General features: G+C 50.7%; 56 protein-coding genes (1 of these 56 running past the window's edge). 39 read left to right on the forward strand and 17 right to left on the reverse strand.

Annotated elements, in window-relative coordinates; all coding sequences use genetic code 11:
- Positions 1 to 1,529 (reverse strand): L-aspartate oxidase (gene nadB / locus ACYZYZ_RS02765; RefSeq protein WP_461483174.1); only part of this gene is annotated, 1,529 nt, incomplete at its 3' end.
- Between the two features lie 156 nt (positions 1,530 to 1,685).
- Between nadB and rpoE the strand changes: the two genes are divergently transcribed.
- From rpoE to ACYZYZ_RS02880, 23 genes are all read left to right on the forward strand, one after another.
- Positions 1,686 to 2,270: an RNA polymerase sigma factor RpoE gene (gene rpoE, locus ACYZYZ_RS02770; protein WP_305170936.1), complete on the forward strand. Its 585-nt coding sequence runs from the start codon at positions 1,686 to 1,688 to the stop codon at positions 2,268 to 2,270.
- Positions 2,271 to 2,422: 152 nt separating this feature from the next.
- A complete protein-coding gene (locus ACYZYZ_RS02775) occupies positions 2,423 to 3,076 on the forward strand; it encodes a sigma-E factor negative regulatory protein (RefSeq protein WP_305170937.1) in 654 nt (217 codons plus the stop codon).
- Between the two features lie 14 nt (positions 3,077 to 3,090).
- Positions 3,091 to 4,059 (forward strand): MucB/RseB C-terminal domain-containing protein, encoded by a 969-nt coding sequence (locus tag ACYZYZ_RS02780; RefSeq protein ID WP_461483210.1) that lies wholly within the window; start codon positions 3,091 to 3,093, stop codon positions 4,057 to 4,059.
- A 35-nt stretch (positions 4,060 to 4,094) separates the two neighbouring features.
- On the forward strand, positions 4,095 to 4,583 hold the full coding sequence (locus ACYZYZ_RS02785; protein ID WP_305170939.1) for a SoxR reducing system RseC family protein: 489 nt from the start codon (positions 4,095 to 4,097) through the stop codon (positions 4,581 to 4,583).
- 36 nt (positions 4,584 to 4,619) lie between these two features.
- Positions 4,620 to 5,699 (forward strand): S1C family serine protease, encoded by a 1,080-nt coding sequence (locus tag ACYZYZ_RS02790; protein ID WP_305170940.1) that lies wholly within the window; start codon positions 4,620 to 4,622, stop codon positions 5,697 to 5,699.
- A gap of 145 nt (positions 5,700 to 5,844) precedes the next feature.
- On the forward strand, positions 5,845 to 7,644 hold the full coding sequence (gene lepA / locus ACYZYZ_RS02795; protein WP_305170941.1) for a translation elongation factor 4: 1,800 nt from the start codon (positions 5,845 to 5,847) through the stop codon (positions 7,642 to 7,644).
- Between the two features lie 8 nt (positions 7,645 to 7,652).
- Positions 7,653 to 8,405: a signal peptidase I gene (lepB, locus tag ACYZYZ_RS02800; RefSeq protein WP_305170942.1), complete on the forward strand. Its 753-nt coding sequence runs from the start codon at positions 7,653 to 7,655 to the stop codon at positions 8,403 to 8,405.
- A gap of 31 nt (positions 8,406 to 8,436) precedes the next feature.
- A complete protein-coding gene (locus ACYZYZ_RS02805; protein WP_461483175.1) occupies positions 8,437 to 8,802 on the forward strand; it encodes a DUF4845 domain-containing protein in 366 nt (121 codons plus the stop codon).
- Positions 8,803 to 8,808: 6 nt separating this feature from the next.
- Positions 8,809 to 9,480: a ribonuclease III gene (gene rnc / locus ACYZYZ_RS02810; protein ID WP_461483176.1), complete on the forward strand. Its 672-nt coding sequence runs from the start codon at positions 8,809 to 8,811 to the stop codon at positions 9,478 to 9,480.
- The gene (gene era, locus ACYZYZ_RS02815) at positions 9,477 to 10,385 is read left to right on the forward strand and encodes a GTPase Era (protein ID WP_461483177.1); all 909 of its coding nucleotides are present in this window, start codon (positions 9,477 to 9,479) and stop codon (positions 10,383 to 10,385) included. Before rnc ends, era begins: the two co-directional genes overlap by 4 nt.
- A gap of 96 nt (positions 10,386 to 10,481) precedes the next feature.
- Positions 10,482 to 11,225 (forward strand): DNA repair protein RecO, encoded by a 744-nt coding sequence (gene recO / locus ACYZYZ_RS02820; protein ID WP_461483178.1) that lies wholly within the window; start codon positions 10,482 to 10,484, stop codon positions 11,223 to 11,225.
- Complete coding sequence (acpS, locus tag ACYZYZ_RS02825; protein ID WP_461483179.1) at positions 11,222 to 11,602, forward strand: holo-ACP synthase; 381 nt, start codon at positions 11,222 to 11,224, stop codon at positions 11,600 to 11,602. The genes recO and acpS overlap by 4 nt, the downstream gene beginning before the upstream one ends.
- Before the next feature lie 171 nt (positions 11,603 to 11,773).
- Complete coding sequence (gene cysM, locus ACYZYZ_RS02830; RefSeq protein WP_461483180.1) at positions 11,774 to 12,667, forward strand: cysteine synthase CysM; 894 nt, start codon at positions 11,774 to 11,776, stop codon at positions 12,665 to 12,667.
- 193 nt (positions 12,668 to 12,860) lie between these two features.
- Positions 12,861 to 15,101, forward strand: coding sequence for a GTP diphosphokinase (relA, locus tag ACYZYZ_RS02835; RefSeq protein ID WP_461483181.1), 2,241 nt, complete (start codon positions 12,861 to 12,863; stop codon positions 15,099 to 15,101).
- 1 nt (position 15,102) lies between these two features.
- Entirely contained in the window at positions 15,103 to 15,921 is an 819-nt protein-coding gene (gene mazG, locus ACYZYZ_RS02840) for a nucleoside triphosphate pyrophosphohydrolase (protein ID WP_461483182.1), read from the forward strand.
- Positions 15,922 to 16,044: 123 nt separating this feature from the next.
- Positions 16,045 to 16,698, forward strand: coding sequence for an adenylate kinase (gene adk, locus ACYZYZ_RS02845; RefSeq protein WP_305170951.1), 654 nt, complete (start codon positions 16,045 to 16,047; stop codon positions 16,696 to 16,698).
- Positions 16,699 to 16,763: 65 nt separating this feature from the next.
- Entirely contained in the window at positions 16,764 to 17,744 is a 981-nt protein-coding gene (gene hemH, locus ACYZYZ_RS02850; RefSeq protein ID WP_461483183.1) for a ferrochelatase, read from the forward strand.
- Between the two features lie 147 nt (positions 17,745 to 17,891).
- Positions 17,892 to 19,004, forward strand: coding sequence for a hypothetical protein (locus tag ACYZYZ_RS02855; protein ID WP_461483184.1), 1,113 nt, complete (start codon positions 17,892 to 17,894; stop codon positions 19,002 to 19,004).
- A gap of 87 nt (positions 19,005 to 19,091) precedes the next feature.
- On the forward strand, positions 19,092 to 19,823 hold the full coding sequence (tsaB, locus tag ACYZYZ_RS02860) for a tRNA (adenosine(37)-N6)-threonylcarbamoyltransferase complex dimerization subunit type 1 TsaB (RefSeq protein WP_461483185.1): 732 nt from the start codon (positions 19,092 to 19,094) through the stop codon (positions 19,821 to 19,823).
- Positions 19,823 to 20,620, forward strand: a complete 798-nt coding sequence (locus tag ACYZYZ_RS02865) for an undecaprenyl-diphosphate phosphatase (protein WP_461483186.1) — start codon at positions 19,823 to 19,825, stop codon at positions 20,618 to 20,620. Before tsaB ends, ACYZYZ_RS02865 begins: the two co-directional genes overlap by 1 nt.
- Positions 20,621 to 20,632: 12 nt before the next feature.
- Positions 20,633 to 21,508, forward strand: coding sequence for an NAD(P)-dependent oxidoreductase (locus ACYZYZ_RS02870; RefSeq protein WP_461483187.1), 876 nt, complete (start codon positions 20,633 to 20,635; stop codon positions 21,506 to 21,508).
- Positions 21,509 to 21,531: 23 nt separating this feature from the next.
- Positions 21,532 to 22,845 (forward strand): M18 family aminopeptidase, encoded by a 1,314-nt coding sequence (locus ACYZYZ_RS02875; protein WP_461483188.1) that lies wholly within the window; start codon positions 21,532 to 21,534, stop codon positions 22,843 to 22,845.
- Between the two features lie 80 nt (positions 22,846 to 22,925).
- Positions 22,926 to 23,951, forward strand: a complete 1,026-nt coding sequence (locus ACYZYZ_RS02880) for a tryptophan--tRNA ligase (protein ID WP_305170958.1) — start codon at positions 22,926 to 22,928, stop codon at positions 23,949 to 23,951.
- A gap of 25 nt (positions 23,952 to 23,976) precedes the next feature.
- On the opposite strand, the gene bioA is transcribed toward ACYZYZ_RS02880, so the two are convergent.
- Complete coding sequence (gene bioA, locus ACYZYZ_RS02885) at positions 23,977 to 25,269, reverse strand: adenosylmethionine--8-amino-7-oxononanoate transaminase (protein ID WP_461483189.1); 1,293 nt, start codon at positions 25,267 to 25,269, stop codon at positions 23,977 to 23,979.
- A 95-nt stretch (positions 25,270 to 25,364) separates the two neighbouring features.
- Here bioA and ACYZYZ_RS02890 point away from each other — a divergent pair, with 95 nt between their 5' ends.
- Positions 25,365 to 26,183: a DUF547 domain-containing protein gene (locus ACYZYZ_RS02890; RefSeq protein WP_305170960.1), complete on the forward strand. Its 819-nt coding sequence runs from the start codon at positions 25,365 to 25,367 to the stop codon at positions 26,181 to 26,183.
- Positions 26,184 to 26,242: 59 nt separating this feature from the next.
- Positions 26,243 to 26,518: a hypothetical protein gene (locus ACYZYZ_RS02895; protein WP_305170961.1), complete on the forward strand. Its 276-nt coding sequence runs from the start codon at positions 26,243 to 26,245 to the stop codon at positions 26,516 to 26,518.
- Between the two features lie 119 nt (positions 26,519 to 26,637).
- Here ACYZYZ_RS02895 and ACYZYZ_RS02900 read toward each other — a convergent pair whose 3' ends face one another.
- The 3 genes from ACYZYZ_RS02900 to ACYZYZ_RS02910 form a co-directional block, all read right to left on the reverse strand.
- Entirely contained in the window at positions 26,638 to 27,324 is a 687-nt protein-coding gene (locus tag ACYZYZ_RS02900; RefSeq protein WP_461483190.1) for an orotate phosphoribosyltransferase, read from the reverse strand.
- Positions 27,325 to 27,566: 242 nt separating this feature from the next.
- The gene (locus ACYZYZ_RS02905; protein ID WP_461483191.1) at positions 27,567 to 29,207 is read right to left on the reverse strand and encodes a TonB-dependent receptor plug domain-containing protein; all 1,641 of its coding nucleotides are present in this window, start codon (positions 29,205 to 29,207) and stop codon (positions 27,567 to 27,569) included.
- A complete protein-coding gene (locus ACYZYZ_RS02910; protein WP_461483192.1) occupies positions 29,191 to 29,685 on the reverse strand; it encodes a TonB-dependent receptor plug domain-containing protein in 495 nt (164 codons plus the stop codon). Before ACYZYZ_RS02910 ends, ACYZYZ_RS02905 begins: the two co-directional genes overlap by 17 nt.
- Positions 29,686 to 30,064: 379 nt before the next feature.
- Between ACYZYZ_RS02910 and ACYZYZ_RS02915 the strand changes: the two genes are divergently transcribed.
- Positions 30,065 to 30,415 carry a hypothetical protein gene (locus ACYZYZ_RS02915; protein ID WP_461483193.1) on the forward strand — a complete coding sequence of 117 codons (351 nt, stop codon included), beginning with the start codon at positions 30,065 to 30,067 and terminating at the stop codon, positions 30,413 to 30,415.
- Between the two features lie 327 nt (positions 30,416 to 30,742).
- Here ACYZYZ_RS02915 and ACYZYZ_RS02920 read toward each other — a convergent pair whose 3' ends face one another.
- Positions 30,743 to 32,083, reverse strand: coding sequence for a glutamine synthetase family protein (locus tag ACYZYZ_RS02920; RefSeq protein ID WP_461483194.1), 1,341 nt, complete (start codon positions 32,081 to 32,083; stop codon positions 30,743 to 30,745).
- A gap of 90 nt (positions 32,084 to 32,173) precedes the next feature.
- Here ACYZYZ_RS02920 and ACYZYZ_RS02925 point away from each other — a divergent pair, with 90 nt between their 5' ends.
- Positions 32,174 to 33,463 carry an NAD(P)/FAD-dependent oxidoreductase gene (locus tag ACYZYZ_RS02925; protein WP_461483195.1) on the forward strand — a complete coding sequence of 430 codons (1,290 nt, stop codon included), beginning with the start codon at positions 32,174 to 32,176 and terminating at the stop codon, positions 33,461 to 33,463.
- 37 nt (positions 33,464 to 33,500) lie between these two features.
- Here the strand turns inward: ACYZYZ_RS02925 and gorA are convergent, their stop codons facing one another.
- Genes gorA through ACYZYZ_RS02960 form a run of 7 tightly spaced genes read right to left on the reverse strand, consistent with a single transcriptional unit; the run spans position 33,501 to position 42,276 of the window.
- Positions 33,501 to 34,853: a glutathione-disulfide reductase gene (gorA, locus tag ACYZYZ_RS02930; RefSeq protein WP_461483196.1), complete on the reverse strand. Its 1,353-nt coding sequence runs from the start codon at positions 34,851 to 34,853 to the stop codon at positions 33,501 to 33,503.
- Between the two features lie 23 nt (positions 34,854 to 34,876).
- Positions 34,877 to 36,256 carry a siroheme synthase CysG gene (gene cysG / locus ACYZYZ_RS02935; protein ID WP_461483197.1) on the reverse strand — a complete coding sequence of 460 codons (1,380 nt, stop codon included), beginning with the start codon at positions 36,254 to 36,256 and terminating at the stop codon, positions 34,877 to 34,879.
- A 28-nt stretch (positions 36,257 to 36,284) separates the two neighbouring features.
- Positions 36,285 to 37,571, reverse strand: a complete 1,287-nt coding sequence (gene serS / locus ACYZYZ_RS02940; protein ID WP_461483198.1) for a serine--tRNA ligase — start codon at positions 37,569 to 37,571, stop codon at positions 36,285 to 36,287.
- 15 nt (positions 37,572 to 37,586) lie between these two features.
- Entirely contained in the window at positions 37,587 to 37,961 is a 375-nt protein-coding gene (gene crcB, locus ACYZYZ_RS02945; protein ID WP_305170968.1) for a fluoride efflux transporter CrcB, read from the reverse strand.
- Entirely contained in the window at positions 37,958 to 39,289 is a 1,332-nt protein-coding gene (locus tag ACYZYZ_RS02950; protein WP_461483199.1) for a replication-associated recombination protein A, read from the reverse strand. The genes crcB and ACYZYZ_RS02950 overlap by 4 nt, the downstream gene beginning before the upstream one ends.
- Complete coding sequence (gene lolA, locus ACYZYZ_RS02955) at positions 39,282 to 39,905, reverse strand: outer membrane lipoprotein chaperone LolA (protein WP_305170970.1); 624 nt, start codon at positions 39,903 to 39,905, stop codon at positions 39,282 to 39,284. The genes ACYZYZ_RS02950 and lolA overlap by 8 nt, the downstream gene beginning before the upstream one ends.
- A 34-nt stretch (positions 39,906 to 39,939) precedes the next feature.
- On the reverse strand, positions 39,940 to 42,276 hold the full coding sequence (locus tag ACYZYZ_RS02960) for a DNA translocase FtsK (protein WP_461483211.1): 2,337 nt from the start codon (positions 42,274 to 42,276) through the stop codon (positions 39,940 to 39,942).
- A gap of 213 nt (positions 42,277 to 42,489) precedes the next feature.
- On the opposite strand from ACYZYZ_RS02960, the gene trxB reads away from it, so the two are divergent.
- The 4 genes from trxB (at position 42,490) to infA (ending at position 45,204) form a co-directional block, all read left to right on the forward strand.
- Positions 42,490 to 43,440 carry a thioredoxin-disulfide reductase gene (gene trxB / locus ACYZYZ_RS02965; RefSeq protein ID WP_305170971.1) on the forward strand — a complete coding sequence of 317 codons (951 nt, stop codon included), beginning with the start codon at positions 42,490 to 42,492 and terminating at the stop codon, positions 43,438 to 43,440.
- A gap of 7 nt (positions 43,441 to 43,447) precedes the next feature.
- On the forward strand, positions 43,448 to 44,167 hold the full coding sequence (gene aat / locus ACYZYZ_RS02970) for a leucyl/phenylalanyl-tRNA--protein transferase (RefSeq protein WP_461483200.1): 720 nt from the start codon (positions 43,448 to 43,450) through the stop codon (positions 44,165 to 44,167).
- Positions 44,168 to 44,194: 27 nt separating this feature from the next.
- A complete protein-coding gene (locus tag ACYZYZ_RS02975) occupies positions 44,195 to 44,917 on the forward strand; it encodes an arginyltransferase (RefSeq protein WP_461483201.1) in 723 nt (240 codons plus the stop codon).
- Between the two features lie 68 nt (positions 44,918 to 44,985).
- Positions 44,986 to 45,204, forward strand: coding sequence for a translation initiation factor IF-1 (infA, locus tag ACYZYZ_RS02980; RefSeq protein WP_305170974.1), 219 nt, complete (start codon positions 44,986 to 44,988; stop codon positions 45,202 to 45,204).
- Between the two features lie 16 nt (positions 45,205 to 45,220).
- Here infA and clpA read toward each other — a convergent pair whose 3' ends face one another.
- Positions 45,221 to 47,491, reverse strand: coding sequence for an ATP-dependent Clp protease ATP-binding subunit ClpA (clpA, locus tag ACYZYZ_RS02985; RefSeq protein WP_461483202.1), 2,271 nt, complete (start codon positions 47,489 to 47,491; stop codon positions 45,221 to 45,223).
- A gap of 23 nt (positions 47,492 to 47,514) precedes the next feature.
- Positions 47,515 to 47,907 carry an ATP-dependent Clp protease adapter ClpS gene (gene clpS / locus ACYZYZ_RS02990; protein WP_305170976.1) on the reverse strand — a complete coding sequence of 131 codons (393 nt, stop codon included), beginning with the start codon at positions 47,905 to 47,907 and terminating at the stop codon, positions 47,515 to 47,517.
- 222 nt (positions 47,908 to 48,129) lie between these two features.
- Between clpS and cspD the strand changes: the two genes are divergently transcribed.
- On the forward strand, positions 48,130 to 48,402 hold the full coding sequence (cspD, locus tag ACYZYZ_RS02995; protein ID WP_305170977.1) for a cold shock domain-containing protein CspD: 273 nt from the start codon (positions 48,130 to 48,132) through the stop codon (positions 48,400 to 48,402).
- Between the two features lie 70 nt (positions 48,403 to 48,472).
- Here the strand turns inward: cspD and icd are convergent, their stop codons facing one another.
- Positions 48,473 to 49,726, reverse strand: a complete 1,254-nt coding sequence (gene icd, locus ACYZYZ_RS03000; protein ID WP_461483203.1) for an NADP-dependent isocitrate dehydrogenase — start codon at positions 49,724 to 49,726, stop codon at positions 48,473 to 48,475.
- A 172-nt stretch (positions 49,727 to 49,898) separates the two neighbouring features.
- Here icd and ACYZYZ_RS03005 point away from each other — a divergent pair, with 172 nt between their 5' ends.
- From ACYZYZ_RS03005 to ACYZYZ_RS03030, 6 genes are all read left to right on the forward strand, one after another.
- A complete protein-coding gene (locus tag ACYZYZ_RS03005; RefSeq protein ID WP_461483204.1) occupies positions 49,899 to 50,507 on the forward strand; it encodes a pseudouridine synthase in 609 nt (202 codons plus the stop codon).
- Positions 50,500 to 50,946, forward strand: coding sequence for an NUDIX hydrolase (locus tag ACYZYZ_RS03010; RefSeq protein ID WP_461483205.1), 447 nt, complete (start codon positions 50,500 to 50,502; stop codon positions 50,944 to 50,946). Before ACYZYZ_RS03005 ends, ACYZYZ_RS03010 begins: the two co-directional genes overlap by 8 nt.
- A 13-nt stretch (positions 50,947 to 50,959) precedes the next feature.
- On the forward strand, positions 50,960 to 52,057 hold the full coding sequence (gene mnmA / locus ACYZYZ_RS03015) for a tRNA 2-thiouridine(34) synthase MnmA (protein WP_461483206.1): 1,098 nt from the start codon (positions 50,960 to 50,962) through the stop codon (positions 52,055 to 52,057).
- Complete coding sequence (gene hflD / locus ACYZYZ_RS03020) at positions 52,057 to 52,704, forward strand: high frequency lysogenization protein HflD (RefSeq protein WP_461483207.1); 648 nt, start codon at positions 52,057 to 52,059, stop codon at positions 52,702 to 52,704. Before mnmA ends, hflD begins: the two co-directional genes overlap by 1 nt.
- Before the next feature lie 79 nt (positions 52,705 to 52,783).
- Positions 52,784 to 54,151, forward strand: a complete 1,368-nt coding sequence (gene purB / locus ACYZYZ_RS03025) for an adenylosuccinate lyase (protein ID WP_461483208.1) — start codon at positions 52,784 to 52,786, stop codon at positions 54,149 to 54,151.
- A 17-nt stretch (positions 54,152 to 54,168) separates the two neighbouring features.
- Positions 54,169 to 55,098: a cupin domain-containing protein gene (locus tag ACYZYZ_RS03030; RefSeq protein ID WP_305170984.1), complete on the forward strand. Its 930-nt coding sequence runs from the start codon at positions 54,169 to 54,171 to the stop codon at positions 55,096 to 55,098.
- Positions 55,099 to 55,103: 5 nt separating this feature from the next.
- On the opposite strand, the gene ggt is transcribed toward ACYZYZ_RS03030, so the two are convergent.
- Positions 55,104 to 56,831, reverse strand: a complete 1,728-nt coding sequence (gene ggt, locus ACYZYZ_RS03035) for a gamma-glutamyltransferase (RefSeq protein ID WP_305170985.1) — start codon at positions 56,829 to 56,831, stop codon at positions 55,104 to 55,106.
- A 93-nt stretch (positions 56,832 to 56,924) separates the two neighbouring features.
- On the opposite strand from ggt, the gene ACYZYZ_RS03040 reads away from it, so the two are divergent.
- On the forward strand, positions 56,925 to 57,671 hold the 5' portion of the coding sequence (locus ACYZYZ_RS03040; RefSeq protein WP_461483209.1) for a GNAT family N-acetyltransferase. 225 nt of this gene lie beyond the right edge of the window; 747 of the gene's 972 nt are visible here — the first part of the coding sequence; the start codon lies at positions 56,925 to 56,927; the stop codon falls past the right edge of the window.

The raw sequence follows: 57,671 nt of genomic DNA on the forward strand, positions 1-57,671 counted from the left end.
GTGTAGTGCAGGCCCCGGCTTTCGGTGCGTTGTTCTGCAGACCGGATAATCAGGTCCGCCACCAGGACCAGGTTGCGTAGTTCCAGTAGATCGCGGCTGATTTTGTAATTGGTGTAGTACTCCTGAATTTCCTTTTGCAGCAATTTAACCCTGTGGTGGGCGCGCTCCAGTCGTTTGCGGGTACGGACGATGCCGACGTAGTCCCACATGAAACGGCGTAACTCATCCCAGTTGTGAGAGATCACCACATCTTCATCGGAGTGTGTGACCCGGCTTTCATCCCATGCCCGTGCTGGTTCCGGTTCGTCGATATTTTCGATACTGTCGCGAATGGCCTGTGCAGCAGCCTGACCGTAGACCACGCATTCCACCAAGGAATTACTGGCCATGCGGTTGGCGCCGTGTAGCCCGGTAAACGCGGTTTCGCCAATCGCATACAGGTTCCAGAGGTCGGTCTGGCCACTTTTGTTGACCATGATACCTCCACAGGTGTAGTGGGCGGCGGGGACCACAGGAATGGGTTCCCTGGTGATATCAATGCCATAGCTCAGACACTTGGCCTTGATGGTGGGAAAGTGGCTTTCCAAGAATTCTTCCGAACGGTGAGAAATATCAAGAAACAGGCAATCACTACCGAGACGCTTCATCTCATGGTCAATGGCCCTTGCTACGATATCTCTGGGAGCCAGCTCACCGCTGGGGTGGAATTTGTCCATAAACCGCTCCCCATTGGGAAGCTTTAGCTGTGCCCCTTCGCCACGAAGTGCTTCGGTAATCAGGAAAGCTTTGGCGCTGGGGTGGTAGAGGCAGGTGGGGTGGAACTGGTTAAATTCCATGTTGGCAACACGGCAGCCACGGCGCCAGGCTACAGCGATGCCATCGCCGGATGCACCATCCGGGTTGGTGGTATAGAGGTACGCCTTGCTGGCACCCCCCGTAGCGAGCACCACCACTTTGGCCTGAAAAACACAGACACAGTCATTACCGTTATCCAGTACATAGGCGCCACTACAGCGTACACGGCTGGAGTTGCTGTCGGCCTGGGTAATGAGGTCCACTACAGTGTGGTCTTCGTAGACATCAATAGAAGGATGTTGCAGCACCTGATCAGCCAATGAAGAAGAAACTTCGCGTCCTGTGGCATCCGCTGTATGCAGGATGCGACGGTGGCTGTGACCACCTTCCTGGGTGAGGTGGTAGTCGTCGTTGTCGCTGTTTAATGTGAATTTGACCCCTTGTTGGACCAGCCAGCGAATGGCCTCTGGTCCTTGTTCTACCGTATAGCGGACAGTGTCCTCGTGGCAGAGTCCCGCGCCGGCAATAAGGGTATCCTGAACATGTGACTCAATGGAGTCCTCGTTGTCGAAAACGGCAGCTATGCCTCCCTGGGCATACCAGGTGGAGCCAGATTTGAGAGCACTTTTGCTGAGAAGGGCAATGCGGTATTTGTCGGCTAATTGCAGGGCAACTGTCATGCCAGCCGCACCACTGCCAACGACCAACACATCGTGGTGGTGCGTTTTCTTCATCGACGAAACTAAGTCCTAGAATGGATAATTTGGCATGATAGTATAGCGGGCTAAAAATGAATACAGGTGCAGTTGGCATCTGCGTCCCACGAACTATTTATGATTGCGATTGTCTAGCAATTGCCTGAAGGCACGTGGGTAATTAGTGGAGTAGTTATGGAAGCCGAGCAGGCAGCAGACAGTGACAAGCTTTTAGTCGCCCGTGTTCAGAAGGGTGATAAGCGTGCCTTCGATTTGCTGGTCATGAAATACCAGTACAAAGTACATGCGATTGTCAGCCGCTATATCAAGGACTTTGATGAGGTGAACGACGTCGTACAGGAGGCGTTCATTAAGGCCTACCGAGCACTGGCAAAGTTCCGTGGAGAAAGTGCTTTTTACACCTGGCTGTATCGCATTGCCGTTAATACAGCGAAAAATTATCTGGTCGCCAAAAACCGGCGACCGCCGGCCAGTGATGTGGATGCAGAAGAAGCTGATTTTTATGAAGGCAGTGAGCGCTTGCGTGACATTGATTCACCAGAAAATCTTCTATACAGAGATGAACTGGAAATCGCGGTGGACCAGGCCATAAAAAATCTACCTGAAGATCTTAGAACAGCGGTAACTTTACGGGAATTTGAGGGTCTCAGTTACGAGGAAATTGCCGAGGTGATGGATTGCCCGGTAGGTACAGTGAGGTCGCGTATTTTCCGTGCGCGAGAGGCGATTGATGAGAAAATAAGATTGTTGGAAGGCTAACCATTTTAGGTTTGAACCTTTTTATAATCTTCTGGTCTTATCAGTGACTTCCAGACTCGGTAAGCGTTGTACATGGCTAGGAAGCGATAATTGTAGTGCGCTGCTACTCGGTGTGGCAGACTAACAATAACCGCAAATAAGGCAGGTTAAGTATGAGTGACCATAACATGCGCGAAAAAGAGTCTCTTTCGGCACTAATGGATGGTGAAACCGATGAGCTGGAGTTTCACCGAACACTTAAAGTGACTTCCGAATCAGATGAGCTTCGCGACACTTGGCGTCGCTATCAACTTGCCGCTTCTGCCATGCGCAGAGACTTGCCGGTACAGATAACCGACTACTCGGCTGCTATACGGGCCGCACTCGATGATGAGCCAACACATGGAGCCCGGGCTGCAGTGTCCCGTATGGCCAAGCCTCTGGGACGTTTTGCTATAGCAGCTTCTGTAGCCGCATTAGCAGTTCTCGGTGTACAACAATACAGTCAACCCAGCGCGGTTACGGCCCCTGTAGCTTCGGTGGATGACGTACAGATGAATTTTGTTAATCCTCAACTGAGAACAGCTGCTGACTTTGGCATTCCCGCAGTCACCGCACGCAATGTCAGTGCCAGCACTGAGTCCGATGGTTACCGTTCACCCCAGCCTGTTATTGTTGTTCAAGAAGTCGTGCCCGATGATGTGACTCGCGAGCAGGTTCAGGCCTATCTCAACAAGCTGATGACACGTCATACGGAACACGCGGCATTTAATACCAATCAGGGAATGCTGCCCTTCGCACGCATGCCAGCCAGTCAGGACTATTGATTTTAAGACGTTGTATGCGTTTACCAAGGTGTTTTGTCGTTATCCTTGCCAGTGTTTTATTGCAAACACATGTATACGCCATAGAACCTGAAACCTCTGGAGGAGAACTGCTCCAGAGGATGGCTGAAGCAAACCGTCAGCTCGATTACACCGGAATATTCACTTACGAGCATGGCGGCACTCTGAAAACTGTCAAAGTTTTTCATGCTATCCAGGATGATCGCGAGGTCGAACGCCTGGTTCTCCTAAGTGGTCCCAAACAGGAAATTCTACATCGCGGAAATGATGTCAACTGCGAACATATGGGTAATGCCATATTGCGCGGTAATGCCGCCAGCCTTGCTACTATTCCTGAGCAAACACTCAACAACTACTACAGCGTACAGATAAAATCCGACGACCGTGTGGCTGGACGGGATGTTGCAGTTCTTCATGTTGTTCCCAAAGATGAACACCGATATGGCTATGTTCTTGGGATTGATAAAGAGACTGGGTTGCTGCTGCAGTCGCTTCTGGTCGGCAACAAAAATCGTGTGCTGGAGCGTTTTCAATATGTGGATATCAATATCGATAACACCGTGAACGCTGAAGATTTATTGGCTTCCAGCGACTCCATGCACGTTGTTTCTCCGGGCAAATCAAATTGTCTGAACCGGGGAGGCATGCCAGACAGACAATCAGGAGCATGGCGTGCAGGTTGGCTACCTCCCGGTTATACGATGGCAGGACTTGAACTCACACAGGACAACACAAGGGAAACGCTGATTTACACAGATGGTCTGTCAGTTTTCTCACTCTTTATCGACTCTGAGATGCCAGCTAATCTGCCTCAGATGCAAGCTCAGAGAGGGGCGACAGTGGCCTATCTGTCGCGGGTTACCGTTGACGGGCGCCACTACACCATATGCGTTGTCGGTGAAATACCCGTTGAAACTGCCAAGCTGGTGGCCCAATCTGTTTCCCCAAGACAGTCAACACCCTAAGTATGGCCATGACCGGCCCATAGGGCTGGGTTATAGTGCCAGATAATTTTACTGGAGTAGACGCCGCCTTGATTAAGGAAACCGGCAAAGTAGTTGCACTCGAAAATGATGGTCTCTGGGTAGAGACTGTCCAGCGCTCTGCATGCCACGTATGTGCGGTGCAAAAGGGATGTGGACAGGGTGTGTTGGCACGCTTTGTGGGAAACTCTGCAGTTATCAGGGTGTTACCCGGCGAATGTGACCTGAAAGATATCCAAGCTAATGATCAGGTCGTTATTGGTATCCCTGAAGATGTTCTGGTACGGGGGACCTTGCTACTTTATTTTTTACCCCTGTTGATGTTGGTAACAGGGGCAGTATTGGCTGCTATGTTTTCCACCTCAGACGTTTTTGTTGCTATGGGTGCCTTGCTTGGTCTACTTGGTGGAGGCTTGATCGCCAGACTACATTCGCTGATCAATAAAAATAATATACGGATACAACCACAATTGTTGGCGCACTTGCCCGCTATAGAACTGGTGTAACGTTGTCGCCATTGCCCATGCCAGTGGGAGATATTGATGTTTCATAGTTTGTTCGTCAGGTTGGTCTATGTTCTCGCCGTTTGTTTTTCAGCCGGCGCATTAGGGCACGGCTGGCCAGACTTTAACCAGCTTATTACCGAATCATCTCCCGCTGTTGTTCGCATCGACACCTATTCCGGGCAAATGGCCATGGGTGTTTCCACGTCGTCTGGCACCTATCAGGATTTTTTTGAACATGGCCCCAATCGTGACGGTAATGTTCCTGGTACGGGTTCAGGCTTTCTCATTTCAGAAGATGGCTATGTGCTGACGAATCAGCACGTTGTGCAGGATGTCGCCTATATCACTGTTAAGCTCATAGATCATCGTGTGTATGAGGCCAAGGTGGTTGGTGTTGATGCCCGATCAGATCTGGCGCTGCTTAAAATCGATGAGACAGATCTTCCTGTTCTGGAGTTTGCGGACCCTGAAACGATCAAAGTCGGGCAGTGGGTGATCGCCATTGGTGCGCCTTTTGGCCTGGATTACACAGCAAGTGCAGGAATCATCAGTGCTATAGGGCGCAGTATTCCGACAGCAGGCGGGGATAGTTATGTGCCTTTCATTCAGAGCGACGTGGCCATTAACCCGGGTAGTTCTGGTGGACCATTGCTTAATCTGGAAGGCCGGGTAGTTGGCGTCAATTCCCAGATTTTCTCCAGGCCTGGTGGAGGCTCTATTGGCTTGTCCTTTGCCATCCCTTCGAAAGTTGCCACCTCTGTCATACATCAACTGAGAACGACTGGTAGGGTGGCGCGTGGTTGGCTGGGTGTGTATGTGCAGTCTGTCGATGCGTCTTTGATGAAATCTTCAGGCCGCAACCAGAATCTCGGCGCATTTATCGCCCAGGTTCAACCAGGCAGTCCTGCAGCAGATGCGGGGGTCATGGCAGGGGACATCGTCCTTAAGTTGAATGGAGAAGCGATATTTCAGCCCGGTGATCTCCCACAGGTGACGGGCATGCTCTCACCCGGTGATAAGGTGGTTGTGGACATTCTCAGGGATGCCAAACCCATGTCTCTGGTCGTCAATATTGGTGAGTTGCCGGAACCCACCCCCTTGAATGAGGTTGAATAAAGATCAGTTTCCGGTAACAGCAAATGCCCATAGTATTCTATTCAGGTAATCGCTCATTTCATGGCGTGTCATAGGTAAATACGCTAGACTGCACGGCCTGAATTTAACCCTCGGACAAACCCTGTCCCCTAGCAGAATAAGTAGCGTGTCAGACCTCAGTCACATCCGAAATTTTTCCATCATCGCCCATATTGACCACGGAAAGTCCACCATTGCAGACCGTTTTATTCAGGTTTGCGGAGGCCTCTCAGAACGTGAGATGGCTGCCCAGGTGCTTGATTCCATGGACATTGAGCGAGAGCGCGGTATCACCATCAAAGCCCAGAGTGTGACCCTGGATTACACGGCGCGAGATGGCAAAACCTATCAGCTCAATTTTATTGATACGCCTGGCCATGTGGATTTTTCCTATGAAGTTTCCCGCTCGCTGGCGGCGTGTGAAGGGGCTTTGTTGGTCGTGGATGCCGGGCAGGGGGTTGAAGCCCAGTCAGTTGCCAACTGTTATACCGCGATTGCCCAAGGACTCGAGGTGATTCCGGTCTTGAACAAAATGGATTTGCCGCAGGCCGATCCAGACAAGGTGATTGCTGAGATAGAAGATATTATCGGCATCGATGCCCATGATGCAGTGCGCTGCAGCGCCAAAACGGGCCTGGGCATTGACGATATTCTGGAGGAGCTGGTGGCAAAAGTCCCGGCGCCGGAAGGAGATATCGATGCACCATTGCAGGCTCTAATCATTGACTCGTGGTTTGATAACTACTTGGGTGTGGTTTCTCTGGTTCGGGTCACCCAGGGAACACTCCGGGTGAAAGACAAGGTCGTTGCCAAATCGATTGGCAAGGCTCACGTGGTCGACAGCGTCGGGGTATTTACCCCGAAACATAAGGAAACCGGTGTATTAAAAGCTGGCGAAGTGGGCTTTGTCGTGGCCGGAATCAAGGACATTCAGGGTGCGCCGGTGGGTGACACTTTCACCCATAGCCAGACACCGAATGTCCCGGCCTTGCCAGGTTTTCAGAAAGTTAAACCGCAGGTATATGCGGGCATGTTTCCCGTCAGTTCTGATGATTTTGAAGACTTCCGTGATGCGCTTGCCAAGCTGACCCTGAACGATGCGTCATTGTTTTATGAGCCGGAAAGCTCTGATGCCTTGGGTTTTGGCTTCCGCTGTGGCTTCCTTGGCATGCTCCATATGGAAATTATCCAGGAGCGCCTGGAACGTGAGTACGACCTCGATCTGATCACGACGGCGCCAACTGTAGTCTATGAAATACTCAAGACCGATGGCTCCGTTATTTATATTTCCAACCCATCGGACCTTCCGGATCCCGCATATATTGACGAAATGCGTGAACCGATGTGTGAAGCCAGTATTCTGGTTCCCAAGGATTATCTCGGTAATGTCATTACCCTCTGTGTGGAAAAGAGAGGGGTTCAGAAAGACATGCAGTTTGTGGGTGGTCAGGTTTCCCTGACTTATGAACTGCCGATGAGTGAAGTCGTGATGGATTTTTTTGATCGCCTGAAATCTGTAAGCCGTGGTTTTGCCTCTCTTGATTATTCCTTTACACGCTTTCAGCCCGCACCGTTGGTTAGGCTCGATGTCATGATCAATGGCGATAAAGTAGATGCTCTTGCTGTCATCATCCATCGCAACAACTCCCAATTTAAGGGCCGTCAGTTAACGGAAAAAATGCGTGAATTGATTCCCAGGCAGATGTTTGATGTGGCCATTCAGGCTGCTATTGGCGGTCATATTATTGCCAGGACTACGGTTAAGGCATTGCGCAAAAATGTCACCGCAAAATGTTATGGTGGTGATGTGACTCGTAAGAAAAAACTGCTGGAAAAGCAGAAAGAGGGTAAAAAGCGCATGAAGCAGGTTGGTAGCGTAGAAATTCCCCAGGAAGCATTCCTTGCCGTGCTAAAAACGGATAGTTGAGGTGATTCATGGATTTTGATTTTCCACTAGTGTTATTCATTCTTGTGCTGGTTTCCGGCCTGGTTTGGTTTGCAGACCGGTGGTTCCTGTCGAAAAAACGCCTTCCCGATCAACCGGTACCTACCTGGATTGAATACAGTGGTTCTTTTTTTCCGGTATTACTGCTGGTGTTTGTACTTCGCTCATTCCTTTTTGAGCCATTCCAGATTCCTTCAGGCTCAATGATTCCAACCTTGAAGGTGGGTGACTTCATTCTCGTCAATAAATTTACCTATGGGGTACGCCTGCCAATTACCGGCACCAAAATATTACCGATGAATGAGCCCAAACGTGGTGATGTCATGGTATTTTTTCCACCGAAGGATGACCGTTATTTTATCAAGCGGGTGATTGGCCTGCCTGGTGATGAGGTGAGCGTTGTGAACAACCAGTTGTTTGTTAACGGTGAACCAGCTCAACAGGTTGCTGTAGAGGGCGCCTCGACCGATTCACGTTTTATTATCAATGATGAGGCTCTTGGCGATGTGGTGCACAGGATCCAAAAAAATATAGTTCCAGGCCCACTGGGTAGAAATTTTGCATATATTGTTCCAGAGGGACATTATTTCATGATGGGCGATAATCGTGATAACAGCAGTGATAGTCGTGTCTGGGGGCCGGTTCCAGAAAAGAATATTGTTGGAAAAGCGGTGATAATCTGGATGCACTGGGAGTCCTTGGGGACTTTACCCAGTTTCGACCGTATTGGAAAAATTCAGTAATATCCGTCGGGATGACTTTGGAGAGACGCAAATGAAGCAGCATAAGCAACAGGGCGTTACTGTATTGGGCGGGTTGTGTGTACTTGCCATTGCCGGGTTCATTATCACAGCGGGGCTGAAGCTTGGTCCGTTGTATCTGGATAATTCATTTGTCAGCGCGGCTATCGAATCGTTGGCTGATGAAAATATTCATACGCTTACAGACAAACAGATCAGAAGAAAACTTGCCGATAATTTTGATATCAATAATGTCCGAGATATGGATATGAGAGATGTAAAAATCATCCGGGATAAGACCCATACTTCGGTCACCCTCGACTATGAAAAACGAATCAACTTCATGGGTAACGTTGATGTGGTCGTAAAATTCAAAAATTCTTACGATACCTCCAAATAATCCCGAGTGAATATCAATAAACAACGACTGCTCAAGCGCATAGGCTATGAATTTCAGGATCAGGCCTTGTTTGAACTTGCGTTAACGCACCGTAGTTATGGTGCCAACAATAATGAACGGCTTGAATTTCTGGGTGATGCCGCGCTTAACTTTATTATCGGCCACGCCATCTACCAGCAACTTCCCGACACGAATGAAGGTGATCTAAGCCGTTACAGGGCCAACCTTGTTAAAGGCAAGACTCTCGCTAAGTTGGGAAGGGAACTTGGTATAGGGGAACACCTGAAACTGGGTGGTGGTGAAATGAAAAGTGGTGGCCACCGCCGGGAATCGATCCTGGCAGATGCCGTTGAAGCCATTATCGGTGCAATCTATCTGGATGGCGGCATGCCAGCCTGTGAAAAGGCAGTTCTTGCATGGTTCTCTGAGCGGCTGGACACACTGACCCAGACAAATCTCAAGGACCCTAAAACGCAATTACAGGAACTGCTGCAATCGAGGGGGAAATCCTTACCGGTTTACGAAGTGATCAATATTGCCGGAGAGGCACATGACCAACATTTTACGGTCACCTGCTCGGTGGAAGGACTGCCAACTCCTACGGTGGGTGAAGGAACCAGTCGGCGATCTGCCGAGAAAAAAGCGGCCGCGGCCGCGCTGTCAGGGCTGCATCAGTGAGCGATAACGAAAATCAGAAACAAGGTCGCTGCGGTTACGTGGCCATCGTCGGTCGACCCAATGTTGGCAAGTCGACACTACTCAACCATCTACTTGGCCAGAAAATTAGTATTACATCGCGCAAGCCTCAAACCACGAGGCAGAACACCCTGGGGATCAAGACCGAGGGAGAAATACAATTAATCTTCGTCGATACTCCTGGGCTCCATTCCAATCAGGACAAAGCCATTAACCGTTTTATGAATCGTTCGGCGGAGAGCGCCATTCGGGATGTGGACGTGGTGGTGTTTGTAGTAGATCGCACTATTTGGACAGAAGCTGATGAAAAAGTTGCCGAGGAAATTGCCAGAAGTAAAGCACCGGTCATCATCGCGCTGAATAAAAGCGATCGTCTCGACAAAAAATCAGACTTGATTCCGCAATTGCAAAACCTATCCAACCGTTTTCCTGAGGCTGTGCTGATACCGTTGTCGGCTTTGCACGGACAGAACCTGAAAGAGCTGGAAGAGGCGATTATCGCGCACATTCCCGAGGGTATTCACTATTATCCGGAAGATCAGGTGACTGATCGCACCCAGCGATATCTGGTGTCTGAAATCGTCCGCGAGAAAATTACGCGACAACTGGGGGCAGAGCTACCTTATGAAGTTGCAGTGGAAGTCGAGGAATTTAAATACCAGGGAAAAATTTGTCATATCAGTGCTCTGATTCTGGTAGAACGGGATGGCCAGAAAAAAATTATCATCGGGGAAAAGGGTGCACGCCTGAAAAAAATTGGCCAGCAGGCACGTATGGATATGGAACGTCTGCTCGAAAGCAAGGTTATGCTGAATCTCTGGGTTAAGGTAAAAAGAGGTTGGTCGGATGATGATCGCGCGTTACGCAGCCTGGGCTACGACGAGTAAACTGTTGGCAGGGCATTAATGAACACCCTGAACCTGTCCCCACGTGTCGTTCTCTTGCTTATTTCCTTTAACCGTTTGATCAGGGACATATAACCTGTGTCTGTGCAGCAAGTCGATGGAGAGCCAGCGTTTGTCCTGCACACAAAACCGTACCGGGAAACCAGTCAGTTGGTGGATCTTTTCTCTCGGCACCATGGTCGCCTGAGGCTTGTTGCGCGAGGGTCTCTGCGTCGCAGCAAAGGGCGCGGTCGCACCATCGAACCCTTTACGCCGTTGATTGTGGGCTGGCGAGGTAAGGGGGAACTAAAGACCTTGGCCAATGCAGAGCAGTCTGGAACGCCTTTGATACTTCGTGGCGATTGCCTGTTCAGCGGTTTCTACCTCAACGAACTGATCCTTAGACTGCTGGCGGATCACGATCCCCATGAAACCCTCTTCGATTGCTACCTGTCTACCTTGCATGCGCTATCTGAAGGTCAGCATATCGAGCTGGCATTGCGCCGGTTTGAGCGTCAACTTTTGTCGGATTTGGGTTATGGGTTGGCTCTGGAGCATAGCGAAGACAGTGGTGCTGAGATTGACCCTAAGGGCTGGTATTGGTTCGATCCGGTAGTGGGTGTTACGTCGCCGACCCTCACTCCTTTAGAACGGGAACAGCCCAATTGCTTCAGCGGTGACTCGCTTTTGGCAATTGCCGCTGAAGACTACTCGAATCCAAGTCATATTAAAGCGGCCAAGCGGTTAATGAGGCTGGCAATACAGAGTTTACTTGGTGATCGTCCACTCAGAAGTCGTGAGCTCTTTGCTCGTGGCCAGGTTTTAAACAGGGATTCTTCATGATCATTGCAGTTGGCACCGATATTGTTGAAATAGCCCGTATAGAAAAAGCACTACAACAGCACGGACGGAAATTTGCCGAACGTATTCTGTGCCCAGGTGAGCTGATTCGGTTTGATGAAACCGCCCAGTCTGCAGCCTATCTGGCAAAACGTTTTGCTGCGAAAGAAGCTTTGGCTAAAGCCCTGGGAACTGGCATCGGTGCTGTGTCCTGGCAGGATATGGAAACGGAAAATACAGCGAAAGGACGGCCGCAATTCAGGTTGAGTGCCACAGCGCAACAGGTGATGAGTGACCTGGGTGCTGATGAGGCGCTGTTAAGCCTTTCCGATGAACAGCACTATGCCATCGCTTTCGTCGTGCTTTCCAAGCGTATTTGACCAGGTTACGACAAGAACCTTTTTTCAGGCCAATAGAGCTAAACAATCTTTATGTCGCTACTCCCTCGGCAAGACATTGGTACAGTGCCTAGCTAGAATAAGCGCTCTTTGATGTAACGGCCCTGGACCGATTAGCAACGGGCCGGCAACTATCCGGATGTTGAGAAAATAATGAGCTACCCGACCATTGAATCCTGTATTGGCGAAACGCCTCTCGTGCGTTTACAGCGATTGCCTGGCGAAACAACCAATACCATCCTGGTCAAGCTGGAGGGTAATAATCCCGCTGGCTCCGTCAAGGACCGTCCGGCTATCAGTATGATTCAGCGTGCTGAGCAACGGGGTCAGATCCGTCCTGGTGACACATTGATTGAGGCGACCTCGGGTAATACCGGTATCGCACTGGCCATGGCGGCAGCCATCAAGGGTTATCGGATGATCCTGATCATGCCGGAAAACAGTACGGAAGAACGCAAGGCTGCCATGCGGGCTTACGGTGCCGAGTTGGTGCTGGTCAGTCGTGAGGAAAGCATGGAAGGTGCCAGAGATCTGGCCAAGGCCATGGAAGTAGAGGGTAAGGGGATCGTTCTCGATCAGTTCGGAAACCCTGATAACCCCTTGGCTCATTATGAACACACGGGGCCTGAAATATGGCGACAAAGTGAACATCGAGTGACCCACTTTGTGAGTTCCATGGGCACAACAGGCACCATTATGGGTGTTTCCCGTTATCTGAAGGAGCAAAACCCCGCTATTCAGATTGTTGGCCTGCAGCCCCAGGAGGGCGCAGCCATTCCTGGTATAAGGCGTTGGCCGGATGCCTACCTGCCGGCCATCTTTGATGCATCCAGGGTTGATCGGGTGATGGATATTTCCCAGGCTGATGCCGAGACTTGCATGCGCGATATGGCTCGCAAGGAAGGCATTTTCTGCGGAGTATCCTCCGGTGGCGCGGTTGCCGGGGCCCTTAAATTGTCTGAAGAGCTGGAGGATGCGGTCATTGTCGCTATTATCTGTGACCGCGGAGATCGTTACTTATCCTCGGGAATTTATCAGTCTGAATAGCGAGTATCAGCAAGTTGCAGGCTCATCGGGCCGACGTTAAGCTGCTCTCGGACTAAATCCTGGGATACTCCCCATCAGAATAGGCTCCTGGTAAAACCAGTTGATGGCTTTAGAACCACCCAGTAGGTATACGATTATCGCGATGCTCTGGCGCAACATCCGGGCATCAGGAAACACCTCATAAGAGTTGTCTATGGTACAGGTTAGGGACCACCATCCGGTCCAGGAACAGGGCACAGTCAATATTGAACAGTGGGTTGATAGCCTGCTGAGCAAGATCGTTACAGATCGTGACGTCCTGATTACCGCCTGTGAGATGGCACAGGAAGCGGAAGAAAAATCAGGGGACGAACGCTGGACGCCGACTGTTAGCAGCTTCCGAACTGGCCTTGAAATGGCGGAAATTCTCGCCGAATTACACCTCTATGACGTGGACAGCCTGGTCGCCGCCATTCTTTATCGGGTTGTCAGGGAGCGTCGGCTTTCCATCGAAAAGGTTAAACAGCATTTTGGCGCTGAAGTGGCGCAGCTTATCAGCAGTGTTCTGAAAATGGCGGTTATCAGTACCCTGCGTGCCGATGGGGAAGCAACGGTATTTGGTCACGCCGCAGCTCAGCAGGCTGCCAAAGTCAGGGAAATGCTGGTATCAATCATTGACGATGTTCGTGTCGCGCTGATCAAGATTGCCGAACGTACCTGTGCTATTCGCGCATTAAAAACCGCTACCGATGAAAAGCGTCAGCGTGTGGCCCGCGAAATTTTTGATGTCTATGCGCCGCTGGCACACCGTCTGGGTATAGGACAGTTGAAATGGGAGCTGGAGGATCTGGCTTTCCGCTATCTGGAACCCGACGAGTATATGCGAATTGCGCGTTTGCTGGACGAACGCAGGATGGACCGGCAGCGCTATATCGATGAAGTGATCGATACGCTGCACAAAGAACTGGCCAAAGCAAAGATCAAGGCTGATATTGCGGGCCGAGCGAAACACATCTATAGCATCTGGCGAAAAATGCACCGCAAGGATGTGGGTTTTTCACAAATCTACGATATTCGTGCCGTGCGGGTACTGGTGCCCACTGTTGCGAATTGCTACACCGTTCTCGGTATTGTTCACAATCACTGGCGGATTATCCCCAATGAGTTCGATGACTATATCGCCACTCCGAAGGAAAATGGATATCGCTCCCTGCACACAGCAGTGATTGGCCCGAATAGAAAGGTTGTGGAAATTCAGATTCGCACCTATGACATGCACGAAGAGGCAGAATTCGGCGTCTGCTCCCATTGGCGCTATAAAGGCACCGACCTGAAAGCCTCCGCACGTAGCTACGAAGAAAAAATTGCCTGGTTGCGTCAGGTGCTTGAATGGCACGAAGAGATTGAAGACGATCAGGTCAAGGAACTACTCAGTCGTGACAACGCCACTGACAGAATCTATGTCTTTACCCCCGAAGGGCATGTGGTAGATCTTCCGTTGGGTGCTACGCCATTGGATTTTGCCTACCGTGTTCACACCTCTATAGGGCATCGTTGCCGGGGTGCCAAAGTGAACGGCAGGATTGTGCCGCTTAACGCCACCTTGCATACGGCGGATCAGGTGTCAGTGTTGACCAGTAAACAGGAGTCCCCCAGTCGTGACTGGTTGTCGCCGGCACTCGGTTATCTCCATACCGCGCGGGCTAGGGCCAAGGTTCAACAGTGGTTCCGCAAGCAGGACCAGGATAAAAACGCACAGGCAGGCAAGTCGATACTTGATCGCGAGCTGCGCCAGCTGAATATAGGCCGGATTGATCTCGATGCTATTGCCGTAAAGTTCAACAAGCATGGTGAAGAGGGCTTGTATGCGGCAATTGGTGCCGGTGATGTCGGTGTTGCCCAAGTTGTTAATGCGATCGTTGCGACACTTGATCTGAATAGTAAGCCCCAGAAAATTCCGGTCTTTACTCCCAGCAAAGCCAGCCGCTACGAAGAATCCGATATATACATCTACGGGGTGGGCAATTTGTTGACGCATATTGCCCGTTGTTGCAGCCCTGTGCCCGGGGACCAGATTAGTGGTTACATCACCAGTGGGCGTGGGGTTTCAGTACACCGCAAGGATTGTGGCAACCTGTTGCGCTTGCAGAATCAGGAGCCTGAGCGTGTGCTCGAGGTTTCCTGGGGTGGCAAACCCAAGCAAGTCTATCCGGTCCGTGTCGTCATCGACTCCTATGACCGCAGTGGTTTACTGCGCGATGTGAGCGTTATTCTGGATAAGTCCGGACTCAATGTGTTGGCCATGAACTCTCGCAGTGATGAGGGCCGCAAAGGGGTCTCCGTACGCATGGAGATTACCGTCGAGGTCAGTAGTTTTGACGAGTTGAGTGCGGTGATGTCCAGATTGAGGCAGATTCCAAACGTTATCGGTGTTCAGCGGCTGGATGAAAACTGACATGTCCGATAACAAGAGCTTACTCCAGGATCTTCTCTACTTGATGAGACGCCTTCGCGACCCAGAGACAGGCTGCCCCTGGGACTTGAAGCAGACATTCGCAACCATTGTGCCTTTTACCCTGGAAGAAGTTTACGAGGTTGTCGATACCATTGAGCGAGAGGATTACTCCCATCTTAAGGAAGAGCTTGGCGACCTGCTGTTTCAGGTAGTCTTCTACAGCCAGTTGGGGGAAGAGCAGGGCCTATTTAACTTCGAACAGGTCGTATCAGCACTGACTGATAAGCTTGTCAGTCGCCATCCCCATGTTTTCCCCGAAGGTACATTGCACAGTCAGCGCGATCCACAGGAAAACCCCAACGAACAAGATATCAAGCAGAACTGGGAGCGCCTTAAGCAGGGTGAACGACAGGATAAAGGTCGTTCATCGATTCTGGATGATATTCCTCGGGCATTGCCAGCTTTGAGTCGTGCGCAGAAATTGCAGAAACGGGCTGCAAACCATGGTTTTGATTGGCCGGATAGTGGTGGGGTGTGGAATAAACTGCACGAGGAAATCGACGAATTAAAAGCGGCGTTGCGGGAGCAGAATCAGGAGTGTATCGAGGATGAACTTGGTGACGTGCTGTTTACTACCGTCAATCTCGGTCGCCATCTGGGCGTCGATACAGAATTAGCCTTGCGAAATGCCTCGAAAAAGTTTGAGAAACGTTTCCAGTACCTTGAAGAGAAACTTGCTGAGTCTGGTGAGGAGGTTGTCAACACCTCTCCGCAACGTCTTGATCAGTTGTGGCGTGAGGCCAAACTGGAGACCAGGTAACATCGGTCAAAGCCGCGTATTTGCTTGTTATCCGGGCGGATTATGTGTAAGGTTTCCGCCCTCAATCACGAGTTTGGGCAATTTGCTAATTATAATTCTACCCAGATTAAGCGGAGATCATCGATGCGTATTATTTTGTTAGGACCGCCGGGAGCGGGCAAAGGTACACAAGCCAAATACATCACTGAAAAGTTTGGCATTCCCCAAATTTCAACCGGCGACATGCTGCGCGCTGCAGTTAAGGCTGGCACCGAGCTGGGCCTGAAAGCCAAAGATATCATGGCATCAGGCGGCCTGGTCTCTGATGACCTGATTATCGCGCTGGTGAAAGAACGCATTCAGGAGCCAGACTGTGTAAACGGTTTCCTGTTTGATGGTTTCCCCCGCACCATTCCCCAGGCTGAAGCACTGCTCAGTGAAGGCGTCACTATCGACAAAGTCATTGAAATTGATGTGGCAGATGATGAAATTGTGTCTCGCTTGAGCGGCCGCCGTGTTCACGAGGGTTCAGGTCGCGTCTATCACGTTATCCATAATCCGCCGAAGCAGGAAGGTGTGGATGATGAAACCGGTGAACCACTGATCCAACGTGATGACGATAAGGAAGACACTATCCGTAACCGTCTTTCTGTTTACCACGAACAAACTGAGCCTCTGGTCGGCTTCTATCAGGGCTTGGCTAAAACCCAACCTGACAGTGCGCCTTCTTATGCCAGTGTCAATGGTGTTGGTGCTCTGGCAGATGTTGAAGCACGTCTGGAAGAAGCGCTGGCTTGAGTTCAAGCAGTCATGCAAAATGGGCCCGATAGGGTCCATTTTTTTTGCCCAGAAATTGATAGGTTATGAATAAAAAAGCCGTTATTGTCGTTAATCTCGGAACGCCGGAAACACCGACACCGGGGGCCGTTGCGAAATTTCTGAAACAGTTCCTTTCCGACAGCAGAGTGGTGGAAGCACCCAAGCTGCTGTGGTGGTTTTTACTGCGCTTGGTGATTATCCCGTTGCGAGCCAAGAAGGTGGCACATAGCTATGGTGAAATCTGGCTGGCTGAGGGGTCGCCGCTCCGGGTTATTACCGGGCGCCAGGTTACAGCACTGCAAAATCAGCTGGACGAGGATGTCGGACTGGGAAATACCGTGGTTTGTGAAGCAATGACCTACGGAGAACCATCTCTTTCTCACACCTTCCAGAGATTGCGGGAGCAAAGTATTCAGGAGTATGTGGTGCTACCTATGTATCCACAGTATTCGGGATCGACCACCGGAGCTATCTACGACCAGTTGTCAGCTATTATTCGTCAGTCGCGGGATGTTCCAGATATCAGTGTGATCAAGTCATTTCACGATCACTCCGGATATACCGACTGTTTAGTGCAGAGTATTCGTGATTCCTGGGAAAAGAATGGGCGACACGAAAAGCTTTTGATGTCGTTCCACGGTATTCCACAGGAATATGTTGATAAAGGTGACCCCTATTACCAACACTGCCTGGGCACTGCCGAAGCAGTGGCAGAAAAGTTGTCTCTGGAAAAAGACCAGTGGGCGATGAGTTTTCAATCGCGCTTTGGCCCCAAACAATGGCTGCAGCCCTACACAGATGAACAATTGAAAACCTGGGCAACCAACGGTGTGAAGTCCATTGATATTATCAGCCCTGCATTTACGGTTGATTGCCTGGAAACACTGGAAGAATTAAATATCTCTTATCGGGAGCTTTTTCTATCTGAAGGCGGTGAACATTATCAATACATTCCTTGTTTGAATGATGCTCCAGAATTTATTAAAACCCTTGCAACGCTGGTGAAAACAAAACTATTTAATTAAATTTACCGAAATAAGCTAAATTACTGTCTATATTTGATTATTTTTTGCTCCTCTGCTGGAAAATATCTTTAAATTGAATAAACTTTATACACATCAATTTTATTGATGATTATATTTTCTTTTTTTCCAGCTTAAAGGGGACATCCAATGGCTCGAGCTCCCAAGAAAACTGCTGTTAAAGCAGTAGCAAAAACCACAACCAAAAAAACAACAGCAAGGAAAAAAGCAGAGGTCAACAAGGTAAACCCTGCAGTCGCTAAAGCTGAAAATCTTATCAGCAAGTTGGAAAAGGAGATTTCTACCCAGAGCAGCAAAGTTAGCGCTGTAAGAAAAAAACTCATGGCAGCGAGAAGTCGCGTTGCTGAAAATTCATCGAAAGCTGCCCAGTCAGCCTTGAAGAAGGCTATGCAGGAAGTCCGCTCAGGAATGACAAAGCTTGAAAACCTGAACGTAAAAAACACTCTGGCAAAAGCAGAGCTACGCGCTGCAAAAATTATGGGCCAGCTGGCTGATATGGAAGAAAAGGCAAAAGCCCGGGTCATTCAGGCAGAATCCAAACTCAAGGATAAAACCCAGGAAGAACTGGATGCGGCCAAGAAGCGTTTTGAGCAGGCCTGGTTGAAAAAACGTTCCAATGATATGGCGAGAAAGGTCAGAGAGGTTGAGCGAAGAGCGCTTTCCAGAATTAAATCTGCTGAAAAATCGCTACACAAAAAAGCTCAGGCAGTGATTAAGGCTGCCGAGAAGAAAGTTGCTGCCGTGAAGGAAGCTAAAACCCCGATGCCATCTGTCCGTGGACCTGGGCGTCCCCCAAAAGCCAAGGCTGTTGAGGCAACTACCGTCAAACGTGGACCTGGTCGCCCCAGAAAGACTGCTTCGACAAACGCTGCTGCCAAGACAACTACGGCGAAGCGCGGGCCAGGAAGACCACCCAAAAAAGTGACGGCGACTGCTACAACGACTACAGCTAAACGCGGTCCTGGAAGGCCAAAAAAATCGACAACAGGTGCCACTAAGTCCGGCGCAGGGAAATCTGTAAAGGCGGCAGTGAAACCAGCTACAACCAAACGCGCGGTCGGACGTCCTGCCAAGGCTAAAACATCTGTTGCAAAAAAACCTGTGGTAAAAAAACCAACCACAGCTAAACGTGGTCCTGGTCGTCCACCCAAGGCAGCTTCTTCAAAATCCAGTAATGCCAGCGCGACCAAAGCGACAGATACATCAACTGGAACTGAAGCGAAAAATGAAAGCGCAAGCTGAAGGGTTTGACCTCAGGTTGGCATAAACCTGCCCACTGCCAGAGGCCGATTCAGGTTACAATCCCCCGCTTTGACGGGGGATTTTTTTGTGCACACGGTTTTAGCCATCGATACGACGACCGCTGCCTGTTCAGCGGCGCTGAGTCTTCGAGGAGAGGTAATTTCTCGTTTTCGTCTGGCAAGTCGTGAGCATACCCGCCTACTGTTGCCGATGGTAAATGAGCTGCTGGAAGAGGGTGGTATTTGCCTGAATCAGCTGGATGCGTTGGCATTCACCCACGGTCCCGGATCATTCACAGGTATTCGTATTGGTTTTGGTGTTGTTCAAGGCCTGGCCTTCGGCGCTAACATTCCTGTATGCCCGGTTTCCAGTCTCGAGACATTAGCCCTCACAGGGCTTCGCAAGCAGGAGCCAGTAAAAGAGCCATGCATCGTCATGCCGATGTTTGATGCACGAATGGATGAGGTCTATTGGGCGCAGTTTGAATGGCGTGACGGCCAATTGACGAGGTTATATGAAGACAGTTTGTCCGTACCGGAAGACCTTCCCGCCACCGCTTCCCCGCTAGCAGTCCACGGTTTTGGCGATGGGTGGAATTACGCTCAGAGAATTGCCATTTCCCCGACATTTCTTAATAGAGAAGCCTTGCCAGATGCTCTAGATGTTTTGACGCTGGCAATGCCTCAAATTGCACATGGAGCTACGCAAGCTGTAACTGACGTGCAGCCACTGTATTTGCGAGACAAGGTGACCTGGAAAAAACGCCAGCGATTGCGAGAACAAAAGCCGGAGAATGGCCGAGGGGAGGCCTGTTTGTAATGGATGCACTACAAATCGCTATACTAGCCATTATTCAGGGCTTGACCGAATTCCTGCCGATTTCCAGCTCTGCCCATCTGATTTTGCCGTCGGCAGTATTGGGTTGGTCCGATCAGGGGCTTGCCTTTGATGTTGCCGTGCACGTTGGCTCGCTGGTCGCTGTATTGTGGTATTTCAGGCGGGATGTACAGGGCCTCATAACAGGTTGGCTACGTAGCGTAACTGGTGGAGGTGACTCACCGGAAAGCAGGTTGGGCTGGCAGCTTATTCTTGCCACCATCCCCGCTGGACTTGCGGGCCTGTTATTTGCTGATTTCATCGAGACACATCTGCGCTCAACCCTGGTGATTGCCATCACCACGATCCTCTTTGCCTTGTTATTGGGTGCTGCTGATATGTTCAGTGCCCGCAGTCGTCCACTCACCGACTTCACCTGGCGTGCTGCGTTATTTGTGGGCGTTGCCCAGGCTATCGCATTAATACCGGGTACTTCACGTTCCGGCATTACCATTACTGCAGCATTGGCGTTGGGATTTGACCGCCCAGCCGCAGCCCGTTTTTCCTTCCTGATGGCGATTCCCATTATTGTGCTCAGTGGCGGTTACAAAATGATGCAACTGACCCGTCTCGAGAAAGTCCCTTGGGGTGATATAGTCCTGGGCACTTTTTTGTCTGCTGTGGCCGCCTATCTGTGTATCCACCTTTTCCTTACCTGGATTAACCGCATTGGGATGTTGCCGTTTGTTATTTACCGCCTGCTGCTCGGTGCCGTGCTGATTATTATCTTGATGAATTAGGAATTCTAATCCGTGAGCAAAGTTGCCTTTTTTGGTTTGGGTGTGATGGGTTTTCCTATGGCGGGCTATCTTAGTCGTGCGGGCCATGAGGTCTGTGTCTACAACCGTACAGCGGCAAAGACGAAGGCCTGGCTTGAATGTTATCCCGGTAGGGGGGCAGAGACCGTTATCGAAGCTGTCAGAGAGGCGGACTTTGTTTTTGCCTGCGTCGGTAACGATGATGATCTACGGGAGATCACTACTGGAGACAACGGGGCGTATTCAGCCATGAAGGAGGGCGCCCTGTTTATTGATCACACCACCGTTTCCGCCACTGTCACCAGAGAACTGGCAAAAGTGGCAGCGGACAGAGGGATTGGCTACCTGGATGCGCCGGTCTCCGGTGGTCAGCAGGGGGCCGAAAAAGGTCAACTGACGGTTATGGTTGGCGGAAATACCGATGATTTTCAGCGCGCAGCTCCCTTGATGGATAGCTATGGCCGCCAGGTTACGTTACTCGGTCCGGTGGGCTCAGGCCAACTATGTAAAATGGTCAACCAGATCTGTGTGGCCGGATTAATTGAGGCCCTGGCAGAGGGGTTACATTTTGCCCGCGCAGCAGGGCTGGATGCCGAACAGGTGATCGACGTCATATCCAAGGGGGCAGCCCAGTCCTGGCAAATGGAGAATCGCTACCTAACGATGTTGGCCGGTGAGTACAATCACGGTTTTGCTGTGGATCTGATGCGTAAGGATTTGGGGATTGTGCTCGCAGAAGCGAAAAAAAATGGCACCCGGTTACCAGTGACCAACATGGTTAATGAATTTTATGATGAACTACACAACATGGGCGGTGGTCGTTGGGATACATCCAGTCTGCTGGCCAGGCTGGAAAGTCAATCGGGTTAAGGCAATAGGCAGGATAGAAGCCAATGAGTAGTGAACCTTTCAATCAGCAACTGCTGAAGTATATCGGTAATTCTCCCACCCCTTTTCATGCGGTCAGAAATCTCCGTGAGCTGTTGGATGATGCTGGCTTTCAGTCCCTACCAGAAGAAGATGTCTGGGAGCTGGAGAAGGGTGGGCGCTACTACATCACGCGCAATGGCTCTTCCATTATCGCTTTTGTGATGGGCCAGATCCCTGTCGAGGAGTCGGGTATCCGCATGGTGGGGGCCCATACCGACAGCCCGTGTCTCAAGGTGAAGCCGAAACCCGAATTGAATCGTCAGGGTTATTTTCAATTAGGTGTGGAGGTATACGGTGGTGCGTTACTGAATCCCTGGTTTGATCGGGATTTGTCTATCGCTGGCCGGGTTATCGTAGATAACGGCGAGGGCAAACTGTGTCAGGGCTTAATTGATTTGCAGCGACCGGTGGCGGTGATTCCCAGCCTGGCGATTCACCTTGACCGGGATGCCAACAACGAACGGAAGGTGAATCCGCAAACGGATATCCCACCAGTTCTGTTCAAGGATGCGAAGAAGGACATCAAGGATTTTCGTGAAGTTCTATCCGAGGCCCTGAGCCATACCTCTACCAGCCTGGCCGGCAAAAAAATTGTCGACTATGAATTGTATTTCTATGACTGCCAGCAGCCTGCCATTACCGGATGGCGAGATGAGTTTATTTCCAGTGCCCGTCTCGATAACCTGCTGAGCTGTTTTACCGGCCTTAAAGCCTTACTGGAAGGCGGCGATCGGCAGACCACCATGTTGATCTGCAATGATCATGAAGAAGTCGGCAGTGTATCCGCCTGTGGTGCCAATGGCCCAATGCTGCAGTCACTTCTGGAGCGCCTCTACCCGCAACCGGAACGGCTGACCCGTATTATTCGCCGTTCATTGATGGTGTCAGCCGATAATGCCCATGGGGTTCATCCAAACTATGCGGATCGCCACGATGGCAATCACGGCCCGATTCTCAATGCCGGTCCGGTACTGAAAATCAACGCCAATCAGCGTTATGCCACTAATGGTGTAACGTCTGCCATTTTCCGCCAGTTGTGTGAAAAGGCTGATGTGCCACTTCAGGTTTTCGTAAATCGGACAGATCTGGGATGTGGCAGCACCATAGGCCCCATTACGGCGGCCATGCTGGGTGTCCAGACCCTCGATGTGGGTGTGCCGACCTTTGCCATGCACTCCATTCGAGAGATGGCCGGTAGCGAGGATGCGCACAATCTCTACCGTGCTCTCACGGAATTTTACAGTTATGAAGGCAGTTTGCTGGTGGAAGACATCTGAATGCACAATTTCGCCTTTATCCCCATGCTGAAATCCGTATGATGTGCGCCCAAAAGACGTATTAACTGTAGATACAACCCATGAATAACAACACAGCTTCCGAAGCCGATACTGTCCTGACCGGCATAACCACAACCGGCACGCCCCACTTGGGTAACTACGTGGGTGCTATCCGACCAGCCATTGCTGCCAGCCAGAATACGGATGTTAATGCCTATTACTTTCTGGCAGATTTCCATGCGCTGATCAAGTGCCAGGAACCGGAAAAGGTCCACCAGTCGACCCTGGAAATCGCTGCAACCTGGTTGGCACTGGGTTTGAATACCGACAATGTGGTGTTCTATCGGCAGTCCGATATTCCTGAAATTCCACAGTTAACCTGGTTTCTGAATTGTGTCGCCGCCAAGGGCCTCATGAACCGTGCACATGCCTACAAAGACTCGGTTCAGAAGAATCTGGACAGTGGTGAGGACACGGATTATGGCATCACCATGGGATTGTTCTCCTACCCGGTGTTGATGGCAGCAGATATTCTCATGTTCAACGCCACTAAAGTGCCGGTGGGAAGGGATCAGATTCAGCACATTGAAATGGCCAGGGATATCGGCCAGCGTTTCAACCACATCTACGGTGAACATTTCACGTTACCGGAAGCGGTAGTGGATGACCATGTGGCGGTATTACAAGGGCTCGATGGTCGAAAAATGAGCAAGAGCTATGGCAACACGATTCCGCTTTTCCTGCCGGAAAAACAGCTGAAAAAACATATTAATAAAATCGTCACCAACCTATTGGAGCCCGGCGAACCCAAAGACCCGGATACGTCCACCGTGTTTCAGATTTGGCGCGCTTTTGCCACCAAGGAGCAAACGGATGCGATGCGTCGTGAGTTTGAAAATGGCATCGCCTGGGGTGAAGCCAAGAAACAGCTGTTCGAGTTGATCAACGAGGAACTGCGGGAGCCACGTGAGCGCTACAACGAGCTTATGGAGAACCCGGACTATATCGAAACCACGTTAAAGGCTGGCGCTGAAAAGGCGAGAGCAGTGTGTACACCATTTATGGATAAACTTAACAGGGCGGTGGGGCTGTATCCTTTAGTTTAATCAAAATCATAGTGAATCAGTTCAGCTAGGGAAGGCTGGCTATCACCTCCAGCATCGCATGGCAGAGCAGTTGCAGGTCATCTTCACTGATGATGTAGGGGGGCATCACATAAATCAGTTTACTGAATGGCCTGATCCACACCCCTCGATCAACAAATGCCTTTTGGATGGTTGCCAAGTCGACAGCCTGTTTCATTTCCACGACGCCAATCGCCCCTAACACACGAACATCAGCTACATTAGCAAAGTCGCGTGCGTGTGCCAGTTCAACCTGAAGCTGTGACTGTATGTCTTGAACTCTTTCAGACCAGTCACTGGACAACAGCAGGTCTATGCTGGCATTGGCCACTGCGCAGGCGAGGGGGTTGCCCATAAATGTCGGGCCATGCATAAAAACTCCGGCTTCGCCCTGACAGATGCCATCACTCACTTTTTCAGTGCAGAGTGTGGCTGCCAAGGTCATATATCCACCGGTAAGTGCTTTACCCAGGCACATAATATCAGGGGCAATATCCGCCCATTCACAAGCGAACAGCTTGCCGGTACGCCCGAATCCTGTAGCAATTTCATCGGCGATCAGAAGCACATCATATTGATCGCAGAGTTCACGTACACGTTGCAGGAAGTGGGGCGAATAAAAGCGCATGCCGCCCGCACCTTGCACAATCGGTTCGAGGATAACGGCGGCCAGCTCATCGCAGTGCCCTGACAATTGTGTCTCAAAATCTGTAATGTAGGCTTCGTCCCAATCGTCATCGAATCCACAGCGCGGCGCTTGGGAAAATACCTGCTGCATCAGCACATCGTGAAAGAGGTGATGCATACCGGTAATAGGGTCGCACACAGACATCGCCCCGAAGGTATCACCGTGATAGCCATTGCGCAGACTCAAAAGACGGGTTTTTCCAGTAACGCCGCGGGATTGCCAGTACTGGAAGGCCATCTTCATGGCAACTTCGACACTGACCGAGCCTGAATCACATAAAAACACCTTCTCCAGGCCTGTCGGTGTAAGATCTACCAGCGTTCTGGCAAGCTTGGCGGCGGGTTCATGGGTGAGGCCGCCAAACATGACATGGGACACCCGTTCGACCTGCTCATGAAGCGCAGCGTTAAGGGTAGGGTGGTTGTAACCATGAATGACACACCACCAGGAAGACATACCGTCTATAAGCTGTCGTCCATCAGACAGCTCTATGCGAACACCGTGTGCAGAAGTGACCTCATAGGCCGGTATCGGTGATGTCAGGGAAGAGTAGGGATGCCAAATATATTGCTGGTCAATGGCCGTAATTTGGGACCTGCTAAGTTTATTCATGGAGAGGTGATTCACAGTCCAGGGGATTGATATTGTATGATACAGAAGTTGGTGGTACCAAAGTGGATAACGACAATTAACAGATGGCTTTGATCATGGCACTTAAACCTGTTTTCATCAGTTTTATTCTTATCACGTTGTTGGGTGTGGCAAATGTACAGGCCGCGACCGATAGCCAATATTGGGCCTACTGGGATAAATCTAACGACTGGAACCGTGAGGCCATCAATCACCAAGCGTGGGATAACATCCTAAAGCACCATGTAGTAAAAAAAGAAACCGGTGTTAACCGGTTCCGTTACGGTGAATTGAATCACAGCGACAAAAAATCATTATCAAAATACATCGATACGCTGTCGGCAACCGACCCGAGAAAATACAGCCGCAAGGAGCAGCAAGCGTATTGGCTGAACCTGTATAACGCATTGACGGTGAAGGTCATCAGTGACCACTATCCGGTTAAAAGCTTTTCAGAGATCGGTTCAAAGCATTCATCAAAGGGCCCCCTGAACAGCCAATTAGTCAGCGTGACTGGACAATGGCTCTCACTGAATGATATTGAAAACCGAATCTTGCGACCCATCTGGAAAGATCACAAAGTACATTTCGGACTGAATTGTGCTGATATGAGTTGTCCCGGACTGTTGCCGGTAGCCTTTACCGGTAATAACGTGAAAGCTCTGCTGAAAGAATCGGGCAGAGAGTTTATCAACCACAAGAATGGTGTCACTCTCAAAAATGGTCGCTTGACAGCATCAAGTATGTTCAGCCAGTACAGAGAAGATTTTGCACGCGACGACAAAGCGCTGCTCAAGGTGTTTGCACACTATGCAGATGATCGGTTGGCCCTATACCTGTTAGGGTTTCAGGGAAAGATTGATTATATACACGATCGCAGTCTTAACTCTTTCTAGAATTAATCTCATAAACACTGCATATCTAATTAACAGATAACACTATTTATGGTGTAGATATGAAAAGAAAAAAAGAACAATCTATCTGGATTAGATTGTTAAGAACAATATCTTCATTGGCTCTTATCGGTGCAACTACCTACGTTATAGTTGCAGGATTTAACCTTATAGCAGCAGTGGTACTGATTTCTTCCTTTGGTGGCATAGCAGGACCAGCGGTAATGGCTGCTGATAGTGCACTTGAATGTGTTACAGGCTTTTTTGAATTGCTGTTAGACGGTATTCTTTCTATCTTCGAAATTATTGGCGATATATTCAGTTCAATCTTTGGCTAACCTGGTGTGGCAGTAATCAAAATCAAGGTCGATGACGAGCTCTAAGGGGCAAAGCTAACGCAATCGCATATAGTTTGCCCCTGAGACAGGTTTTATCGCTTTTGATTGGACTGTGTTGGTTATTCTTCAACACCGCCATGCGCTAAAGACCATTCCACAGGCGCATTAAGGAAAGACTCAATTTCCGCAATGGATTGGTTGTCCATACGGTTCTCAGCTTTACAGACATTCAATACGTCATGCCAAGTGGTCAGATAATGTAGATTTACGCCAATATCTGCCAGCTTTTCCCTTGTTCCCGGGAAGATATCGTAAAAAAAGATAACAAAAGTATCGCTGACCTCGGCACCTGCATGACGCAATGCTTCGCAGAATTTGATTTTGCTGCCACCGTCAGTGGTCAGGTCTTCCACCAATAGAACCCGTGAACCTTCCTTCAGGTCGCCTTCGATTTGTGCATCTCGGCCAAAACCCTTGGGTTTCTTGCGCACATACTGCATTGGCAGGGAGAGGCGTTCAGCAAGCCAGGCGGCAAAGGGGATACCGGCAGTTTCGCCACCTGCAACAGCATCAATGGATTCAAAACCGATATTTCTCAAAATGGTCGAAGCACCAAAGTCCATCATGGTGGAGCGAACACGTGGGAAGGAGATGATCTTGCGACAATCAATATAGACTGGGCTGGCTTTTCCTGAAGTAAGTTTGAATGGATCATTTGGTCTGAAATTGATGGCTTCTATTTCAAGCAGCATCTTGGCGGTCATTTCCGCGATGAGTTCGCGATCAGGAAAGCTAGTAACGGACATAGAGACTCCAGTTTTACTTGCCGGGAATAACAATCCCGGGCAGATTTTACGGCGTTGTTTAAGAGTATTTGTGAACCATTGGTGGGAAGGGGGAATTCTGCCAGAACAGCCAGTTTCGGTACAGTCTGCAAGTAAAATTGGTACAAATAGAGTGCTAATAGGGCCTATTGAGCGACAAAGGGAGCCATAGGCCCCCTTTATATTGTATAGCCACCGGTGGTCGCTAGAGATGAGATTGTTCGTTAGAACTGGTAGCGAACACCCAGTTCAACGGAACGCCCCGGGCCTGCCAGTGAATCAAACTGTCCGACCATGCCTTCGTCACGCCATTGGGCGATGCTCACGCCGCCGAGGGGCAGGTCGTAGCTTTCATCCAGCAGGTTGCGAACGCCGAAGTTGATGATTGTTGAATTCCAGCGGTATTCGGTGAATGCATTGAGAAGCGTGTATTTAGCAGTATCGTTTTCCAGGCGAATCTGGTCGACCTGGTCTTTTTTATCCGCCCATTCCAATTCAAGGATATTTGTCCACTGCCCAAGGATCTGCTCGAGGGCAATCTTAACGTTGAGAGGCATTATGTGGTAAAGATCTTCCGGACCATCCTTGCGCTTGCCGCGGGTGTAGGCAATTTGGCCCCGCATGATGCCTGAGCCCCATGCAGATGAGTTCCACAGGCTGCGTGAACCATTCAGATCGAGCCCGTAAAACTCAGCGTCGATGTTGGTGAATTGAAGTAGGGGGCGGGTGACTGACATAACCATTCTCGGGTGAAAACTTCCGATCTGGGTGGCATCAATAAAGTCATCTACATAGGTGTAGTAGGGGTTGATGGTAAATTCCCAGCTATCATCCTGTGAGCGTTTGGTGTAGGACGCACTCAGAGTGTGGGCAATCTCAGGGTCCAGATCGATGTCCCCTACATAGCCGTTGCCGTCGCCATACCAGCCGATCATGGTCATAGCCATAGTGTTTCTACCCCAAGAGTATCGCTCATACAGGTTGGGAGAGCGGCTCTTGCGAGCGTAGCCGAATTCGATGGTTTCCTCGGTGGAGGGTTCAAAGCGAAACATCAGTGAGAGATCAATATTGTCGTCAACTTGTTTATGATTGCGCCCGTTAAATGCCTCTGCTGCAACTGCATCGAGGTTGGTGGACATCATGATCATCGGCATGGTGTTGTAGGGCTGGACGTCATCTGTGTCAGTAATGACGTGTTCATAGCGAATGCCCGCCACAGTGGTCCATTGGGGATTGATGCGGTATTCAGACTCAGCCCACAGAGCATAGCGGTCACGCTCATCATCGTTAATATTTACATAGGTGTCAGGCCCCATCATCATTGAACCAGGCACGGCTGGCCACCAGTCATCCAACTTGTAATGATGATATTCATTACCGACACGCAGGGTATATTGCTCGGTGAGGGGAAATTCAGCCTTGATGACATAACCAACGTCCCTACCGTCCGTGCTCATAGGCATGGTGCCGGTCTTCTCCTTGGTAAAAAACCCCATTTCGTGCTCGACATCGTTCCAACTGAATAGGGCATCGAGCTTAATCCAGTTGAAATCACGCAAGTAGTTGACGCTAACCCCGTTGCTTTTATTGCCGACCATATCCATGTACTGATTTGGAAAGCCCTGATAAGGCACTTCTTGGTGAGTAAGCTTAACAATTACCTCCTGATCTTGGCCTTTGGCACCAATCGTAATGGCATGGCTTTCGGAGCGATAAAGGGTGTCAAGAACCTTGTCGCCGTCTCCATCACGATACGTGGCGGATCGGTCTAGACTACCGGTGTAGTTCAAGCTGAGGTTATCACTGGCGATCGTGGTATTAAGGAACTCGCCATGATGTTGCCCATTGCTACGATAAAAAAGCACCGATACTACCCTGTATATGAAGTTTGTCGGAGGTGGAGTAGATGGGAGTTTGGGATGTAACTAAAATAGTACCGGCAAAACTGTCGCCACCACTGCTTACCGGTGTGATGCCTGATAGTACTATGGCCGATTCTATGCGGCTTGAGTCTATGTAGGACAGGGGTGGATTCATATGGTTAGCGCAGGATGATGTAATTTCACTACCATCTATTAGGACTTTTACCCGATCGCCATTCATGCCGCGTATAACAGGCAGTTTTCCTATGCCTCCGGCAGAGTAGAACTCGACACCTTCTTCTTTTAATACCGCAGCAGAATCACCAGTGGTGATTGGTACAGACTGTTGTGGCTTGATCAGTAGAATCTCTTCTGTGATTTCTTGCGAGAATACCGACCACGACGAAGTGGCAGCAATGGCCATCGCCAGGGCAGTATGTGAAAAGCGTTTTGTAGATGGCGTATGCATGAATAGAGTCAAAATAAATCCTTAATAGGGGAGCAAATTTTGGGCAGCATTTTAAGAAGGTTGTTAAGAGGGGAACATGTGACAAATTGTCGCATGCCCAACTACTGCATATAATTTACTATATTTAACATAATATACATTATGCGCAATTTGGTCTGGGGCGGGTAAGACCGAAATCGAGAAGTTGCCTAGCTATTGACGCGTTATGCAGGGTCAAGACGTTTGTCAGGTTGGCAGCCTGTGCAACGGGTTCAATGGTTTTGTAGTTCGTTACGCCATAAAGCGGCATTCTCAAGTTTAACGATTCCACCAATGACTCAAGGACAAATCATTACAGTGCAGACGACCAGCGTGGATCTCCCAGTTGGTCCACACCACCGTCCAGGTGGTCATGCATGCGAAATTCAGCCCATACACCAAACCGATTGTCATCGGCAATCCACATCAAAAATCCATCGCTAAGGAGAGCTATATGCGAAGTGTAAGGAAATACATGGTTCTGGTTGTAATTGGTGTCAGCTGTGGTGTGGCAATTAGTTTGCCAAACCATGCTCATGCTGGAGACCCGCAAGGTAGCTTGGCGGCCTGCCAAAACCTAAAAAATGATAAAAAGTATTACCAATACCTGCGACGAAAAGGTGGCTCAAGCTCGCAGATGGAATATTGGCGAAAAAGGATGAGAGAAATCGAAGACCGCATGTCGGCAATGGAGTGCAGAAAGCATAGAAATAAACTTAAGTAGTTAATTTATCTCTTGTTATTACGGTTAGGGCAGATATGGGTGGATGTGTATAAAAATTGATTGTATTAAGGCGTGCCCGATTCGTGATATTGATGAATCATCTATCACGAGAAATACATGCCCTACTCCAGATCATTATCATTACTCCTCGATCCTTCAATGGAAAACCTGCCCTACGTATTTTGTCGGCGTAGATTGAACAGACGACCCAGAAACAGTAATCCATGACCGCCTGATGATCCGTTTATATGTGTACGTCTGGGACACGGCAACCCAAAACAAAAGCAAGGGGCTCGGTTGGACCCATACTTGCCCCGTTATTGGCATTCAAACGGAGAGCAGCAGAAATTCACGCTCCCAAGAGCTAATCACACGAATAAAAGCCTCAAACTCTTCCAGTTTGACGTCGGTATAAGCCATCACAAAAAGCTCACCGAAGATTTCCTTTATCTCATCGCACTCATCCAGCGCGCGAATACCCTCCTCCAAGCTTCTGGGAAGCATGATCTCTTCCTCGTAGGCGTTACCACTGTGTGGAGGGGTCGGGTCTATACGGTTTTTGATTCCCAGGTAACCGCAGGCCAGAGATGCCGCCACCGCCAGATAGGGATTTACATCGGCTCCCGGAAAGCGGTTTTCAATGCGTCGTGAAGCCGGTGTACAGTCCGGGATACGTAAACCGGCCGTACGATTGTCATAACCCCAGCATAGATTGATGGGGGCTGATACATCTTTTGTGAAACGCCGGTAAGAGTTGACGTTTGGTGCAAAAAAGGAAATCACGCTATTTGAATATTTCTGTAATCCACCAATGTACCAGCGGAAGTAATCACTCTCCTCGCCCGTTTCGGTGGAAAAAATATTCTTGCCGTCTTGATCGTTAATGCTCTGGTGCAGATGCAAGGCGCTCCCCGGCTCATTCTTCATAGGCTTGGCCATGAAGGTGGCGTAGATATTGTGCCTCATGGCCACTTCGCGGATGGTGCGCTTGAAGATGAATACCTGATCAGCAAGATCCAGCGCATCACCATGCAGAAAATTGATTTCCAGTTGTGCTGGTCCAGATTCGTGAATCAACGTATCGACATCCAGCTCCATCACGTTGCAGTAGTTATACATATCTTCAACAAAGGGCTCGAATTCATTTGCAGCATCAATGCTGTAGGATTGACGTGCTGTCTCAGGACGGCCCGAGCGCCCTGTTGGCGGCTTCAGTTCAACATCTGGGTCGAGATTGCGTTCGATCAGGTAAAACTCTACTTCGGGGGCTACGATAGGATGCCACCCCTCCTGCGCATAAAGATCCAAAACCTTTTTCAGGACGTTGCGCGTGGAAAGCGGATGCGGGTTGCCATCCTTGTCAAAACAGTTGTGGATGATCTGTGCTGTGGATTCGTTAGCCCAGGGCACTTTGCGAACCGCTGAAAGGTCAGGTTCCAGAATCATATCGCCATCACTGGAACTATAGACGCCCCAAAAGCGATCACTAAAATCTCCGGTTACAGTCTGTACCAGAATACTCTCGGGCAACCGGCTCTCCTCCTTGAGAAATTTGTTCGCCGGGATAAACTTGCCACGGGCCGAGCCTGTCATATCCGGCACCAGACATTCCACTTCACTGATATTATTGGCCTTCAGCCAATCAGCCAGCTCCTGATCTTCCTGCATTGCAAAACCCTTAAATTTACCTGCTGCATGGTAGTGTATACCTAATTATTTATTTAAATTAGCGCGATTTCTCTGTGATTGGGCCAGGTCATGACAAAACTACGTCAATATCCAGATTGCTACTATGAACCCAGTCGACACTACGACTTGTCGTGTCCCGTTCTGGGCGAGGATATCGCCGTTGATGTCTGTATTATCGGCGGTGGTTATACCGGTTTATCCACCGCGCTGCACTTGAGTGAAGCTGGCTGCAAGGTGGCCGTTCTAGATTCTCACCACATTGCCAGTGGTGCCTCGGGCCGCAATGGCGGTCATGTGGGCACGGGTCAACGACGCCACCAGGAGGATCTGGAAAAACTGTATGGCGCAGCCATTGCCGCAAAGCTTTGGCAAGCCGGGCTGGACGCTGTGGCACTGGTTAAAACATTGATCGAGCAACATCGCATCAATTGTGATCTCCAGAAAGGCATCCTGCATGTGGCTCACAAACCGCGCTACACAGCAGATTTTCGCGCAGAAGTCGATTTTCTTCAGCAACGCTATGGTTACACCCAGGCACGCGCCATTTCCAGGGATGAAGTCTCTGAGCTGCTGGGAACTTCTGTATTTTACGGCGGACTGCACGATACCGCTTCCATGCACCTCCACCCACTGAACTATGCATTGGGTCTAGCACAGGCCGCCAAAACAGCTGGCGCGCAACTGTTCGAATGTAGCCCTGTAGTGTCATACCGTAGCCAAGGGCAGGATATTACGGTTTCCACAGCCAATGGCTCTACCGTCAGGGCCAAACACCTGGTGCTGGCGTGCAATGGCTACCTGGGTAATCTCGAACCACGTATATCCGGCAAGATCATGCCCATCAACAATTTTCTGGTGGCCACCGCCCCCTTGGGAGAGGGGCTAGCGAACTCTCTGATTCGCAATCGTCTGGCCGTTCAGGACTCACGTTTCGTGATTAATTACTGGCGCTGCAGTGAAGATGGCCGCCTTGTTTTTGGCGGAGGGGAAAGTTATCGGTCATCCCTGCCAAGCAATATCCCCGGCATCGTCAGAAAGCGCGTGTTGGCAATATACCCCCAACTGGAAGATGTTCCCATTGATTATGCCTGGGGTGGGAAACTGGCTATTACCCTACAGCGTATGCCTCATGTGGGTCGCCTACAGCAAAATATCCATTACGCTCATGGTTATTCCGGTCACGGTGTGCCGACAGCAACTTTTCTGGGAAAAGCTATCGCGGAGGCTATCTGCAGTAACAGTGAACAGTTTGAATTGTTCGCAGGTTTACCTGCCAGGGCATTTCCCGGCGGCACCCTGCTACGCTGGCCAGGCATGGTGGCCGGCATGCTCTACTATTCGCTGATGGACCGGTTCTGAAGCAAGAGATATTGATAGTTCATGCCGTGCTTTCTGTTTAGGAGGGTTCACGCATGGTCACAAACTCTTCGGCGGCTGTCGGGTGAATACCGATTGTCGCGTCAAAATCGGCCTTGGTGGCGCCTGCTTTCATGGCGACAGCCATACCCTGGATAATTTCCCCGGCGCTCTCCCCCACCATGTGACAACCAATCACGCGATCCGTGGAACGCTGAACGATGAGCTTCATGAAGACCTTGCCATCTCCACCACCAAGGGTTTCTTTCATAGCTCGGAACCGGCTGCGGTAAATGGACAGATCGTCGCCGTGTTGTTCCCGTGCCTGAGCCTCGGTCAACCCAACTGAGGCACTGTTCGGCTGGCTGAATATCGCCGTTGGAATATTGCTGTAATCCACAGCAGTGGGAGTGCCTGTGGTAAGCCTTTTGGTAAGTGCCATACCTTCGGTAATAGCTACCGGTGTCAGCTCTACACGCCCGATCACATCACCTATGGCAAAAATTGAAGGTTCTGCAGTCTGGAAATAGTCATCCACCACAATTGAACCATTGTCACGGCATTCAACGGCGGTGTTTTCGAGCCCCAGCCCGTCGATCAGTGGACGACGGCCGGTCGCGTACATAATCAGGCCCGCCTCAATGCTTTCACCGTTGTTAAGCAGCGCAGAGTAGCCGTTTTCAATCGTCTCAATCTTCTCGATATCGGTTGAAAAATGTATCTTAACTCCTTGTTTTTCAATTTCTTCTTTGAGGGTGTTTCGAACATCCTCATCAAATCCCCGCAGGAATAGAGGCCCTCTGTACAGTAGATGTGTTTCCACTCCCAAACCGTTGAAGATGCCAGCAAACTCCACCGCGATATAACCACCACCGACAATCACAATACGTTCTGGAAGACTCTCAAGGTAAAAGGCGTCGTTAGAGGTAATGGCCAGTTCACTACCAGGAAAGCTGGGCACAAATGGAGTGCCACCAGTGGCAATAAGAATATTTTTACATTGGTAGACCCGACCGTTGACCTCGACTTCGTGTGGACCAACAACTTTTGCCCAACCTGTCACCAGTTCAACACCGGAGTTATCCAGTAGGTTGCCGTAAATACCATTGAGGCGTTCAATCTCGCGATTTTTATTGTCCCGCAACGTAGGCCAGTCAAACTCGGATTCACCCAATTGCCATCCAAAGCCCTTGGCGGCACGGAATTCCTCAGCAAAAGATGACGCATAAACAAACAGCTTTTTGGGTACACAGCCGACGTTAACGCAGGTGCCGCCGAGGTGCTGGGCCTCGGCAACCACCACGCGCAACCCCCGTTGAGCACACATACGGGCGGTACGCACCCCACCGGAGCCCGCACCGATGACAAACAGGTCAACGTCATAATTGGCCATGGGTATTCTCCTTAAAGCCGTGTTTAGCCCTTGAACCAGGACAACTGATCATGAAGTTTGACCACATCACCCACGATGATCAAGGTCGGGGCTTTGGCTTCGGCCTTACGCACGATGTCCGGTAACGTGGTCAGATTGCCGATAAATACACGCTGGCGAGCCGTTGTGCCCTTTTCCACCAGGGCGGCTGGCGTCGTGGCTGACTTGCCACGTGCAATCAGCTCCTTGCAGATGCTCTCCAAGCCACTGAGCCCCATATAGAACACCAGAGTCTGATTGGCTGACACCAGATCCTGACAGTTGAGGTCGAGAGAATGGTCCTTTAAGTGTCCCGTGATAAAGCGCACGGACTGGGCATAATCCCGATGGGTCAGCGGAATGCCGGCATAACTGGCACAACCCGAAGCGGCGGTGATTCCAGGGACCACTTGAAATGGCACACCCCGTTCTGCCAAATGGGCAATTTCCTCGCCGCCACGCCCAAAAATAAAGGGATCCCCGCCTTTTAGGCGCAGCACTCGCTTGCCCTGCAGGGCATATTCCGCAAGTTTTTCATTGATATTTTCCTGGGTGACAGGATGATCACCAGCAGTTTTGCCCACATAGATGAGTTCGGCATCTCTACGCACCAGCGCCATTACCTCTTTCGACACCAGGCGATCGTAAAGCACGATATCGGCTTTCTGCATCAAACGCAGGGCCCGGAAGGTCAGCAGGTCGGGATCACCCGGACCACCGCCCACCAGATAGACTTCACCGACGCTGGAAGGCTGATCTTGCTCGAGGCGCTGCTCGAGACGCTGATCCGCCTCTTTTAGACGTTCTGAGTAGACCAGCTCAGCAATATCTCCCTCAAACACATTTTCCCAGAACGCTTTGCGATCAAGACCGCTGTGAAATCGGGTCTTTACTCTGTCTCGGTACTTGCCTGCCAAAGCTGCCAACTTGCCGTAACCGGATGGGATGAGTGCCTCCAGGCGAGTACGTAACATACGGGCCAACACCGGAGCATTGCCGCCACTACTGATGGCGATCTGTACAGGTGAGCGATCGACAATGGAGGGGAACACCACGGTACACAGCCCCGGACTATCCACTACGTTGACAGGAATATTGGCAGCCTGGGCAAGCTGTGAGACCTGAGCATTGACAGTATCGTCATTGGTGGCAGCTACCACCAATACCGCACCCGCAATGTCATCTTCGGCAAAAGGACGCTCCAGAAAGTTCAGAGTCTGATTTTTTGCCATTTCGCGGATGGCCTGATTGACCTGAGGAGCAACTACTTCAATGGAGGCACCAGCATCGGCCAGCTGACGCAATTTACGCAGAGCGACGTCCCCTCCCCCGACTACCAGACAGCGACGGCCGCGGAGATTGTGAAAAAGCGGCAAGAGATCCATAGCTTAAGTCTGGCCCAGAAGGAAGTGTTCAGCCAATAGCGGTCTGGCCACCCATGTAGGGTTGCAACACCTCAGGGATGGCAATACTGCCATCGGCTTGTTGATAGTTTTCCATCACTGCCAGCAGCGCACGACCCACGGCCAGCCCTGAACCGTTGAGCGTATGTAGCAACTCGGGCTTGCCGGTTTCAGGGTTGCGCCAGCGGGCCTTCAGGCGGCGGGCCTGAAAGTCACGAAAATTACTGCAGGAAGAGATTTCCCGGTAAAGTTGCTGGGATGGCAACCACACCTCAATGTCGTAAGTGCGGGCAGAAGAGAAGCCCAGATCGCCACCACAAAGAATAATGGTGCGATACGGTAAGCCGAGTTTCTGCAAGATTGCCTCAGCATGACCGGTGAGCTGCTCAAGGGTCTCAGTTGATTCTTCAGGACGGACAAATTGTACCAGTTCCACTTTTTCAAATTGGTGCTGGCGAATCATGCCCCGGGTGTCCTTGCCATAACTGCCTGCTTCGCTACGGAAACAGGGGGTATGACAGGCAAATTTAACCGGCAATTGAGCGGCGTCGATGATTTCATCCCGGAACACATTGGTCACCGGCACTTCGGCGGTAGGAATCAGGTAAAAATCCCGGTCATCCGTCAGTTTGAACAGATCTTCTTCAAATTTGGGTAGCTGCCCGGTGCCATATAGGGAATCGCTATTCACCACGTAGGGCACATTGATTTCCTGATAGCCGTGCTCCCCAGTGTGGGTGTTGAGCATAAACTGAATCAGGGCACGGTGCAGGCGGGCGATTTCGCCCTTCATGACCGCAAAGCGGGAACCGGTGATCTTGGTGGCTGTTTCAAAATCCAGCAGCCCGAGACTGGCGCCCAGATCCACATGGTCCTTTACATCGAAGTCGAATTCCCGAGGCTCACCCCAGCGACGAATTTCGACGTTATCATCCTCAGTCGCACCCTGTGGCACCACGGGGTCCGGAGTGTTGGGCACACCGCTCAGGTACGCGTCGAGTTGTTGCTGAACGCTCGCCAGTGCAGTTTCTGCCTCGCTACAGGCTAGTTTCAGGGCCTCCCCTTTTGCCTTGAGGGGCTCAATATCTTCCCCTTTAGCCTTGGCTTCACCAATGGCTTTACCCATGGACTTTGCGTAGGCATTTCGCTCAGCCTGCAGTGACTGGGCTTTATCCTGGAGCTCCTTACGGGAAGCTTCCCATTCGTTCAGTTTATCAACATCCAGGGTGAAACCTTTCACGGCAAGCGCAGCGGCAATGGTCTGTGGCTCTGAACGAACCAGTTTTGGATCCAACATGGGAGGGGAATATTCCTAAAACAATCGGGTCAATACAATGGCGCCCAGCGTTCCCGCAAGACACAACACAAGATTCAGGGCGACATAGGCGGCCGCCAACGCAAGGTGGCCATTTTGCCACAAAGCGAGGCTATCAAGCGAGAACGTAGAGAATGTGGTGAAGGCGCCAAGAAACCCCACCATCAGTAAATTGCGCAACTCTGCTGGCAGCACACCACGCTCGATAATCAGTACATAAAACATCCCCATGAGTACGGAGCCAACCACGTTCACCACCAGTGTCCCCATCGGGAATCGCCCACCCATCGTGGGATAGATCAACGCATTGACACCGAAGCGCCCCATTGCCCCCAGGGCGCCGCCGACTGCCACCATCACCCACTGCATCATTCAGCATCCTCATATCGTTTTACCGGACTCTGTTTGTCGAGGCCGCGCAAGTGATCGAGTTTTTCAGCGATCTGTTTTTCCAGCCCCCGCTCAGTCGGGAAGTAATAACGACTGTCTTTCAATTCCGGGGGAAAGTAGCACTCCCCCGGCGCATATGCACCTGGTTCGTCGTGGGCATAGCGGTATTCTGCCCCGTAATCCAGCTCTTTCATCAATTTTGTAGGCGCATTGCGCAGGTGAAGTGGTACATCATAGGTAGGCATCTGGCGGATATCAGCGCGGACACGGTTAAATGCCTGGTAGACGGCATTACTTTTTGGTGCTGCAGCCATATAAACCACCGCCTGCGCCAGGGCCAGCTCTCCCTCCGGGCTCCCCAACCGCTCTTGGGTATCCCAAGCGTTCAATGCCAAAGTGAGTGCACGTGGATCGGCAATACCAATATCTTCGCTGGCCATTCTGACAACCCGCCTTGCAATATAGAGGGGGTCACAGCCCCCATCCAGCATACGGGCATACCAGTACAGTGCTGCATCGGGCGAAGACCCTCTTACCGCCTTGTGGAGAGCGGAAATCTGATCGTAAAAATATTCGCCTCCTTTATCAAAGCGCCGAGTATCACTGACCAGCACCTCTTCAATCACTGCCCTGTCGATGGTTTTTCCCATGGCGAGGTCACTGGCAATTTCCAGCAGGTTTAAAGCCTTGCGGGCATCACCATCGGCTGCACTGGCGAGTAACTCCAGGGCATCGTCAGCAATAGATAACTGACGATCTCCAAGGCCACGTTCATCGACCAGGGCGCGGCGCAAAATTGCGATAATGTCTTTCTGTTCAAGACTTCGCAGAACGTAGACACGACAGCGGGAAAGCAGCGCATTGTTGAGTTCAAACGAGGGGTTTTCTGTGGTGGCTCCGATTAGTACTACTGTGCCATCTTCCACATAGGGCAAGAAGGCATCCTGCTGTGACTTGTTGAAGCGATGCACTTCATCGACGAATAGAATGGTCTGGCGCCCGTGGATGTCACGCTCCTCCTGAGCTTTTGCCACAGCGGCACGAATTTCCTTAACCCCAGCAAGAACAGCGGAAACTGATTCCAGATGGGCGTCAACGGAGTCTGCAATAATTCTCGCCAGGGTTGTCTTGCCAACCCCTGGGGGGCCCCATAAAACCATGGAATGGAGCTGACCGGCCTGAATGGCCTCCCGCAGAGATTTTCCGGTATCCACCAGGTGAGCCTGACCGCTGAACTCCTCCAGCGTGCGCGGGCGCATTCTGGCCGCCAAAGGTTGCCCGATATCGCGACTGAACAGGTCCCTACTCATCGCCGATAATATCTACCCCTTCCGGGGGGATGAACATGAACTGATCAACTGTCCATGGGGGATTGCGCTGGAGATTATCAAAATGAATATCGGTTTTCTGGCCCAGTGTATCCCACAGTGCCATGGTCACGGGTGAGAGCCCCTCAAATCGAAGTGTGACTTTTTCGTAGAGGCTGTCTGCTTTATTGGGCAGTAGTGTAAACAGTGCTGACGTACCCTCTTCTTCCAGAGACACGCTATAGCTGTCTTCCAGGGCTTCTAGGTCGCCAATAAATAGAACTGCTGGCGTTTTACCGAGATCAGCATCAAATGGTTTGATGGTGACCTGCTCAAGGTCAGGATCATACAACCACAATGTTTTGCCGTTGGTGACGATCAACTGTTCAAAGGGTGCATCGGTATTCCATCTGACCCTGCCCGGCCGTGCCGCCAGCATATGTCCACTAGCCTGTTGCACAATGTCACCCTCGGCAGCATAGACCGTTTGTTCGAAGTCGGCCGAAAGGCTCTCCAGATCACTCATACGTATCCGCAGTTCACCGTCCGCCGGCTGCCCGCCCGCATAACAGATGGCAGACATCGTGAGCAATAAACCGGTGAATAATGTTCGAATCATTGCGTTAAAACCGCAGACAGTTGTTGATGGCAAGTTAATCACGCCCTGGTCCCGGAGCCAGTACTTCCCGGTTGCCATTGGTTCCCATCTCACTAACAACGCCAGAGGCCTCCATTTGCTCGATAAGTCTGGCAGCACGGTTATAACCGATACGCAGTTTGCGTTGCACGGACGATATGGAGGCTTTACGTGTTTGTAACACAAAGGCGACGGCTTCATCGTAAAGAGGGTCCGATTCTGCGTCTTCACCACCTTCTCCACCTTCAGTCGTATAGCCGGGGACCTGGATGTTACTGATAGCCACTTCATCAAGAATATCTTCAAGATATTCGGGTTCCCCGCGCCGTTTCCAGTCAGCCACTACCCTGTGCACCTCGTGGTCATCCACAAAGGCGCCGTGTACACGAATAGGGACACTGGTTCCCGGTGGCAGATATAGCATGTCTCCATGACCAAGTAATTGTTCTGCCCCACCCTGATCAAGGATGGTACGGGAGTCGATCTTTGACGAAACCTGGAAGGCAATACGTGTCGGCACATTGGCCTTGATCAACCCGGTAATTACATCGACAGAAGGGCGCTGAGTCGCCAGTATCAGGTGAATACCGGCTGCCCGGGCCTTCTGGGCAATACGTGCGATCAACTGTTCTACCTTCTTGCCAACGATCATCATCATGTCGGCAAATTCGTCAATCACAACGACGATATAGGGCAGTTTTTCCAGACTGGGGGCTACCTGCCCTTCTCCGTCTTCAGCAAACAGGCTGGCGTGCTCATCTGGCTGCCAGAGAGGGTCCGGTATCGGGTTCCCTGCTGCAGCGGCATCGGCAATTTTGCGGTTATAGCCTGCGAGGTTGCGCACGCCCATCGCAGCCATCAATTTATAGCGCCGCTCCATTTCACCTACACACCAGCGCAGACCACTGGCAGCATCTTTCATATCGGTGATCACTGGCGTCAACAGATGCGGGATACCGTCATAGACTGACAGCTCTAGCATTTTGGGGTCGACCAGTATCAGACGCACATCTTCCGGGCTGGCTTTATACAGCAAGCTCAGCAGCATCACATTGATACCGACTGACTTGCCTGAGCCGGTTGTTCCAGCCACCAGTAGGTGAGGCATTTTTGCCAGATCAGCGACCACCGGCAACCCGGAAATATCGTGCCCAAGCGCCAGGGTCAGAGAAGATTTAGCGCTTTCATAGGTTTCCGAGGATAGCACTTCACTCAGTCTGACCATTTCACGGTGTTCATTGGGGATTTCAATGCCTACCACCGATTTGCCAGGAATCACTTCAACAACCCGCACACTGACCACCGCCAGTGAACGTGCCAGATCTTTGGCAAGATTACTGATACGGCTAACTTTGACACCAGCGGCAGGCTGTATCTCAAAGCTTGTCACCACCGGGCCAGGCAATACCTCGACAACTTCAGCACTAATACCGAAATCCTGTAGCTTAAGCTCCAGTTGCTTGGACATGGCTTCCAACGATTCCTTGGAATAGCCCCGATTATGACTGCCATCATTTTTATCCAGCAGGTTGATAGCGGGTAATCCCCCGCTGACCGGTTCATCAAACAGCGAAACCTGTTTTTCCTTTTCAACACGGACGCTCGGCACTTCACGTTTTGGCAACGCCTTGATAGTGGGCGGAATCCTGCTTGCATCTTTTTCGGCTCGCTTGGCCTTCACATCCTTGCGGTGTTGCTGGGCGACTTCAGCCTGTCTGTTTTCTTCACGGCGAACCCGGTAGTTAGAAACCCCCTGCCTGAGTCTCTCAACCCCACGCAGGGTTAAGCGCCCTGCTCCATCAATTACCGCCAACCAGGACAGATCGGTAAACACGGTCAAACCGAACAGGAACACCGCTAACAGCAGCAGTGTGCTGCCCACGTAGCTGAATGCTGTTGCAGCGGCATTGGCAACAGATGAGCCAAGAATACCCCCGATACCGAAAGGCAACGGCGTCGACATCGCGCCATACTGCAGAGCCGCTAGCGAGGTTGCACACACCATGACCAACACCAGGCCCAGAATTCGCAGAGCGAAGACTAATCCATCAAATTCTGCCCCCTGCTCACGATGGGCACGGAATACATGCCAGGCCCGTACCGCCAACAGCAAAGGAAAAAGATACGCGATATAGCCGAACAAGGAGAAAAACACATCAGCCAACCATGCACCCATCGGTCCGGCGGCGTTTTCGACAACGTCGACATTTCCGGTATTGGACCAACCGGGATCGCTGGGAGAATAGTTAACAAATGCAAGTAACAAATAGGCACAAATGGCCAGCCAACTGATCAGGGCTCCTTCACGCAGAATCAATTTGACGCGCGATGGCGGGTGCCCTTCATCAGGCACCGGCTTTTTTTGAGGCTGTTTGGCTTTACTCAACGGAGAACCCGGCAGTTATACATGTGAATGCTATTGTAATGGCAGTAGATGGAAATACCAGCAACCCAAATCCGGATTAGTTCACTATATTCGGACAATAGTGAAATGCTATTTTGTCTCTTATAGACCTTTCATTATGATAGTGCCCAAATTAAAAACATCTGATCTGGAATATTAACCATGGCTGAGACACAACATCATAAACTGATCATTCTGGGGTCAGGCCCTGCCGGCTATACCGCAGCGATTTACGCTGCCCGCGCGAACCTCAATCCGGTTGTTATCACCGGGATGCAACAGGGCGGCCAGTTGACCACCACCACGGAGGTCGACAACTGGCCTGGCGATGTGGAGGGACTTCAGGGCCCCGACTTGATGGTTAGAATGCAGGCTCATGCAGAACGCTTTGACACGAAAATCATTTTTGATCACATCGAAGAAGTGGACTTCAGCAATCGCCCCTTCAAACTGAAAGGCAGCAATGAATATACCTGCGATGGGTTAATCATCGCTACAGGTGCCTCAGCACAATACCTTGGCCTGCCTTCTGAAGAAGCTTTTATGGGCCGCGGTGTCAGCGCCTGTGCAACCTGCGATGGATTTTTCTACCGCAATCAGAAAGTGGCCGTGATCGGCGGTGGTAACACAGCTGTTGAAGAGGCGCTGTATCTATCTAATATCTGTAGTGAGGTCACGCTGGTGCACCGTCGCGACAGTCTTCGCTCGGAAAAAATTCTGCAGGACAAACTGTTTGAAAAGGCGAAAAACGGCAACGTCAAATTGCTTTGGAACCATACCCTTGATGAGGTGCTGGGCGACGATGCTGGAGTCACAGGTCTGCGCCTGAAAAGCACAGAAGATGGCCAGATGTCAGAAATTGAAGTTAGCGGTGTCTTTATTGCCATTGGGCACAAACCGAACACAGATATTTTTGTCGACAAACTGGCGATGAAAAATGGCTATATCACCATTCAGAGTGGTAGCCATGGCAATGCTACCGCCACCAGTGTTGAAGGCATCTTTGCCGCGGGCGATGTGGCAGACCATGTCTACCGCCAGGCAGTTACCTCAGCCGGTTCCGGCTGTATGGCCGCCCTGGATGCTGAAAAATATCTGGATGCCATAGAGTAGACCGACTTTGCACGAACTGACGCGACTGAATGATAACAACCCAATCTTCCCTCCCCCCGAGTATGCCTTAAGGGAACCCGACGGCCTGCTGGCCGTCGGCGGGAACCTTTCCACCAGTACGCTTTTATCCGCTTATTATCAGGGTATATTTCCCTGGTATGAGGCTGGCCAGCCTTTGTTGTGGTGGTCTCCAGACCCCCGAGCGGTTCTGTTTCCCAAGCACATCAGAATTTCCCGCTCTCTGCGAAAGAGCTGGCGTCGACGTTGTTGGGAGATACGTACGGATAGCGATTTCCAGCAAGTGATCGACAGTTGTGCATCACCTCGTAGTAGCAGTAATTCAGGCACCTGGATTACTGATGAAATGCGCCAAGCCTACCTTGCAATGCACCGCGGGGGTCATGCACACTCTGTTGAGGTTTGGGACGGTCTCCAACTAGTGGGTGGCCTCTATGGCATCATGGTGGGACAGCTATTTTGCGGTGAATCCATGTTCAGCCGTGAAAAAGATGCCTCCAAGGTCGCGCTGGTAGCGCTTGCCGCGATGTTACAGTCGCAAAGCCCAGATTGCCTGATTGATTGCCAGGTCAGCAACGCTCACCTGGTTTCAATGGGTGCAGAGACGATTCCACGACGGGAGTTTCTAGCACGACTGAATAGTCTGCGGGACAAAACTATAGACTGGAGTAGTATTGATCCTGCAAATGAGTTGTCTAAGCTTATGTAGACAGAGTAAATGTGAGAAATTATAGCGATGTCACGGGATATTACGCCAGATGTTAGAGCGATCAGGCTGTTCTTAACTGAACCGCACCCTTGCAGCTACCTGGAGGGGCAAAAGGCTATTACAGCCTTTGTCGATCCTGCGATTACAGTGGATAAAACCCTATACAGCCACCTCTCCAACTACGGTTTTCGGCGCAGTGGTCGTTATATCTACGCCCCCCGTTGCAAATCATGTAACGCCTGCCTTCCTGCCAGATTGGTTGTGAATGATTTTGAGCCTAATCGGCAGCAGAATCGATGCAATAAACGCAATGCTGACCTAACGGTTAGCATTGCTAGAAGCATTGATGAAAGTGAACACTACCCTCTTTACGAGCAATACCTGGCCGAGCGTCATGCCGATGGTGATATGTACCCGCCTACAATGGCTCAATACCGTGATTTTATCAGTAGTTTGTGGGAGAACAGTCGTGTTCTGGAAGTTCGGCTCGAAGGCAAGTTAATCGCTGCAGGTGTGATTGATATTCTGAATGATGGGATTTCGGCAATATACACCTACTACTCCCCCGATCACCCGAAACGCAGCCTGGGAACCTATATGATTCTGGCTGAACTGGTTTTGGCCAGAGACGTAGGGTTACCCTACCTCTATTTAGGCTACTGGATCGCAAATAGTCCTAAAATGGCCTATAAAAAGAATTTTCAGCCTTTAGAGCTGTTAATTAATGACCGCTGGGAGCTGATGAATTGACATTGCCTGATTTTCAGGCAGAATGCGCCACTTCCTATATAAAGCAGCTGTTGGAGCATCCAAGCGGAATGGCGAAAGAAGATCATATTGAAATGGACGGGGAAGTGGTCGATACCCTGCCCAACACGACGTTCAGAGTAAAACTGGAAAACGGCCACATTGTGACCGCTCATATTTCAGGAAAAATGCGTAAAAACTATATCCGCATTCTGACTGGCGATAAGGTCAAAGTTGAATTGACCCCCTACGACCTGTCCAAGGGACGTATTACCTACCGCGCACGCTGAGTTGCCTGACTCCCTGTCAGGCAACTTCGGTTTCAGTATCTGTCTTGACCTCCAACTCGCCTGTATCTGAAACAGTCACTCTCGCTATACCGCCAGCAGAGAGACTGCCGAACAAGACTTCTTCTGCCAATGGCTTCTTGATCATTTCCTGGATCAGTCTTGCCATTGGTCGAGCACCCATCTTTTCATCATAGCCGTGTTCGGCCAGCCAATCTTTGGCCTCCTCATCAACGTCCAACTGAACACGTTTTTCGTCCAGTTGCTGTTGCAGCTGACAGAGAAACTTATCGACAACAGTGTGGATGATAGAGATGTCGAGCGGCATGAACTGGATAATCGCGTCCAGCCGGTTACGGAATTCCGGGGTAAAGATTTTCTTGATCACTTCCATACCATCAGTCGTGTGATCTTGGGATTTGAAGCCGATAGAAGCACGGCTCATCTCCTGAGCACCCGCATTAGTGGTCATGATCAGAATGACATGTCGGAAATCCGCTTTACGGCCGTTGTTATCCGTCAGTGAGCCATGATCCATTACTTGTAGCAGTAGGTTGAAGACTTCCGGATGAGCTTTTTCAATCTCATCCAGCAGAATCACAGCATGGGGATTTTTGGTCACTGCGTCAGTCAGTAAACCACCCTGATCAAAGCCGACATAACCAGGAGGCGCACCAATCAAACGGGATACGGTATGGCGTTCCATGTATTCTGACATGTCAAAACGAACCATCTCGATGCCCATGATCTCGGCGAGCTGTTTTGATACCTCGGTTTTACCCACACCGGTAGGACCTGCAAACAGAAAAGAACCGATCGGCTTTTCACCATCTCTCAAACCGGCACGCGCCAGCTTGATAGAAGTGGACAAGGCAGTAATCGCTTCATCCTGACCAAAAACAACCATCTTGAGTTTTTCCGTCAAGCCACGCAGCTGTTCTTTGTCAGAGGCAGATACGCTTTTTGGCGGAATGCGCGCGATCTTGGAAATAATCGCTTCCACGTCACCCACACCAACTACTTTTTTGCGTTTGGATACAGGCTGTAACTGTTGATAAGCCCCCGCTTCGTCAATAACATCAATCGCCTTATCCGGCAGGAAACGATCATTGATGTGACGTGCGGAAAGCTCTGCGGCTGCTTTCAGCGCAGAATTTGTAAAACGCAGGTTGTGGTGTTCTTCAAATCGAGACTTCAGCCCCTTAAGTATACCCACGGTCTCTTCAACACTTGGCTCAGCCACATCAATTTTCTGGAAACGGCGTGACAAAGCTCTATCTTTCTCAAAAATGCCCCGGTATTCCTGGAAGGTTGTCGAACCAATACAGCGAATCTTTCCAGAAGTCAGGAGCGGTTTAAGAAGGTTGGATGCATCCATAACTCCGCCGGACGCTGCGCCCGCACCAATAATCGTGTGGATCTCATCAATGAAGAGAATCGCACCTTCCTGATCATTTAACTCGGCAAGAACACCCTTGAAGCGTTTTTCAAAGTCGCCGCGATACTTGGTGCCTGCCAGGAGGTTGCCCAGGTCCAGGGAATAAACCACGCTGTGACTCAGAGCCTCCGGCACCTGTTCCTCAACGATCAGCTTGGCAAGTCCCTCAGCAATGGCAGTTTTACCCACGCCAGCTTCACCTACCAGCAGCGGGTTGTTTTTGCGACGACGAGCCAGTACCTGGCAGACACGCTCTACTTCTGAATGGCGGCCTACCAGGGGATCAATGCCACCTTTACTGGCCTGCACATTGAGATTGGTGGTGAATTGCTCAAGCAGGCTATGGCCCTGACTTTCAGCTTCAGTTGAGACTTCTTCCTGATGGACTTCGCCATCATGTTGCTCAGATTGGTCCGCATATTTGGAAATGCCGTGGGAAATATAATTCACCACATCAATGCGGGCGACATTCTGCAGACGCAGGAAGTAGACAGCCTGACTCTCCTGTTCACTGAACAGTGCCACCAACACATTATCCCCCTGCACTTCTTTCTTGCCGGAAGACTGAACATGAAATACGGCACGTTGCAGCACACGCTGAAAACCCAGGGTTGGCTGTGTATCTTTTTCTTCGAGCTCCTCGGGAATTAACGGGGTGGTTGACTCGATGAATTCGTCAAGGTCGTGACGCAATACGTTAATATCAACACCGCAGGCACGAAGTACTTTGGCCGCTGATTCGTTATCGAGCAACGCCAACAACAAGTGTTCGACTGTCATGAACTCATGACGCCTTTCACTGGCACCTTTGAACGCCTTGTTCAGGGTTAACTCAAGCTCTCTACTTAACATACAGTCACCTATATCGTGCTTACTTAGAGATCATCATCAGCCTCAGGTTCAGTTTCACAGAGCAAGGGGTGTTCGTTGTCCCTTGCATACTGATTAACCTGAGCTACTTTTGTTTCCGCCACATCTTTTGTGTAGACACCACAAACTGCCTTACCTTCCATATGTACTTTAAGCATTACGCGAGTTGCGGCCTCCCGGTTCATTCCGAAAAAAACTTCCAGCAGCTCAACCACAAATTCCATCGGCGTAAAATCGTCGTTAAACAACACAACTTTGTAACGGCGTGGTCTCTTAAGCTCTGGGCGTGTCTCTTCGACAACAGCTTCACCTGCGTGTTGCCATTGATCCCCGTCACTTTTGTCACTCAATCGAATGTTTAAACTCATAGTTTCGTAGTGTTCAATAATCTCTTTCATCTATCTAACATTTTAATACCCTTTTTCACCCCCAATTCTACTGATAACAACTTTTTTGTGTGCTTTTTTTAAATCCCTTTCACCTTGACTTAGACCCTAATAAGTTATAGAAAATCGGTTTGGATAAAAAATATCCATTAAAAGTAGCAATCCGATCACACTAGTTATCGGTTGTTAGCAGGGCAAATTTAATAACTAGAAAGTCCAGCAAGGGGTTCTAATATGCCGTCAGGTACAGTCAAGTGGTTCAATAACGCCAAAGGATACGGATTTATTCTATCTTCAGATGGGGCAAGTGATATCTTTGCCCACTACTCTGCCATCAATATGGATGGATACAAAACACTTAAAGCAGGCCAAGAAGTCTCATACGATCTCGTTGAGGGACAAAAAGGACTGCATGCGACCAATATTGTGCCAACAGGCAACGGCGGTGATGATGGTGCGGAATCAGTGACTGAATCCATAGCCGAGCAAGAAAGTGTACATAGTTAGTGACTAAATAGTCACAAAAAAACCCCTGTTTCGAAAAGAAACAGGGGTTTTTTAATGGTGGTAACAGTTGTTACATCTTCGCAATCATGGCATCGCCAAACTGTGAGCATGACATCAGTTTCGCTCCGTCCATCAAGCGCTCGAAGTCATAGGTAACCGTCTTCTCTGAAATGGCGCCTTCCATACCTTTCACCACAAGATCAGCTGCATCATTCCAGCCGAGGTGGCGCAGCATCATTTCCGCTGACAGGATGAGAGAACCGGGGTTCACTTTATCCTGGCCGGCATATTTCGGTGCCGTACCGTGAGTTGCTTCAAAGATGGCAATGTCATCAGACAGGTTGGCACCGGGCGCAATACCGATACCACCTACTTGTGCTGCCAGCGCATCAGACAGGTAATCACCATTCAGGTTGAGAGTGGCGATAACGTCATACTCGGCGGGGCGCAAGAGAATCTGCTGCAGCATGGCATCAGCAATGACATCTTTGATGACAATGTCTTTGCCAGTATTGGGGTTTTTTATAACCTGCCAAGGGCCGCCATCAAGCGGTTGTGCACCAAACTCTTCTTTCGCAACTTCGTAACCCCAGTCACAGAATGCGCCCTCGGTAAACTTCATGATGTTACCTTTGTGCACAAGAGTGACGGAGTCTTTATCTTGGTCAATGGCGTATTGGATCGCTTTGATCACCAGACGCTTAGTACCCTCTTTGGAAACCGGCTTGACGCCGATACCACAATCTTCAGGGAAACGAATCTTAGTCACGCCCATTTCATTACGCATGAAATCGATGACCTTCTTCGCTTCGTCCGTACCTGCGCGCCACTCGATACCCGCGTAGATATCTTCTGAGTTCTCACGGAAGATACACATATCAACCTTGCCCGGCTCTTTAACCGGTGAAGGGACACCTTCAAACCAGCGAACAGGACGCTGGCAGACATACAGGTCCAGTTCCTGACGCAAAGCTACGTTCAATGAACGGAAACCACCACCTACCGGTGTAGTCAAGGGCCCCTTGATTGAGACACTGTATTCCTTGATGGCGTCCAGAGTTTCTGCGGGAAACCAGTCACCATCGTAGGTTTCAGCGGCTTTTTCACCGCAGTAGACTTCCATCCAAGAAATTTTCTTACTGCCGCCATAGGCTTTTGCAACGGCTGCATCGATCACTTTGATCATGACTGGAGTAATATCTACACCGATGCCATCGCCTTCGATGTAGGGAATAATTGGGTTGCTGGGGACGTTTAGAGAGAAATCGCTATTGACAGTAATTTTTTCACCATCAGTTGGTATCTGGATGTGCTGATATCCCATTGTTGGCTCCATAGGTAGCTAGTGCGTTTGTTTCTAGTGCATCTGTAACAGGTAACGATGATTTTTCTATTATCGTTGTACACTTCAGTATTCGCGTGGGATGCTACCATAAACCCACCTGCTCTTGTAGCTGATTTACACGAATTACGGGCATATTTCTGCTAAAAACCACATGGATCATATAACCGCCAAATTATTACTGTTCAACAAGCCCTATGGTGTTCTGAGTCAATTTACTGACCTGGATGGCCACCATGGTTTGGCTGGCTTTATCAAAGATAAAAACATCTACCCGGCGGGAAGACTCGACCATGATTCAGAGGGGCTGTTGCTGCTGACAGACAGTGGTCCTTTACAGGCCAGAATCAGCGACCCCAAGCATAAAATGACCAAAACCTATATTGCCCAGGTGGAGGGCAACATTACCGAAGAGGCTTTGGCAAACCTACGTTTTGGTGTGAACCTTAACGACGGTCCCACAAGGCGTGCCCAGGTTAAACGCATCCCGGAACCTTCCATCTGGACCAGATTTCCACCGATAAGAGAGCGCAAAAACCAGCCAACCTGCTGGATTGAGCTGCAAATTACAGAGGGCCGTAACCGCCAGGTCAGACGCATGACCGCGGCAGTCGGCTACCCCACACTGCGACTGGTTCGCACAGCCATAGGCCCCTGGTCTTTAGGAAATCTTCAGCCAGGTGAATGGAAGGAGGAAGCAGTCAATCTTCCTGCCGTTAAATCTCCACCCGCCAGAACCTGGAAGAAAAAACCTCATGCCTGACCGCATCCACTTAACCGTAGCGACTGTGGTGAAACGTGACGATAAGTTTTTGCTCGTCAGGGAATTCAGTGATCAGAAAAGTGTTTTAAACCAGCCTGCAGGGCACGTTGAGCCGGGTGAAACACCGCTGGAAGCGGCCGTCCGGGAAACGCTAGAGGAAACAGGCTGGCATGTTCGCCCCACTGCCCTGATTAGTTTTACCACTTACTTGTCTCCCACCAACGGCATCACCTATTACAGGTTGGCGATCGCTGCCGATGCCGTGGAATTTGATCCAAAGGCCACTCTGGATAGCGATATCGAAGAAGCTCTCTGGCTCGATTATGAAGAAATACTACAAAACGAGAACAGCCTGCGAAGCCCCATGGTGATGCAAGCCATTAACGACTACCTCAAGGGCCCACTTTATCCATTGGATATACTGAAAACTCCCCGGTAGAATCCGCCACCCTATGAACACACCTAAAACAGTCATTGTCGGCATGTCCGGCGGCGTAGATTCCTCCGTTACTGCCCTGTTATTGCAGCAACAGGGTTATCACGTGCAGGGGCTGTTTATGAAAAACTGGGACGAAGACGACGGCACAGAGTATTGCACTGCTCGCCAGGACCTGGCCGATGCCCAGCAGGTAGCCGATAAACTCGGGATAACACTGCACACGGCCAATTTCGCGGCCGAGTACTGGGATAATGTATTCGAGTATTTTCTCGCTGAATATCGTGCCGGGCGCACACCTAACCCCGACATACTCTGTAACCGGGAAATCAAGTTCAAAGTATTCCTCGAATATGCGCAAATCCTCGGCGCTGAGGCTATTGCCACCGGCCACTACGTGCGTCGACTGGATAGAGACGATCACAGCTATCTGTTGAAGGGGCTGGATAATAACAAGGACCAGAGCTACTTCCTGCATGCTGTGAGCGAAGCAGCTTTCAGCAAGTCTTTATTCCCCATCGGCGAGATGGAGAAACCCCAGGTGCGTGCCATTGCTGAGAAACACGGGCTGGCTACCGCCAAGAAAAAGGACTCCACGGGAATCTGTTTTATCGGCGAACGTCGCTTCAAGGATTTTCTTGAGCAGTACTTACCTGCACAACCGGGTGATATCGAGACTCCCGAAGGCAAGGTGATTGGCCAACATCATGGCTTGATGTACCACACCCTGGGTCAGAGGCAGGGCCTGGGAATTGGCGGTAGACAGGATGCCACGGATGCACCCTGGTATGTTGTGGGTAAAGATCTGGAACGAAATGTCCTCATCGCAGCACAGGGCAGCGATCACCCTCTCCTTTTCTCAAACCGTCTTAGCGCACAGGATATCCATTGGATTAACGGTATACCCGCCAGTTCAGCGCTGCGTTGCCACGCAAAAACCCGCTATCGCCAGCCTGATCAGCCCTGTACGGTAAATGTTTCAACCACTGGTGTGAATGTGCACTTTGACACGCCACAGCGAGCCGTGACGCCGGGCCAGTCAGTAGTTTTTTATGACGGTGAAACATGCCTGGGCGGCGGCATCATCGAACACGCTTGGCAGGAGGCCCTCTGATGCTTTTCAGCAAACCCGATCGCAACCAGGTCATCGCTCTCGCCGGTGTATTCCAGGCCTGTCAACTCGTGGAAACCCTGGCGAAAACGGGCTCGGTCCCTTCTGATCGCTTTGGGGTCTGTATCGAAAGCCTGTTTCAACAAAACCCGGAGAACACGGAAGCTGTGTTTGGCAATTTGTCCAACCTGCAGCTGGGCATTGAATCCATGCAGGAGCTGATTACCCTTCAATCCCGCAATCAGCAACCGGACACACTGCGCTACGTGGTCGGTGTTTTTTACTTGGCCAACAAATTGCGCAACAAGAAAACTATGCTCAACGTCATTGGCGAACGTCTGCAACAAGCGGGTAGGCAGGCTGAACACTTTGGTGCTGCCACCCACACTAATGTGATTGCCAACCTGGCACAGGTCTATCAGGACACTATCAGCACTTTCCGCTACCGCATTCAGGTAAACGGTTATGCCGGCTACCTGCAACAGGAAGCTATGGCCCAGCGGGTGCGCTGTCTGTTGTTTGCAGGCATCAGAGCGGCTGTGCTCTGGCATCAACTAGGGGGGCGCCGGCGGCATCTCATTTTCAACCGCCAGCAGCTATTGCAACAATTGCGTCTACTGCAGCAGGAAAGCAGCCAACCCCAGCATTAACTAGTCAATTTTTACCTGAAAAAACCATGCTATTCGGTTAAAATTCGCGCCTTTCTTCCCCACATTCAAGTTGTTACCCATGAATCTATCCAGCCTGACTGCAATTTCACCTATCGATGGCCGCTACGGCAGCAAAACCTCCACCCTGCGCACAGCCTTCAGCGAATTCGGGCTAATCAAATACCGTGTGATGGTTGAGGTACGCTGGTTGCAGCAACTGGCGTCCCACCCGGGTATTGTCGAAGTCCCCGCACTTTCCCAGGCGGCCAACAACAAGCTGGAACAACTTTTGGCAGAATTTGATGAGCGTCAGGCCTCGCGTATCAAGGACATCGAAAAAACCACCAACCACGATGTTAAAGCGGTGGAATATTTTATTAAGGAATACATTGCCGATGTGCCGGAGCTGAATGCCATCAGCGAGTTTGTTCACTTTGCCTGCACTTCGGAAGACATCAACAACCTTTCTCATGCCCTGATGCTAAAAGAGGGGCGCGACCAGGTGTTGCTGCCGGAGGTGCGGGAAGTTGCACGTCAGATCTCCTCCCTAGCCCATCAGTTTGCCGATGTGCCGATGCTGTCACGTACCCACGGACAAACGGCCTCCCCCACCACTGTCGGCAAGGAGATGGCCAACGTCGCCTATCGCCTCAACCGTCAGATCGAACAGATTGCCGGGGTGGAACTGCTCGGCAAAATCAACGGTGCTGTGGGCAACTATAACGCCCACCTTTCCGCCTATCCGGATATTGATTGGGCGGCTAATGCCGAGACGTTCATCACTGGACTTGGACTGAATTGGAATCCCTACACGACCCAGATTGAGCCACACGACTATATTGCTGAACTGTTTGATGCCATAGCTCGCCTCAATACCATATTGATCGATTTTAACCGCGATATCTGGGGTTATATCTCGCTGGGGTACTTCAAACAGAAAACCATCGCCGGGGAAGTGGGCTCGTCAACAATGCCCCACAAAGTGAATCCCATTGACTTTGAAAACTCCGAGGGAAACTTGGGCATTGCCAATGCCGTATTCGGTCATCTGGCCCAGAAACTGCCCATCTCACGCTGGCAACGGGACCTCACTGATTCTACCGTACTGCGCAACATGGGTGTCGGCTTTGGCTACAGCTCCATTGCCTACCAGTCCACCCTCAAGGGTATTGGCAAGCTGGAACTCAACCAGCAACGCCTGGCAGAGGACCTGAACAATGCCTGGGAAGTCCTCGCCGAACCTGTACAGACCGTCATGCGTCGCTACAACATTCCCGAACCCTATGAAAAACTCAAGGCATTGACTCGGGGTCAGGCCATCACAAAAGAGACCATCCAGGCATTTATCGAGACTCTGGAAATTCCTGAGTCAGCCAAAACCGAGTTGCGTCAACTGACTCCAGCGTCCTACATTGGCAATGCCATTGCGCAGGCAAAAGCACTCTGAGCCAGTCGCGCCCTAACATGCCGACACCAATACTCGGAGACCTGTCAGCAGAAGTCTTTCTTCGTGAGTACTGGCAGAAGAAACCACTGTTGGTGCGCGATGCGCTGCCGGGTTTCCAGTCACCCATTAGCCCGAATGAATTGGCAGGCTTGGCCCTGGAAGAAGAGGTTGAATCACGCATTGTAGTTGAGGCCGGTGCATCGCCCTGGGAATTGATGTGTGGCCCTTTTACGGAAAGACAGTTTGAGCAACTGCCAGAGAGCCACTGGACATTACTGGTGCAGGCGGTTGATATTTGGGTGCCGGAAGTGGCCCATCTACTTGAACATTTTCATTTTCTTCCGTCTTGGCGTCTCGATGACATTATGGTCAGCTATGCTCCCGTTGGCGGCAGCGTTGGACCCCATTTCGACTTTTACGATGTCTTCCTGATACAGGCTCAAGGTCAGCGTCACTGGCAGATCGGTCAGCGCTGTGATCAGCAAACGTCGATACTCAGCGAGACCTCTCTGCGCATTCTGAAAGAGTTTACCAAGACTGATGAGTGGGTACTCAACCCCGGGGATATGCTCTACCTACCCCCCCAAATTGCCCATTTTGGTATCGCTGAAAACGACTGTCTCACCTATTCTGTCGGTTTTCGAGCCCCTACCCTGGCAGAAATTCTTGGCGATCTGGCTACCGAACTGATGGCTCAGGGCGATTCCACCTATTACCGGGACCCACCCCTGAAACCTGAAATGGCGGGCGAACACATAGACCCGCTGTTTATCGAACAAATCCAGGGAATGCTAACCAAATTGGCAGGTGATAAAGCTTTGCTGGGAGACTGGTTTGCCCGATACATGACCGCACCCAAGTACCCGGATCTTGCCGACGAACTGGATGAAGAGCGCTGCGCTAGCGTCAACGGCAAGCAATATATCAATGGTCAACCGTCAGACTAATTTGTTTAGTCAGCGGCCACAGCCCCTCCACCCGGCCATCTACTATCTGTCACGCCGTATTGCCTGCCACTTTTCTGAGAAATAGCCTGTACCTTGCCCAACACCCTGGGAGTATTGTTGAGGGAGTGCCCCATGTTCTGTAAGAGCTTGAGCGTATCGATACTGATTCCCTGCTCATACTGGAGCATGTCAGGCCACCATTGATGATGAATACGGGGAGCCGCCGTAGCTTCGGCGACATTCATACCGAAATCAATCACATTCAGGATATTCTGCAAAACCACGGTAATGATCGTACTTCCACCAGGGCTTCCAGTAGCCAGGATCGGCACGCCGTCCTTTAGAACAATGGATGGCGTCATGGAAGACAGTGGACGCTTGCCTGCGTGAACAGCATTTGCCTCCCCGCCCAGCAAACCGTAGGCATTGGGAACACCAGGCTTGGCAGAAAAATCATCCATTTCGTTATTGAGCAAAAAACCGGCCCCTGCCACAGAAATGCCACTGCCATAGGAAAAATTCAGCGTGTAAGTATTACTCACCACATTACCCCAGCGATCGACCACTGTGAAATGGGTCGTCTGAGGGCTTTCCTCATGCATTAATTGCCCCGGCTGAACATCGGCAGAAGCAGAGGCAGCCTCTAAGTCGATATTGTCCCTAAGCCTTGCGGCATAGGACTTGTCGATAAGTTTCTCAACCGGGACATCAAAGAAATCCGGGTCGCCCAGATATTGACTACGGTCTGCATAGGCTCGGCGCATGGTCTCAACCAGAAGGTGCAAATACGACGCACTGTTGTGCCCCAGTGAGTGCAAGTCCCACCCTTCTAGAACATTGAGCATTTGGACCAGGTGAACACCACCGGAAGAAGGTGGCGGCATAGAGACAATCCGATAGCCACGGTAATCGCCAACCACTGGCTGCCTCTCCAGCACGCGGTAATTGGCAAGATCTTCTGCTGTAATCAGGCCCCCGCCCCGCTTCATCTCGGCGACAATCAGTTCAGCAGTTTTTCCCGTATAGAAGCCAGCGACACCCTGGTTGGCAATCTGCCGCAGAGTCGCTGCCAGGTCAGCTTGGCGCCAGATATCGCCCCGCTGCATTGGGCTTCCATCAGGGCGAAAGAAATATCCGGCCGACGCCCTGTCAGCACGCAAACGACCCGCCGCCTGTCCCAGGGAAAAGGCCAGCGTGTCAGAAATTAAAAAGCCTTCCTCCGCCAGCCGTATGGCAGGTGCCAACACCTGCTCGACTGTCATGGTGCCGTAGACATCCAGTGCATGGAGCAAACCGGCAACTGTGCCGGGTACCCCCGCTGCCTTGTGACTGAAACGAGACAGGTTGGCATCTGCTGACCCCTGTTCATCCAGAAACATGTCCCTGTGGGCCAAAGCAGGTGCCATCTCCCGGTAATCAATGGCCAGTGAGCGGTTCTCCTTGGCTAAATGCACCAGCATAAAGCCTCCACCACCCAGGTTGCCTGCCTGAGGCAGTGTCACGGCAAGGGCAAAACCTGTAGCGACAGCTGCGTCAACAGCATTCCCCCCCTGTTTAAGAATATCTGCGCCAACAGTACTGGCCAGAACCTCCTGAGAAACCACCATTCCCCTGGTTGATAACTGCGGATGAAAGCGGGCGCTTTGATCAATAATTGCGGGCTCAAATGCCATCGCCATCTGCAATGGAAATAACAGAAACAAAAACAGCCACTTGAGAAAAGCCTGTTTCACATCAATACTCCGCTATAAATCGAACGTAATCTTAGCATTCGACACCACTATAGGCCCCTGAAGGGCTACGATATAAAAAAATGGGAGTAATGAATGGACACAGTTGACTATTTCCCCATCGAAGTTGAGGAAGTCAGCTGGCAAAGTGCCGGCGAGCAGTTAACGGCTATTCGACACAAGGTTTTTGTCGAAGAACAAGGCGTACCGGTTGCAGAGGAAGTGGATGACCTCGACCCCACGGCCATGCACTGGATTGCCTTTGGGCCGGGCAATGTGGCCATGGCCACAGCGAGAATGCTACCAGACGGCCAGGTGGGGCGTATGGCGGTGCTAAAACCCTACCGACAGCGGGGTGTGGGTTCCTCAATAATGCGCAATATCATCCGCTATGCTATCCGTGAGGGCAAAGAACAGCTGGTACTCAGTGCTCAGTTACACGCTATTCCATTTTATGAGGGGTTTGGCTTTATATCCGACGGAAAAGAATACCTGGATGCGGGTATTCCCCATCGCACCATGGTGCTCAATCTGCATCGTTTCATGGACAACGCTCCGAAACCGTTACTGAGGGAGATTTCTGACGAGGAAAGGCAAAGAGTTGGCATTGAGGGGGTGGATGAATTTCGTGATCAGGCGGTCATGCTGGTAGAGCGGGCACAACGTGAAATTCGTATCTTTACGTTCAAGCTGGAGCCCGGCATCTATGCCAACAACCAGTTCTGTGACGCCATCTATTCATTTGCCACCAGCCACCCACTGGCCAGAGTCAGAATTTTGGTCAAAGACCTGGCCCAGGTGATTCATCAAACCCCCCAGCTGCATGAGCTCTGCCTGAGGCTG

The organism is Porticoccus sp. (assembly GCA_023261185.1).
GTDB lineage: Bacteria > Pseudomonadota > Gammaproteobacteria > Pseudomonadales > Porticoccaceae > Porticoccus > Porticoccus litoralis.

Excerpts from the sequence above, each read along its gene's own strand:
- ACYZYZ_RS03030 (WP_305170984.1), top strand. The coding sequence starts at position 54,169 with ATGCCGACACCAATACTCGGAGACCTGTCAGCAGAAGTCTTTCTTCGT.
- adk (WP_305170951.1), top strand. The coding sequence starts at position 16,045 with ATGCGTATTATTTTGTTAGGACCGCCGGGAGCGGGCAAAGGTACACAA.
- ACYZYZ_RS02895 (WP_305170961.1), top strand. The coding sequence starts at position 26,243 with ATGAAAAGAAAAAAAGAACAATCTATCTGGATTAGATTGTTAAGAACA.
- acpS (WP_461483179.1), top strand. The coding sequence starts at position 11,222 with ATGATCATTGCAGTTGGCACCGATATTGTTGAAATAGCCCGTATAGAA.
- lolA (WP_305170970.1), bottom strand. The coding sequence starts at position 39,905 with ATGATTCGAACATTATTCACCGGTTTATTGCTCACGATGTCTGCCATC.
- ACYZYZ_RS02780 (WP_461483210.1), top strand. The coding sequence starts at position 3,091 with ATGCGTTTACCAAGGTGTTTTGTCGTTATCCTTGCCAGTGTTTTATTG.
- gorA (WP_461483196.1), bottom strand. The coding sequence starts at position 34,853 with ATGGCCAATTATGACGTTGACCTGTTTGTCATCGGTGCGGGCTCCGGT.
- ACYZYZ_RS02900 (WP_461483190.1), bottom strand. The coding sequence starts at position 27,324 with ATGTCCGTTACTAGCTTTCCTGATCGCGAACTCATCGCGGAAATGACC.
- cysM (WP_461483180.1), top strand. The coding sequence starts at position 11,774 with ATGAGCTACCCGACCATTGAATCCTGTATTGGCGAAACGCCTCTCGTG.
- icd (WP_461483203.1), bottom strand. The coding sequence starts at position 49,726 with ATGGGATATCAGCACATCCAGATACCAACTGATGGTGAAAAAATTACT.
- mnmA (WP_461483206.1), top strand. The coding sequence starts at position 50,960 with ATGAACACACCTAAAACAGTCATTGTCGGCATGTCCGGCGGCGTAGAT.
- cysG (WP_461483197.1), bottom strand. The coding sequence starts at position 36,256 with ATGGATCTCTTGCCGCTTTTTCACAATCTCCGCGGCCGTCGCTGTCTG.
- ACYZYZ_RS02925 (WP_461483195.1), top strand. The coding sequence starts at position 32,174 with ATGACAAAACTACGTCAATATCCAGATTGCTACTATGAACCCAGTCGA.
- trxB (WP_305170971.1), top strand. The coding sequence starts at position 42,490 with ATGGCTGAGACACAACATCATAAACTGATCATTCTGGGGTCAGGCCCT.
- relA (WP_461483181.1), top strand. The coding sequence starts at position 12,861 with ATGGTACAGGTTAGGGACCACCATCCGGTCCAGGAACAGGGCACAGTC.
- serS (WP_461483198.1), bottom strand. The coding sequence starts at position 37,571 with ATGTTGGATCCAAAACTGGTTCGTTCAGAGCCACAGACCATTGCCGCT.
- ACYZYZ_RS03010 (WP_461483205.1), top strand. The coding sequence starts at position 50,500 with ATGCCTGACCGCATCCACTTAACCGTAGCGACTGTGGTGAAACGTGAC.
- ACYZYZ_RS02855 (WP_461483184.1), top strand. The coding sequence starts at position 17,892 with ATGGCTCGAGCTCCCAAGAAAACTGCTGTTAAAGCAGTAGCAAAAACC.
- crcB (WP_305170968.1), bottom strand. The coding sequence starts at position 37,961 with ATGATGCAGTGGGTGATGGTGGCAGTCGGCGGCGCCCTGGGGGCAATG.
- ACYZYZ_RS02950 (WP_461483199.1), bottom strand. The coding sequence starts at position 39,289 with ATGAGTAGGGACCTGTTCAGTCGCGATATCGGGCAACCTTTGGCGGCC.
- ACYZYZ_RS02865 (WP_461483186.1), top strand. The coding sequence starts at position 19,823 with ATGGATGCACTACAAATCGCTATACTAGCCATTATTCAGGGCTTGACC.
- rpoE (WP_305170936.1), top strand. The coding sequence starts at position 1,686 with ATGGAAGCCGAGCAGGCAGCAGACAGTGACAAGCTTTTAGTCGCCCGT.
- purB (WP_461483208.1), top strand. The coding sequence starts at position 52,784 with ATGAATCTATCCAGCCTGACTGCAATTTCACCTATCGATGGCCGCTAC.
- cspD (WP_305170977.1), top strand. The coding sequence starts at position 48,130 with ATGCCGTCAGGTACAGTCAAGTGGTTCAATAACGCCAAAGGATACGGA.
- ACYZYZ_RS02790 (WP_305170940.1), top strand. The coding sequence starts at position 4,620 with ATGTTTCATAGTTTGTTCGTCAGGTTGGTCTATGTTCTCGCCGTTTGT.
- bioA (WP_461483189.1), bottom strand. The coding sequence starts at position 25,269 with ATGAATAAACTTAGCAGGTCCCAAATTACGGCCATTGACCAGCAATAT.
- mazG (WP_461483182.1), top strand. The coding sequence starts at position 15,103 with ATGTCCGATAACAAGAGCTTACTCCAGGATCTTCTCTACTTGATGAGA.
- lepB (WP_305170942.1), top strand. The coding sequence starts at position 7,653 with ATGGATTTTGATTTTCCACTAGTGTTATTCATTCTTGTGCTGGTTTCC.
- ACYZYZ_RS02775 (WP_305170937.1), top strand. The coding sequence starts at position 2,423 with ATGAGTGACCATAACATGCGCGAAAAAGAGTCTCTTTCGGCACTAATG.
- clpA (WP_461483202.1), bottom strand. The coding sequence starts at position 47,491 with ATGTTAAGTAGAGAGCTTGAGTTAACCCTGAACAAGGCGTTCAAAGGT.
- ACYZYZ_RS02920 (WP_461483194.1), bottom strand. The coding sequence starts at position 32,083 with ATGCAGGAAGATCAGGAGCTGGCTGATTGGCTGAAGGCCAATAATATC.
- clpS (WP_305170976.1), bottom strand. The coding sequence starts at position 47,907 with ATGAAAGAGATTATTGAACACTACGAAACTATGAGTTTAAACATTCGA.
- ACYZYZ_RS02880 (WP_305170958.1), top strand. The coding sequence starts at position 22,926 with ATGAATAACAACACAGCTTCCGAAGCCGATACTGTCCTGACCGGCATA.
- hemH (WP_461483183.1), top strand. The coding sequence starts at position 16,764 with ATGAATAAAAAAGCCGTTATTGTCGTTAATCTCGGAACGCCGGAAACA.
- ACYZYZ_RS03005 (WP_461483204.1), top strand. The coding sequence starts at position 49,899 with ATGGATCATATAACCGCCAAATTATTACTGTTCAACAAGCCCTATGGT.
- hflD (WP_461483207.1), top strand. The coding sequence starts at position 52,057 with ATGCTTTTCAGCAAACCCGATCGCAACCAGGTCATCGCTCTCGCCGGT.
- infA (WP_305170974.1), top strand. The coding sequence starts at position 44,986 with ATGGCGAAAGAAGATCATATTGAAATGGACGGGGAAGTGGTCGATACC.
- ACYZYZ_RS02915 (WP_461483193.1), top strand. The coding sequence starts at position 30,065 with ATGCATGCGAAATTCAGCCCATACACCAAACCGATTGTCATCGGCAAT.
- ACYZYZ_RS02975 (WP_461483201.1), top strand. The coding sequence starts at position 44,195 with ATGTCACGGGATATTACGCCAGATGTTAGAGCGATCAGGCTGTTCTTA.
- ACYZYZ_RS02890 (WP_305170960.1), top strand. The coding sequence starts at position 25,365 with ATGGCACTTAAACCTGTTTTCATCAGTTTTATTCTTATCACGTTGTTG.
- ACYZYZ_RS02805 (WP_461483175.1), top strand. The coding sequence starts at position 8,437 with ATGAAGCAGCATAAGCAACAGGGCGTTACTGTATTGGGCGGGTTGTGT.
- ACYZYZ_RS02875 (WP_461483188.1), top strand. The coding sequence starts at position 21,532 with ATGAGTAGTGAACCTTTCAATCAGCAACTGCTGAAGTATATCGGTAAT.